Consider the following 47,430-nt stretch of genomic DNA (forward strand, 5'->3'; position numbering starts at 1 on the left):
ACTTAGGGCCCATTCGGAGCTTCCGGATGGGCCCTAAGTGACCCCGCGTTGTTTTAAGGTGGGGGTATGGACGTCGTCGTGATCGAGACACCCCAGCTTGGGGATCGCAGCTACCTGGTCCACGACGGCTCCGTGGCATTGGTGATTGACCCCCAGCGCGACATCGACCGGGTTGAAACAGCGGCCGTGGCCGCGGGCGTCCGGATCACGCACATCGCCGAAACCCACCTCCACAACGACTACGTCACCGGTGGCCTGGTCCTCGCGGAAAAGCACGGTGCTGTCTATGTGGTCAACGCTGCGGACCACGTCTCTTTTGCACGGACACCGGTGGCGGACGGGGATGTGTTTTCAGTGGGACGCCTCTCGGTGCGGGTGGTCGCAACTCCTGGCCATACCCACACCCACCTGGCGTACGTGGTGCGGGATACAGCGGACGACGGCGGCACGGAGGCCGTCTTTTCCGGCGGCAGCTTGCTGTACGGCTCGGTTGGACGGACGGACCTGGTGGCTCCTGGGGACACGGAGGCCTTGGCCCACGCGCAGTATTCTTCGGTTCGTCGACTGGCGGACTCGGCGCACCCGGAGGCCGCCCTCTATCCAACCCACGGCTTCGGATCGTTCTGTTCCATTGGGCCTGCGAGCCACCAGGATTCATCTACGTTGGCCGAGCAGTCAGCACACAACCACGCCCTGACCGACCCGAGTGAAGAGCACTTCGTAGCGGAGTTGCTGGCGAACATCACGGCCTACCCCGCGTACTACGCCCACATGAGCCCTTTGAATTCCGCTGGTCCTGCGCCCGTGAATCTGGATGTCCCGGAGTCGGTGGAGCCCGCTGAACTGGCCCGTCGGCTGCGCTCCGGCGAGTGGGTGGTGGACCTCCGGCACCGGATTGCTTTCGCGGAGGACCATCTGCAGGGCAGCGTGGCCTTTGAGTACGGCAATGGTTCCAACTTCACCAGCTATCTCGGCTGGGTGATCCCTTGGAATCAGCCACTCACGCTCCTCGGAACACACGATGACGTGGAAAAGGCGATCCGTGACCTGGCGAGGATCGGCATCGAAAGTCCGGATGCCGCCGTCGGTCCCTTACCCGAAACGTTGGCGCCGGGAGCCTCACGGTCCTCCTACCCGCACGGCGACTGGAGCCTCCTATTGAGGGAGCGCGCTCAGGATGACGTTGTGCTGGATGTCCGAAGGCCTGATGAGTTCGAGGCTTCACATGTGCAGGATGCCGTCAACGTGCCCGTCTACGAACTCCTTGGCCGGATGACCGAACTGCCCGAAAGCAGGACCTGGGTGCACTGCGCCACAGGCTACCGGGCCAGTGTTGCTGCGAGTCTCTTGGACCGTGCGGGGCACGACGTGGTGCTCATCGATGCCCGGTTCAAGGATGCTGCCAAAGCTGGTATCCGGCTGGTCCCCTAAGGCGTCAGAACTGCAGGGGCGTCTTGTCCGCGCAGAAATCCAGGTTCCGGTAGACGCTGGAGACCGCAGCTTGGGGATCGTGGGCTTCAAGGGCATCGACCAGTTCGTCGTGGCCTTCGCGCGGGATGCCGTTGAAGCCGTCCGTGCGCTGCTGGCGGAGGAGATCGTTGTGGAAGACGCCCCCAAAGGAAACGTAGAGCTGGTGCAGCAGGGGGTTGCCCGAGGCCAAGGCAACCCGTTCGTGGAATTCCCAGTCCGCGGTGGCCCAGGTGGGGTAGTCCTGGGCGAGCCAGGCATCGTGGCGCAGTGTCAGGAGTCGGCGCATCTCCGCGATGTCCTCAGCCGTGGCGTGTTTGGTTGCCAGCCGGGCAGCCTGCGTATCGAGCCCCAGTCGTACCTCGACGATGTGTTCCTGCGTGTGCTCCTTGTACATCCGCTGGGCTGCCCCGGAGATCTCGCTGTTGGCCCGGACATACGTGCCGTCGCCGCGGCGTACTTCCAACATCCCCGAGTGGGCCAGGGCCTTGACGGCTTCCCGCAGCGTTCCGCGCGAGACACCCAGGGTGGCCATGAGTTCAGGCTCTGCAGGGATACGTTCCTGCAGCGGCCACTCGCCGGTTTTGATCATGTCCCGCAGCTTGGCGGTGATCTCCTCGGCGAGGACCGGGCGATGCGAAGGGGTCAGGGTCATGCCGTCCTCGGTTGGGTCTTCGATGCTGTGCGCTTGCTGGTGAGCAGGTGGCAGGTGACCATGAGCGCCACGGCCACGATGGACAGCAGGCTCAACGGCAACACCCAACCACCGGTGGCGCTGTGGAGCAGTCCCATGCCAAAGGGACCAATTGCCGCAATCAAGTATCCCAGCGATTGGGCGATGGTGGAGAGCGCGGTGGTTTCCGCCGTCGATCCTCCGCTGCGGCTGATGATCACCAGGACCAACGGGAAGATGCCCAGGCCGAAGCCGAACAGAATGGCAGGAACCACGGCCAACGACGTCGGCAACCACAGCATGGTGCCGATGGCCACCAGCGTGGAGCTGCTGGCCAGGTACAAAGCGGGGCGCAGCATGCCGGGGCGGGAGCCGATTGTCAGCAGTATCATGCCTGCCGCGACCGAGACCAACTGCATCACGCCGAACTGCAGGCCGCTCTCGGAAGCGCTGAGCCCCTGGGAGGTGAGGATGTAGGCGAACCAGCTCATGACGGCATAGGCCAGGAAGGCCTGGAAAGTGAAGATCGCGGTGATCAGGAGGCCCAGGCGGGTCTTCAGGAGCGGCCACATGGAAACACGGGGACGATCAGTCTTGGCCGAGTTGCGGTGGCTGTGCAGGACAACCGGGAGGAAGCCGAGCAGGGCGGCGACGCCCAAAAGGCCCCATGCGGCCAAGCCCATTGACGGGGAACCAAGCTGCTGGGCGAGAGGCACGCTGACGGCCGCGGCAAACGTGGCGCCGCCGGACATCGTGAAGGTGTAGACACCGGTCATCATGGAGGTGCGGTCCGAGTAGTGCTCGCGGATGAGCGAGGGCATGGCGACGTTGCACACCGCCAACCCGGACATGGCCAGGACGGTGCCGCCCAGGAGTGCGCCGGTCGCGGGAACTCCGCGGACCAAGAGCCCGGCTGCCAGGAGTGCCAGCGCGATGAAGATGGCCTTTTCAACGCCCACCCGGCGCGTCAGCCAGGAGGTCCCAAGACCGGCAACCGCGAAGCATAGCAAGGGGATGGACGGCAGGATCGAGGCCACCAGGGCGCCATAACCGAGGAACTGCTGCAGTTCATGGAACAGGGCGGCCGCGCTGGTGATCCCGGCGCGCAGGTTCAGGCCAATGAGGACGACGGCGATGACGCCAACCACGACGACGACACGGGACTTGGGTGCCTTGGCGCCGGTGTTCGCTGCGCTCGGGGCGGCACCGGCGGGGGAGATCGTAGGGATGTTTCCTGTCGTCGTGAGTGGAGTCGTCGTAGCCATATCTAAAGGTTAGACGTTTGACGTCTAATGTCTACACTTCTGTGGCGAATCTCTCCGGTAAGCCCATGACTGACGCTTCTGGCGGTGAGACGCCGAGGCGCGTTCCGCCGTCGGGCGCTTTACCGCGGGTTGCGCGACCCCAGGCGCTGGACAGCCAACGCCAGCCACAACTGGACGCGGTCCTGGGTTTGGGAGGGGTCGTAGCCGGTGAGCTCGGTGATCTGGGCCAGCCGGTAGCGGACCGTGTTCCTGTGCAGGGTCAGTGCCTCCGCGACAGCCGCGACTGAGCCGTTGTGGTTCAGGTAGCTCTCGAGGGTGGCCACCAGTTCGGCTCCGTGGGCGGCATCGAATTTGCGCAGGGGAGTGAGGGACTCGCTGGCCATATCCGCCAAGGGCACGTCCTCGCTCGCGAGCAGCAAAGAGGTCAGGCTCAGGCGCTCAGGCTCGTTGACCGGCAAGCCGTGCGCCACGGCGTCGCGCGCTTCGAAATAGCTCCAGCGCAGGCCGTTCGGCTTGGTGTAGGCGCCCCCAATGCCAATCACGGCATGGATGCCGGCCTCTTGCAGGTGGTCGCTGAGGCTCTTGGCAAGGGCAGTGGCCGAGCTGCCGTCATCGTTGATGACGGTGACCAGATCCTTTCCGACGACGGCGCTCACGCCACCTTCCAGCGCCTGGGGCAACGAGATGCTGACCAGTTGCTTGTGGTGTGCCGTGGACTCCGCAACGAGCACCACGTTTTTTCGGGTGCTGTTGATGCCGACCCCGGCCAAACGGCGCGCAGCCTCGATGGTTTCAAGTGTTCCGTGGATGACGTCGTCCAACACCTGGCCGGCCATGGCGCGCTGGGCCTGCCGCTGCTTGACCATGTTGTTGAGCTCGACGCTGATGAGGTTCTGCGCGTAGCTGACGATTCCCGAGTCAATGAACGGCTGCCGCAGCCAGAGCGTGCAGGCGTCCCTGCGGCCGGTGGGGATCGGATAGGAGGCCCAGCCGTCAGCATTTGGTGCCGGTTTCCCGGGAACGCTGTTGTAGAGCTGGGCACTGAATTGGGTGAGCACCACGTCCGTGCGCAGCATGCTGCCGAGCTGTTTGAGGAGCTCGGCCAGGCCACCGCCTGTGAGGAGTGCGCGGGCCAGGATCTGGTGGCCGGCCAGGAGGCGTTCCAGGTTGGAATAATGGTCGGCGGAGTGGGACTCTGCCACGAGCTTTCCGATGGCGATGAAGGGGATCTCGTACGGGACTTCCACCAGGGGGAGCCCCCACCGGTTCGCCTCCGCGATGAGTGCTTCGGGGACGGACTCGTGCGTGAGGCCTATGCCGAAGCCAATTCCCACGGCGCCGGCCCGCTGGACCTGGCGGACGAAGCGCCGCTGGTCGGCCGCGCTCTTGAGCCGCAAGCCCGTGGTCAACACCAGTTCGCCGCCGCTGAGGAAGCGCTGTGGATCCTCCAGTTCGGTCACCGCGACCCAGCTGATGTCCTGGTTCCAGGTGGTCTCGGCAAGGCCGGCCTGCCGGAGTTTCAGGGACGGGACAGCGACGAGCGAAGCAAGGGACAGGGCCATGGTTAAAGCGTAACCCGGTGCTGGTCAAGCGCACTAAGCGCGGTGGCGTTGTGTGTGCAGCTGACTATTCCTTGGACCCCCTCCCTGGCATAGGCTCTGATCAGCTAAAACCCATGCCCAGACACCGAAAGAGGGTTGCACACCGTGGTTCAAACCTTGCAGAACTTCATCAATGGCGAATTCGTCACGCCGGCAGGTACGGGTCTGCTGGACATCGTGAACCCCGCCACCGGGGAAATCGTTGCCAAGTCTCCCATTTCGGTGCAGGCCGATGTGGACGCAGCCATGTCCGCAGCCAGCGAGGCCTTCAAGTCGTGGAAGAAAGCCACCCCGGGCCAGCGCCAGCTCATGCTCCTCAAGCTCGCCGACGCCGTCGAGGCCCACAGCGACGAACTCGTTGAGGCACAGCACCGCAACACCGGACAGGTCCGCTCCCTCATCGCCTCCGAGGAAATCGCTGCCGGTGCAGACCAGCTCCGCTTCTTCGCCGGCGCAGCACGCCTCATGGAAGGCAAGTCCGCAGGCGAGTACTTCGAAGGCCACACCTCCTACGTGCGCCGCGAACCCATCGGCGTCGTAGCCCAGGTTGCCCCGTGGAACTACCCGTTCCTCATGGCCATCTGGAAGATCGGTCCCGCCCTGGCCGCAGGCAACACTGTTGTCCTCAAGCCCTCGGACACCACCCCCGAATCCACCCTGGTGCTGGCCCGCCTGGCCGGTGAAATCTTCCCCGCCGGTGTGCTCAACGTTGTCCTGGGTACCGGCGAAACCGGCGCCATGATGGTTGACCACAAGGTCCCCGGACTGGTGTCCATCACCGGCTCCGTCCGCGCAGGCATCGCCGTCGCAAGCGGCGCAGCCAAGGGCCTCAAGCGTGCCCACCTGGAACTTGGCGGCAAGGCTCCCGCGATCGTGTTCAAGGATGCCGACATCAAGAAGAGCGCAGCGGCCATCGCCGAGTTCGCCTTCTTCAACGCCGGACAGGACTGCACCGCCATCACCCGCGTCCTCATTGAAGATTCGGTTCACGACGACGTCGTGGCAGCCATGGTGGAGCACACCAAGACCCTCCAGACGGGTTCGCAGAATGACGAAGACAACTACTTCGGCCCGCTGAACAACATCAACCACTTCAACGCAGTGACCTCCGTCGTGCAGAACCTGCCGGAGAACTGCAAGATCGTCACCGGCGGACACCGAGCGGGCGAGAAGGGCTTCTTCTTCGAGCCCACCATCATCACCGGTGCCAAGCAGACCGATGACATCGTGCAGAAGGAAACCTTCGGCCCGGTCATCACCGTCCAGAAGTTCAGCACTGAAGAAGAGGCGCTCGAGCTGGCCAACGACGTCGAATACGCCCTGGCGTCCAGCGTCTGGACCACCGACCACGGCACGGCCATGCGCATGAGCCGCGACCTGGACTTCGGTGCGGTCTGGATCAACACCCACATCCTCCTCACGGCAGAGATGCCGCACGGTGGCTTCAAGCAGTCCGGCTACGGCAAGGACCTCTCCATGTACGGCGTCGAGGATTACACGCGCATCAAGCACGTGATGAGTGCATTGGATGCATAGCTCAGTCGCGTAAGAATTTCCCCGTTTTTTAGAAAGGCAAACCCCTCATGACCACCACCGCGAACGAACTCTCGTACCGCATCGAGCAGAAGCGCAACATCAACGGCGCTTTCCCCGGCCCCAAGTCGCAGGCACTGGCTGAGCGCCGCTCCGCCGTCGTTGCTGCCGGCGTCGCCTCTGGCGTTCCCGTCTACGTTGAAGACGCCGACGGCGGCATCATCCGCGACGTCGACGGCAACTCCTTCATCGACCTCGGCTCCGGCATCGCCGTGACCAGCGTCGGCGCCTCCGACCCCGCCGTCGTCGCAGCTGTCCAGGAAGCTGCCGCGCACTTCACGCACACCTGCTTCATGGTGACCCCGTACGAGGGTTACGTAGCAGTTGCCGAGCAGCTCAACCGCCTCACCCCGGGCGATCACGCCAAGCGCACCGTGCTGTTCAACTCCGGCGCCGAAGCCGTGGAGAACGCCATCAAGGTTGCCCGCCTGGCCACCGGCCGCGACGCCGTCGTAGCTTTCGACCACGCCTACCACGGCCGCACCAACCTGACCATGGCGCTCACCGCCAAGGCCATGCCGTACAAGACCAACTTCGGCCCGTTCGCGCCCGAGGTCTACCGCATGCCCATGAGCTACCCGTTCCGTGAAGAGAACCCGGAGATCACAGGTGCCGAGGCAGCCAAGCGCGCCATCACCGCCATCGAGAAGCAGATCGGTGGCGACCAGGTTGCCGCGATCATCATCGAACCCATCCAGGGTGAAGGTGGCTTCATTGTTCCGGCCGAAGGCTTCCTCCCGGCACTGTCCGCCTGGGCAAAGGAAAAGGGCATCGTCTTCATCGCCGACGAGGTCCAGTCCGGCTTCTGCCGCACTGGTGAGTGGTTCGCCGTCGATCACGAAGGTGTTGTCCCGGACATCATCACCATGGCCAAGGGCATCGCCGGTGGCATGCCGCTGTCCGCTATTACCGGCCGCGCCGACCTGCTCGACGCCGTTCACCCGGGCGGCCTCGGCGGCACCTACGGTGGCAACCCGGTTGCCTGTGCAGCAGCACTGGCAGCGATCGACACCATGGAACAGCACGACCTCAACGGCCGCGCACGCCACATTGAAGAACTCGCCCTGGGCAAGCTCCGCGAACTGGCAGCTGAAGTTTCGGTTGTTGGCGACGTCCGTGGCCGTGGCGCCATGCTCGCCATCGAACTGGTCCAGGCCGGCTCGAAGGAACCGAACGCCGAGCTCACCAAGGCCGTTGCTGCCGCCTGCCTCCAGGAAGGCGTCATCATCCTCACCTGTGGCACCTACGGCAACGTCATCCGCCTGCTCCCGCCGCTGGTCATCAGCGACGAACTGCTGATCGACGGCCTCGAGGTCCTGGCGAAGGCCATCAAGGCGAACGCGTAAGTTTCAGCGCTTCACGCACAGAGGCGGGCCGGGGGTTCAATTCCCCCGGCCCGCCTCTTTTTGCCTTGCCACGCCGCCGCGAGTTCGTGGGAACCCGCCCAGTTCGTGGGAGCTTTGCGTGCGATCTCGCACCGTTCCCGCGAACTCGGCGTCGAGTTGGGGGCGTAGGTTCCAGTGAGTGCTCGACGGCGGTGCCCGCCTAGGTGCCGAGCATCAGGTTCTTCTGGTGGCCGTGTCCGTCGAGTTGGACTTCGATGGTGTTGCCGCCGATCAGAGTTGCGCCATCGTCGGCACTGATCATCGTGGTCCACGTGCCGGGAACCGTGATCCGGAGGCTGCTTTGAGTGCGCGAGGGATCGGCCACGGACACCGTGAGCTTCCCGTTGCTCTGGTGGGTGGCAAGGGTGCACGGACCGGAGACCGTGAAGCCCGCCGCACTGCCCGCTGCGAAGAAGGTGGCCAACACCAAGGCCTCCTTTTCCACGCCCAGTACTTGGGCAACCGCCGAGTTGGCCAGCACCTTCACTGAAGGGTTGGCCGATTCCGAGAATGTGGCATCATGCGTTGCAGCGGGCAGCACCATGTACGCATAACCTGAGCCGGCCGGATCATGGCCGTGGTGATGGGTCACTGTGACAAAGTCCCGGGTCACGGGATCTGCGCTCCCTCCGGTGTCCGCCCCGGAGTTGATGTCGTACCAGCTGCCGATCCGGCGCACCATGGCAACGTCGGGGGTGCCCGAAACACCTGGGGCGTCCAGGAAGACGTAGCCACCGTGCCCCTCGATATGCAGGGAACGCTTGAGTGCGACGGGAGCATCGCCCGGAGCCATGCTGCGGTTGCGGGAATCTGTTCTCAACGCAGGTACTGATCCCACGGCGAAGGACCTGTTCTCGATCGTGGTCAGCACGGCGGCGCCGCCCGTCCCGGTGATGGCTGATCCAAGGCACACCACGGCATCGTCAAGGAAGAACCACGATTTCCGCCCGGATAAGGTCTTGTTGTGGTTGAGATGGTCCATGCCGACCACGCCCCAGCGGCCATCGACAGTCAGCCCTCCGGCGAAGGCCTGGTAAGCGCGGGGGATTCCGGTGCCGGCTCCGCCCGCTCCGCTGGCACGGGCCTCGTCATTGACGGTGGTTCCGGGAAGGGCATAGGGGTCCACTGTGGGCCAGAAGTCCGCACTGAACTGTGAGGGGTCCTGGCGGGTGTACACGAAGGTCATGCCGTCGCCCTGGTACCAGCCGAGGTTGTTTTCGCTGTTACCCCATTCGTAGCGGCCAATGCGTTTGGAGGAGAGGTTCACTGTGCAGCCCCACTGTGGACGGTGATGTACCAGGCGGTCCTGGTCAGCGAACATTCGGCTGTACACCGGGGCCGGAGCAGCTGTCACGGAGGCATTGGAGAGAACGGCCAAGGACAGCAGGGATTTGGCCAGGCTCTGCGTCGGGTGGCCCACGAGCCTCTGGTCGGCACAGCGTTCCAGCCACCCCTTCGCCAACGCCAGGAAGCGGGAACGGTAGGGCTCCTCGCATCCGGGAGCCAACAGGAGCACAGCCGAGATCAAGCCGAAGCCGCTGACGTAGTCGGGTTCACGTTGCCGCGAGACAGCCCGCCCGCGGACGGTATCCATGATCCTGCCGTCCCAGACGAAGGGGGCGTACGTGTTCTCCACGGCGTCCAGGAGCACTGACTGCCTGGGATCGTTGATGGCCCACGTGCTTCCACCGAGCATGGCGATGATTTCGGCGATCCCCGCCAGCGCCACCACACCATAAGTCCCGGCATAGGGCAGGTAGCTGTGTTGGACAAAGGAGCCATCGGTGTAGAAACCGTCGCCACTCGTGACGTAGGTAAAAACGCTGTTGGTGCCGCCACGGACGGTGTCGCTCAGGGCGTCACGACCCAAGGCGATCTCGTCTGTGTTGTTGTCCAGGATGCCGCGCATGCAGCAGGCCAGGGATTTGTCTACGCGGTTGGCGCCCGTCTCCGCCAGGGATGTGGCACGACCACGCCAATTCGGGTTTGGGGCGAACCAGCGGACCGCCGCGAGCAGGGATGAACGGAGGGCTTCCGGTACTTCGGCATGCAGCAGGGTCAGGATGTCCACTGTCTTGCGGGGCACGCCGATTTCCCAGAACCACCAGTTGCCCGCTGCGCGCATCCCGGGTTTGTAGGCAGTGTCGTTGAGGAGCTTCAAGCCAGCAACAATGTCGGCGGCCAGCTGGGGATTCCCCGCGTACGGGGTGCCGGCTACGGCGTAGCCCAAGGCCATGTCATAGAGGCGGTTGAAGTGCAGGCCCAGGTTGCTGGTCGCAGTGGCGGACTGTCCGATGCCCGTCAGCGGGAGGTCGCTCCAGAGGGAGGTCCGCACTGGCGCTTTGTCCATGGATGACCACCACTTCTCCGTGGTGGCGCCCATGCCATCGAGTTGTCCGGCAAGTTCCGGAATGTCAGCAGCACTGCGGCCACCTGTGAGCACTTGCCGTCGTCGGGCAATGAGCTCGGGCAGGCCATCCGCAGCAAAAGACGGCCCCGCCTGTGCGAGAAGCGCCCCTGCAAGGGCTGCGGCACCTGCTGTGCGGAAAAGGGTCCTGCGGCTCATGGGTGATCCAATGACGTTCAAAACTGCTCCGTTCAGACTGTTGTGGCGTGGGGATACGGCGGCGGAAGTTTCCGCAACCCTATTTCCGGTTCCCTGGGCCTTCAACGGAAATGAACAGAAGTGCTCAGAACTTGTTGAGAGGCGAGACCGAGTCCCGGATGACGATGTGCGTACCAACGGTGAGGGTGTTGTCAGAGGAGGCGCCGGCGTCGTGCGGTGACTGGGCCAGAGCCAAACGGACGGCCTCGCGCCCCAGTTCTTCGAGCGGTACGCGAACTGTGGTAAGCCGCGGACGCAGCTCGCTGGCGACGGGAACGTCGTCGTAGCCAACCACGGAAATGTCTTGTGGCACCGTGATTCCGCGTTCCTCGAGTGCTTCCAGGATGCCGGCGGCCACAAGGTCGTTCGCCCCGAAAACGGCAGTGAAGTCCAGATTCTGGTCCAGCAACTCCCGCATCCTGCTGTAGCCGAAACCACGGCCGAACGCGCCCTCGTGGACCAGTGCCGGATCCCGCTCGATGCCGCGGGCGTCCAAGGCCCGGTAGAACCCCGCCAGCCGGGACGCGGTGGTGGAAAAATCGCGGGGGCCGCCCACGTAGAGGATCCTGCGGTGGCCCTGGGAGATGAGGTAGTCGGTGATCGCGAAGGCGCCTCCTTCGTTGTCGTAGGTGACCATCTTGGTGGGCACTCCCGCCCCGAGGGACGGCCTGCCACACAGGACCAGTGAAGATCCCGCCGCTGCAAGTGCACGCGCACGGTCGGCCATCTGCTTCCGGTACCGCGGGTCGTCGGATGCCCCACCCACGACTATGACGGCGTCGGTGCGTTGCTCGCGCATGAGGTCCACCAGCGCAAGCTCACGCTCTTTGTCACCATGGGTGGCGGTGATCAGGCACAACCGTCCCTCGGCGCTCGCCTGCCGTTCCACGCCGCGGGCGATGTAGGCGAAGAAGGGATCAGCGACGTCGTTGATGATGATTCCCACCGTCCGGGTGGTGGCGCCGGCCAGAGCACGTGCATGGGCGTTGGCCACGTAACCCAGGTCCGTGACGGAGCGAAGAATCCGTTCCCGCGTGGCTCTTGCCACGGGATAGTTGCCGCTCAGGGCCCTGGACACTGTAGCTACTGACACCCCCGCCGCCTGCGCGACGTCGGCAATCGTGGCGCCGCTGCCGCTGCGGGCATTGGCGGAATTTGTGGGGGAGTTTTTCTCGGTCACTAGGCGATTCTTGCAAGATCCGCGGCCAAAACCGGATAAGCCAGGGGCAAGCCCTCGGTCAATCGGCGAACTTCCATGACCGCTTGGCTGCCCAGACGGTGGATTTCGTTTCCCAAGGCTCCTGCGATGTGCGGAGTCAAAACCACATTGGGCAGGGCGTGCAGCACTGAGCCGGCGGGGAGGGGCTCGGGGTCGGTGACGTCGAGATAGGCATCGAGCCGCCCCGAAACGAGCTCCCGGGTCAGTGCGGCTGCGTCGATCAAGACGCCCCGGGCGGTGTTGATGACCAAGGTGCCGTCCTTCATCAGGCCGAGCTCCTTCGCCCCGATGATGCCACGCGTTTCGGCAATGTCCGGGGCATGGACGCTGACGACGTCGGACAGCATGCAGAGCTGGGCCAGGCCGACGGATTCGACACCCAGGGCAGCGGCCTCGACGGCGTCGAGGTAGGGGTCGTAGACCAGGACCCGTGCGTCGAGGTTCTTCAGGAGACCGATCACCAGGCGTCCCACGCGTGACGCACCAACCAGGCCTATGGTTACGCCGTTGGTTCCGATGGTGGGGAATCCGGCGGAGTTGCGGGATCCGCCGGTGGTGCGCAGCTGCTCGCTGAATCGCCGGGCTCTTTTGAGGCCCATGATGATTGCCGCAAAGGTGAACTCGGCCACCGGCACCGCATTGGCCGCGGCCGAGGACGACACTTGTATTCCGCGCTCGTGGACCTCAGGGGACAGGAACGTCTTGACCGTTCCGGCCGCGTGGACGATGGTGCGCAGCCGCGGCAGCCGGTCCAGGACCCAGCCGTCGATGACGGGAGCGCCCCAACCAGTAATGAGGAGCTCAGCATCTCCAAGCAACCCGAAGGCGCCTGGTTCAGAGAAATTGGCGACGGGATCGGAATCGAGCAGCGTGACCATCCCGCGCAGCCGGGCAAGGTCCTCTGTGCTGAACAGGGCGGACAGATTGTTCCTGCCCATCACGAAAGCAGCCTTCATGGGGCCGGCGTGCTGGAGATTGGTGGTCACTGCGGGTTTCCGTCCATTGGTGGTAGGGAAAATCTATAGAAAGCGCTTGCTATTTTGAGTCAGCCTAGAGGCGGTACTGAAAGACTGTCAATCCCACTTTCCCCGCAAGTCCGAAGAAAAGCAGTGTTGTTGACATCACATTATTTCTATAGGTAGCTTGTCTCCCATAGTAAACGCTTACTATTTCAGCCGATGGTTGCTCAACAGCGCCGGGCCACTCCACATCCGCCGTCCACTGGCGCAGACAGAGGAAATACATGAGCAGCAACAGCCAAACACTCTCGCCCCAGGCGACGCACGACGTCGGCGGGCCGGCGACGGCGGCGGAAGGCCGCCGTCGTAACCGCCCTCCTGCGGGACCCGACGCGGGGCCGAGCCGCAAGAGAACCCTCATGGCACGCATCCGACGCGACAAAGTGATGTTGCTGCTGATCGCACCGGGCTTCCTGTACTTCGTGGTGTTCCACTACATCCCTCTCGCCGGCAACATCATCGCGTTCCTCGACTACAAGCCCTACCTGGGTTTCGTGGACAGCGTGTGGGTGGGGCTGGACAACTTCGCGGCCATGTTCCAGGACGGTGCCTTTTGGGAAGCCCTCCGGAACACCCTGGTGATCACCGGGCTCCAGCTGGCCCTGTTCTTCCCGGTCCCCATCTGCCTGGCGCTGCTGCTGAACAGCATCGTGTCCAACAGGATCCGAAAGTTCGTGCAGAGTGTGGTGTACCTGCCCCACTTCATCGGCTGGGTCATTATTGTGGCCGTCTTCTCGGAGGTCCTCGGTGCCACGGGCGCCGTCCCGCATCTCCTGGAAAACCTGGGACTCCCGCGCTTCGACGCCATGACCACGCCCGAGTTCTTCCCCTTCCTGGTGACCATCCAATCCATCTGGAAGGACGCAGGCTGGGGGACCATCATCTTCCTTGCCGCGCTGATGAATGTGGACCAGGAGCTTTACGAGGCCGCGGCCGTGGACGGAGCGAACGCCCGGCACCGGCTATGGCACATCACCATCCCGGGCATCATGCCGGTGATCATCCTGCTGCTCATCCTCAACCTCGGCAGCATCCTCTCAGTGGGCTTCGAACAGATCGTCCTGCAACGCGACAACGTGGGCCCCGGCGCCGGCGAGGTGCTGGACACCTACGTCTACTTCCACGGCATCCAGGACGGGCAATGGGGTCCGGCGGCCGCGGTGGGGCTCGTAAAGGGAATCGTTGGGCTGATCCTGGTGCTCGGCGCGAACAAACTGGCCCATCTCTTCGGACAGGAAGGTGTCTATTCCAATGGCAAATCCAAGTAGCACGCTGGTGGCAGGCATGGGCCGTCGTGGGAGCCGTTCGGTGAAAAAGGACACCCGTCCTGTCTGGATGGAAAAGCCCAAGCCGGTGGTCCAGGTATCCAAAGCCATCGCACTGGTGGTGATCTGCTTCCTGGCGCTGTACCCGCTGCTGGCTGTACTGGCGACGAGCCTTTCCAGTCAAAGCGAGATCGCCAACAACAACGGCCTGGTCTTGTTTCCCAAGGAACCCACGTTCGCCGCCTACCAAACGATCTTCGCCGGTGGCGTAGTGACCGATGCCCTGGCCCGCTCCTTGCTGATCACCACGATTGGAACTGCCCTGTCCTTGGTTGTCACGGTGGCCATGGCGTATGGCCTTACCCGTCGTGACCTTGTGGGCGGCCGCTTCTTTCTCATGACCGCTCTGTTCACCATGCTTTTCAGCCCCGGGATCATTCCCAGCTTCCTCATGGTCAAGGAACTGGGGCTGCTGGACAATTACGCAGCCTTGGTCCTGCCCACGCTGATGAGCGCCTTCAACCTGGTGGTGGTCCGGTCCTTCTTCATGAACCTGCCCAACGAACTGTTCGAAGCCGCCAAGATCGACGGCGCCGGCGACTTCCGGATCCTGGTCCAGATGGTGTTGCCGTTGTCACGAGGCGTGCTGGCCGTCGTCGGGCTCTTTTACGCGGTGGGCTACTGGAACGCCTTCTTCAACGCCATGCTCTACCTGAACGATGACAAGTGGCCGCTGTCCATGATCCTGCGCCAGTACGTGTTGCTCGGCCAACCCATGGGCGACTCCGCAGTAGCCGAGATCGCGGTGCCGTCGCAGGCGATCCAGATGGCCGTCGTCGTGATTTCGCTGATCCCGATCGTGATCGTCTTCCCGTTCCTCCAGCGGTACTTCACCAAGGGCGTCCTCACCGGCGCCATCAAAGGCTAAGCAAACTCTCTACTCTCGAAAGGGAATCCCATGAACGCAGTCCCGACTCCCGGCCCCAGCCGCCGGAGCTTCCTTTCCGTGGCGGGTATCGGCGCCCTTGCACTGTTCAGCGGCGGGGCCTTGGCCGGTTGCGGGCAGCGCACCACCAACGTCGCCTCCAACGCCAGCGAGGCGTTGCTCCCCACGCATATGCCCCTCAAAGCGGCCGCTGCAGACATCGCCGGCACCGCTGAAGGCGTCCCGGCTGCCTTTTACAAGTACCCGACGCCGTTTCGGAGCGTGGAGAAAGCACCCCTGAGCGGTGGCAAGATCACGGCCATTACCAACCTGTTCGGCACTGCACCCAACGCCCGTGCAGACAATCCCGCCTGGCAGGCCATTGAAGCCCGCCTGGGTGGACAGGTGGAAATCACCTCTGTCTCCTCGGACGACTACGCCACCAAGTTCAACACGATCATTGCCGGGGGCGAGCTGCCGGACCTCATGTTGAACGACGGCGCCGCGGTGCCCAACATCGTGGAATTCCTGCAGGCCAAATGCGCGGACCTGACGCCGCTGCTTGGTGGCGACAAGGTCAAGGACTATCCCAACCTCGCCGCCATCCCGGAGGTTTTCTGGAAGCAGACAGTACAGGCCGGCAAACTCTACTCCCTGCCCATCCCGCGCAACCTCACTGGCGGCTCCGGATTCGTCAACCAGACGCTGCTGGAGAATGTCGGGGTCAAAGCCACCGAGGACATCAAGGACAAAGACGATTTTTACCGGGTGGCCAAGGAACTGACCAATCCTGCCAAAAACCAATGGGCGCTGGGCAGCACCAAGTTCGGTCTCACGATGCTCCACCATATGTTCCGCACGCCGAACGTCTGGAAGAACGAAGGCGGCAAACTCACCCGGGCGTTCGAGACCGACGAATACATGGCGGCGATCGAATTCGCAGCCAAGCTCTACAAGGACGGGATGTATGTCCCGGGCTCTGAAGGGTGGACCAAGTCCCAGATGGTGAACTCGTTCATCTCCGGAAAAGTGGCCTTGATCTACGACGGCCTGCCCGCCTACATCGGGCCCACGGGCTATGGCCGTAGCGTCCCCGCGGCGAACAAGGCCAACAAGGCTGTCCCGTTCATCCCGGTGGGCCACGACGGCGGCAAGGCCCAGACCTGGCTGGACAACATTACCTTCGGCACCGTGATGCTGAAAAAGGCGGACGAAGCCAAACTCAAGGAAGTTCTGGCCGTAGCCAATTTCCTCGCGGCACCATTTGGCAGCGAAGAATACTTGCTGCTCAACTACGGGGCAGAAGGGGCGGACTACACCCTCGATGCCAACGGCAACCCCGTGGTGACCGAGCGGGCCTTGCTGGATAACGCCGTGCCGTGGAAGTACCTCGCGGCACCCCAGCAAGTGGTGTACGACCCCAGCAACAAGGACATCGTGGATGTCATGCACAACGCCTATTCCAAGCTCATACCGCTCGGGGTCGAGGACCCCTGCGGCACCCTGTTCAGCCCGACCAACGCCAGCAAGGGGGCGAAGCTGGGCCAGCCCGTTTCGGACGCTGCCACGGCTGTCATCGCTGGACGCGGGACCATGGACGCGCTCAAGAGTGCCGTGGCGGACTGGAAGAAGAACGGCGGCGACACCATCCGCGGCGAATACGAATCAGCCCTGGCCAAGTAAGCAGCGGAACAACCCCAAGGATCCAACACCGTGACTCAGCCCCTCCCGGTAAACCAGCCCTGGCTCCCCGAACCACAGACCACTCTTTCCCCGTTCACCGGCTGGACCCGCAGCCACTGGGAAGCCACGGCCGACCATTGGTTGGAACATATCCGGACTTACTCCAGCCCGCTCAAAGCAAGTCCAAGACTCCCGGGTCGGGTAACACGCGACGGCGAGCGCCGGGAAGGCATGGAAACCATAGGCCGGAGCCTGCTGATGGCGGCGCCCCGCATTGCCGGGGCCCGTGGGCAGGATCGGTTGGGGTTGGCTGAGTGGTACCGGGAGGCGCTGCTGGCCGGCACCGATCCGGAAGGTACCGAACGTTGGCCCATGGGTGTCACCTGCAAGACCCCATTGCTGGGGGTGACCAACTCGATCGTGGAGGCCGCGAACATCGCGTTCTCACTGCACGTTGCCAGGGAGTGGCTGTGGGAGCCCCTGGCTGACGGGGAGAAGAAGCAGGTGGCCGACTGGTTGCGGCACCACGCCCGGCTTGAGGTGTGGGGGAACAATTGGCAGCTTTTCCCGGCAATGGCCGAGGGTTTCCTGAGATCGGTGGGCGAGGACGTCTCCGGCTGCACGGGGGCGCGGAATGTGGCCCGGGTGGAGTCCTGGTACCTGGGTGATGGCTGGTATACGGACGGGCCGGAGCACGCAATCGATTACTACAACGCATGGGCGATCCACCCCTATTTGTGGGCTTGGTACACGATGACCGGCAGGGAGGGCACTCCTGAGGGGCAGCGTCATTTGGAACGGCTGCGGGAGTTCGTGGGCACTCAGAGCCTCATGTTTGCCAGTGATGGAGCCGTGCTGCACGTCGGGCGATCCCTGGCGTACCGTACTGCAGTCCTGGCTGCCTTGTGGTGTGCGGAAATTTCGGGAGTGAATCCGTTGACGCCGAGGGCTACCCGGCGCTTGGCGTCCGGTGTGCTGGCCAACTTCACAGCGAAGGGCGTCGGAGTAGACGGCCCGCCGAACCTGGGCTGGTATGACGAACACCTGGGATCCTGCCAGCCGTACAGCGGTTTTGGGTCCCCGTATCTGGCCGGTATTGGCTTCCTGGGCTTGGCTCTCCCACCGGAGCACAGGGTGTGGCAGGACGTGGAGGAGCCGCAACCCACGGATGGGCCCGTCGTCGTACGTTCTTTGCCTGATGTCGGATGGACAGTGAGCAGCGATGGCGGGTTGGTCCGGCTCACCAACCACGGCAGCGATCATTGCGGCTTGCCTGTTGACGGCGGCACGGACCCCGATGATCCGCATTACGCCAAGTTCTCCTACTCCACCCACACCGCGCCCGGAACGGGTCCGGCGTGGGAGGAAAACATCGACGGGCACCTGGCGTTGTTGGGCTCTGACGGCGTAGCGAGCCGGCGTTGTGCCCTGCGCGCCGCCCGCACGCAGGGAACGGTCAGCGGCTCGGTCCACGTCCCGCAGCTGTACGGTAAGGCGCTGCCCGGAACCGCGGTCACTACGGTGTCCGTGGTGGACGGTATCCATGAGGTTCGCTGTCATCTCGTCACCGGGCCGGCGGAGTTTTCCGTGCGTGAAGGCGGGCATGCGGTCGCGGGAGCGGCCCGAGTGCACGCGGGAACCACGCTGGACACTGCGTGGGTCAGCAATGGCGATGTCTTTGCCGCTGTGACAGCCCTGCACGGCTGGCAGGGGCGCGATACCACCCACTACACGGGTGCCAATGCCATGGGTGAGCACTCCGCAGTGCCAAGCCTGTCGGCTCAACGCGCGGTTGTCGAAACGGTCCACGTTGCCCTGCACACCCTCACCCGAGGCCCGGCTCCGGCGCCTGAAGCGCTCAAGGCGGCTGCCGTCGTCGTGGTTTCCGGTACGGAAGTCTCCGTCACATGGGCTTCAGGTACTTCGCAGTCGTTCGACCTGCGTACTTTCGTTCCATGGGACGGGCAGGTGGGAAAGTGATTGACCTTAAGTACGGCGCGTCCGGGCAAGGACGGCGGGACGACGCTGCCATGTGCCGGTTCCGGAGCCACCGGGTGGGGCAGTTCATCCACTGGGGTCTCTACTCGCTGCCGGCCGGGAGGTGGGAAGGGAAGGACGTCGAATTCGCGGCCGAGTTCCTGCCGCGCGTAGCGAAGATCCCTCAACAACGATGGGAGGCGCTCGCCAACGACTTCACACTGGCGGATTTCGACGCCGACCGGTGGGCTGACACGGCCGTGGCTCTCGGTGCCCGCTACATGACCATCACCACCAAGCATCACGACGGCTTTTGCCTGTGGCCGAGCGCCCACACGGACTTCCACATGGGAAATACGCCGTCGGGCCGGGACGTTCTGGGTGAATTGGTGGCCGCCTATGAAGCACGCGGGATCGACGTCAACTTCTACTATTCAGTGCTCGACTGGCGGCACCCGGACTGGCGCTACACGGTGGAGAACGACGGCGATCGGGCGGCTTTTGCCCGCTACCTCGACTTTGCAATGAATCAGCTGGAAGAACTGGCGGACCGTTACCCCGGCGTGAAGGGATTCTGGTTCGACGGCACCTGGGACGAATCCGTGAAGGCCAACGGGTGGTGGACCTGGGAAGTCGAACGGATGCTGAAGGAGCGCCTTCCCGGCGTGGTGGTCAACAGCCGCCTGAGGGCCGATGATTTCGGCTCCCGGCACGTCGATTCCAATGGCCTGTTGATGGGCGACTACGAGAGCGGCTATGAGCGCAGGTTGCCCGCCCCCTGGGATGTTGCTGTGGCTTCCCGCGACTGGGAAGCCTGCATGACCATTCCGCAGGCCAGTTGGGGATACCACCAAGGCCCCTGGGCGCAGTCGACGCTCAAACACCCCTGGGACGTGGTGGACATGATGGCCCACTGCACGTCCTTGGGTGGCAACTTCCTGCTGAATTTCGGGCCCCGCGGTGACGGCTCCATGGCTCCGGCAGAGGTGGAGATTGCCTCGCGGGTGGGGGAGTGGCTCGCCGTGAACGGGGAAGCCATTTATGGGTGCGGCTATGCAGAGGGCTGGAAGTACCCGGGTTGGGGCTACTACACCCGGAATGGGGACACCGGACAGGTGTACGCAGTCGTGACGCGGATTCCGGCGTCGGGAAGGGTCCGCGTAGAGGTGCCCGGCGGACGGGAAGTGGCCGGGCTGCGATTGCTGGGCTCTCGCTCCATTTCCGGTCAGGACGTGGAGGAGGGCCCGGGCGGTGTGCTGGGGTCCGCGGCTCCGGCGGGCTACGGCGGATATCCGTTCAAGAGGCTGGCCGAGTCCGTGGTGGAGGTGGAGCTGGCGGCGGGCCCGGGTGCGGACGCTGCTTCAGGAACAGGGATGCCAGGCGCTGGGGCCGTTGCAGGCATTGGACCGCTGGTTTTCGCCTTGGAAACCCGTGCCCTCGACGTCTCCGGCCGCGAAAGGGAACCCAATCCGGACGTGCTCGACTAGGGCCCGGCGTCGAAATCGCGGGAAAGCTGCGAATCCGCCGGAAAGTTCCGGGGGTTTTGGCAGCGTTCCCGCGATTTCGCGCGAGGGTTCAGGCGTCGGGAGTCAGGCCTCGACGGCGGCCAGCCGCGCCTGCTTCTTCAGCGCCGAGTTCTTCCTGGTGGTCCGCAGCATGTCAATGGTCAGCAGGACCAGGGCCAGCCAGACCACGCAGAAGCCGATCCAGCGGGCAGCGGTCATGGTTTCGTGGAATACAAGCAGTGCCACAACAAACTGGAGGATGGGGGCAAAGTACTGGAGCAGGCCGATCGTGGTCATCGGCAGGCGGCGTGCGGAGGCGCCGAAGAAGAGGAGGGGCACGGCAGTGATGACGCCTGAGGCCACCAGCAGCCAGAAGTGTCCGGCGCCCATGGTTGTAAGGGTTTCAGCACCAGCAACACCCAGGACCACCATGGTGATGGCTGCGAAGGGAGCCAGCACCATGGTCTCGACACTGAGGCTGGTGAGGGCATCGACCTTGGGGCCAACCCGCTTCTTCACAAAGCCGTAAAGGCCAAAGCTGAAGGCCAGGATCAGGGCGATCCACGGGAGTTGCCCGTAGGAGAACGTCAGGACACCCACGGCAACGAAGCCAATGCCCACCGCTGTCCACTGCAGGGGGCGAAGCTTCTCTTTGAGGACGAAGACCCCTAAGAGGACCGAGACCAGCGGGTTGATGAAGTAGCCCAGCGAGGTTTCGACGGCGTGGCCGGTGGTGACGCCGAAGGTGTACGTGAGCCAGTTGATGGCGATCAGGGCTGCAGCCAGCGCCAGGGGGCCGAAGACGCTGGGGTCCCTCAGTGCGGTACCGAAAATCCGCCAGGACCGGGTGATGGTGATCAGCAGTGCACAGAAGATCAGGGACCAGACAACGCGGTTGGCCACGATTTCGATCGCGCCGGCGGGCATGAGGATGAAGAAGTAGAGGGGGAGCAGGCCCCACAACCCGTACGCGCCGATGCCAAACAGGATTCCCGCCGTCGACTCGCTCCGCACGGGCTTGCCGGCGCCCCCGGCGCCTCGCTTGGTTACGCCGCTGGTTCCGTCGCCTCCGCTCCCGGCTACCGCCGTCGTTGGCTGGTTCGAAGGGGAGCCTGAAATGATCTGATCCGGAGTCGACACATTCTGGCCAACACCGGCGTTCCCCGCAATATTCCGCAATCTTTGTGTATTTTTGTGACTCCTGCCATATAAGCGGCCCGGTGTGGGGCCGACACCTAGAATTGAAATCTGCGCGCCACCAACAGCGGCGTGGCTCACTGCTTCGGAAGGGCTCACGGTGTCAGACTCAGCCGCAACCAATCGTCCGCTTCGCGTCGCCATTGTGGGTGCCGGTCCCGCCGGTGTTTACGCCGCGGATATCCTCACCAAGTCCAACGAGGTTAAAGACGGGCACGTGGAAGTGAGCATCGACCTCTTCGAGGCGTATCCCGCGCCGTACGGGCTGATTCGATACGGTGTAGCGCCGGACCATCCCCGCATCAAGGGCATCGTGAACGCCTTGCACAAGGTGCTGGACCGCGGCGACATCCGCTTTCTGGGCAACGTGACCTACGGCAGGGACCTGACCCTCCACGACTTCCGCGCCTTCTATGACGCCGTGATCTTCTCCACCGGAGCCATCAAGGACGCGGACCTGAACATTCCCGGCATTGGGCTGGAAGGCTCCTTTGGCGGCGCGGACTTTGTCTCCTGGTACGACGGACACCCGGACGTGGCCCGCGATTGGCCGCTCGAAGCCAAGGAAATCGCGGTGATCGGCAATGGCAACGTCGCCTTGGACGTTGCGCGCATGCTGGTCAAGCACCCCGAAGAACTGCTTGTCACCGAGATTCCGGACAACGTGTACCAGGGGTTGAAGAGCTCGCCCGTGACCGACGTCCACGTTTTCGGCCGGCGCGGGCCTGCCCAGGTCAAGTTCACGCCCTTGGAACTGCGCGAACTCTCGCACTGCAAGGACGTGGACATCGTCCTGTACCCGGAGGATTTCGAGTTCGACGAGGCCTCGGACGAAGCAATCCGGACAAACAACCAGATCAAGACCATGGTCAACACCATGACCAACTGGCTGGTGGAGGAGCACGCTGAAGCCGAGCAGCCCTCGTCCCGCCGCCTGCACCTGCACTTCCTGCACAGCCCCGTGGAGATCCTCGACTCACCCGAGGCGCCGGGCAAGGTTGCGGCGATGAAGTTTGAGCGGATGGAGCTGGATGGCACCGGCAACGTCAAGGGAACCGGGGAGTTCCTCGAATACCCGGTCCAGTCGGTCTACCGCGCCATCGGCTACCACGGCTCGCCGCTGGAGGAGCTGCCGTACGACGCCCGCCGCGGCGTCATTCCGAACGACGGCGGCCGCGTCCTGGGTGCCGACGGGGAACCCGTGCCGGGAATCTACGCCACCGGCTGGATCAAGCGCGGACCGGTGGGGTTGATCGGGCACACCAAGGGCGATGCACTGGAAACCATCGGCTGCCTCCTCGAGGACCGTTTGAACCTGCCCCCGGCCGAGAACCCGGACCCGCAGGCCATCATCGACCTCCTGGAAGAACGCGGCATCGAATACACCACGTGGGAAGGCTGGAACCGGCTGGACGCGCACGAAGCTGCCCTCGGCGCTGAATGGTCCGCGGCCTCCGCAGCCTCCGAAGACGGGAACGGCGTGGTCCGCGAGCGCATCAAGGTTGTCCCGCGCGAGGAAATGATCCGGATCTCCCGCCCCTGACCTCCGGAGTTTTTGTACAGCTAATGCGCTTATTCGGGCGCCTTAGGGTCATTAGCTGTACAAAAACTCCATCCGGCGAACTAGACTCTTCGGTACTGTGCCGCCCACCACACGCGTTGCCCACCACGCGAGGCCATAACGCACAGAACCCAGGGGAGTTCGAGTGAGGAATCCAATCCACCCGGTGGTTCCCGGCACTGACGCCGCGGAGCTGCTGCAGAAGCGTGCCCTGGCCGGCCACGAACATTTGGAGGCCTGGCGCGCCGGAACCGCCGATGACATCGCCGGAATCAGGCGTCTCGTCCATGAGTCGTGGCAACGTTCGGCCAACTTGAAGGCCAACCCCGACGTACCGGAAGCGCCCCTGGCCATGGACCGGGATGAGCTGGAGGATTACAGGCGGCAGCACCCTTTGGCCACCATCATGCCCGTGATCAAGAAGCTGCTGGTCCAGCCGAGCCATGACAGCGGACTGCTGGTGGCCGTCGGCGACGACGTCGGGCGGCTTCTGTGGGTGGATGGCGACCCCGTGATGCAACGCCGCGCCGAAGGCATGATGTTCGTCGCCGGCGCCGACTGGTCCGAAGCCTCCGTGGGCACCAGCGCTCCGGGCACGGCCTTGGCCCTTGACCGCAGCATCCAGATCTCCGGGGCCGAGCATTTCAAACGGTCGGTCCATCCCTGGAGCTGCACCGCGGTTCCTTTCCACGATCCCGACTCCGGCGCAGTATTGGGCGTCGTGGACATCACCGGCACCGAAACAGCCGTCGCACCGCACACGCTCTCGCTCGTGGAAGCAACGGTCGCTGCCGCCCAGGCACAGTTGCGCATCGAACGCTTGCAGCTCGCCGCGGCAGTCCGCGACAAACCACGACGCCGGAGCGCAGCAGCCACGGGCGGCCAGGCTTTGTACCGCAACAGCCTCCAGCTGCTGGGGCGCGACCAGGCACTGCTCAGCATCGATGGCCGGACAGTCTCCTTGTCAGCGCGCCACAGCGAGATCCTGGCCATCCTCGGCAACCATCCGGATGGATTGAGCGCTGACGATCTGTGCGCCCAGCTTTACCCTGGCGAGGGATCGTCCGTGACTCTCCGCGCCGAGATGGTCCGCCTCCGTAAGGTGATCCAGGAACTCAGCCCTGACGCTGTCCCCGAGTCGCGGCCGTACCGGCTGCCCGTCGAGTTGCTTCCCGATTCCGGCCAGGTCCTGAGCTGCCTGCAGCGCGGCGCCCACCGCATAGCCTTGGAAATCTACAAAGGTGCGCTTTTGCCGCGATCGGAGGCGCCCGGCGTCGTGCAGTTGCGCGAGCGGGTCTCGCATCTGTTGCGGGAGGCGCTGCTCAGCGACGGCGGCGTCGATTCGCTGCTCAAGTACGCGGAACTGCCGGAGGCGAAGTACGACGTCGACCTCCGCCTTGCGGTCCTGAAGCTGCTGCCGCCCCGCTCACCCAAGCGCGCCGCGGTGGTGGCCGACCTTGAACGGATCGATGCTGAGTTGAAATCGTGAGCTGACTCACACCGTTGCAACGTAGCTGCAACCTCCCGGCTCCTAGGCTCGGATCAATGGCGAGAGCCACAGTGATTCGCAGCAAAGGAGCTAGCAATGACCGTTTATGCACAGCCAGGTGCCGAGGGTTCGAAGGTCACCTTCAAGGACCGCTACGAGAACTGGATCGGCGGCGAATGGGTTGCCCCGGTCAAGGGTGCCTACTTTGAGAACATCACCCCAGTAACAGGCAAGGCCTTCTGCGAAGTTGCCCGCGGAACCTCGGAGGACATCGAGCTCGCACTGGACGCAGCCCACAAAGTCGCGCCATCCTGGGGAAAGACCTCCGCCACCGAACGCGCCGCGATCCTGAACAAGATCGCCGACCGCATCGACGAGAACGTTGAACTCCTGGCCGTCGCCGAGACCTGGGACAACGGAAAGCCGGTCCGCGAGACCCTCAACGCCGACATCCCGCTGGCCGCAGACCACTTCCGCTACTTCGCCTCGGCCGTGCGTGCCCAGGAAGGTGGACTCTCCCAACTGGATGAGGACACCACCGCATACCACTTCAAGGAGCCCCTGGGTGTTGTCGGCCAGATCATCCCCTGGAACTTCCCCATCCTCATGGCCGTCTGGAAGCTGGCACCGGCACTCGCGGCCGGAAACGCGGTTGTCCTCAAGCCTGCCGAGCAGACGCCCACGTCCATCCTGGTCCTCATGGAACTGATCAGTGATCTCCTGCCGGCCGGCGTGGTCAACGTGGTCAACGGATTCGGCGTCGAGGCCGGCAAGCCGCTGGCTTCCAGCCCGCGCATCCGCAAGATCGCCTTCACGGGCGAGACCACCACGGGACGGTTGATCAGCCAGTACGCCTCCAACAACCTCATCCCCGTCACCTTGGAGCTTGGCGGCAAGAGCCCGAATATCTTTTTCGACGACGTCGCCGCACAGAACGACGCCTTTTACGACAAAGCACAGGAAGGCTTCACGCTCTTCGCGTTCAACCAGGGCGAAGTCTGCACCTGCCCGTCCCGTGCTCTGGTCCAGGAAGGCATCTACGACTCCTTCATGGCCGATGTCGTAGCCCGGACCAACAAGATCATCCAGGGCAACCCGCTGGATACGGAAACACAGATCGGTGCACAGGCCTCCAACGACCAACTGGAGAAAATCCTGTCCTACATCGACATCGGAAAGCAGGAGGGCGCCAAGGTCCTTACCGGTGGTGCCCGGGCCGAGCTCTCCGGTGACCTGGCTGGCGGCTACTACGTCCAGCCCACCATATTCGCGGGACACAACAGGATGCGGATCTTCCAGGAGGAGATCTTTGGCCCGGTAGTGTCCGTCACCAAGTTCAGCGACTACAACGACGCCATCGGCATCGCGAACGACACCCTCTATGGACTGGGTGCCGGCGTCTGGTCGCGCAACGGAAATGTCGCCTACCGCGCAGGCCGGGAAATCCAGGCCGGCCGCGTGTGGGTCAACAACTACCACGCCTACCCGGCAGGTGCCGCCTTCGGTGGCTACAAGTCCTCAGGCATTGGCCGTGAAAACCACGCCATGATGCTGGACCACTACCAGCAGACCAAGAACCTCCTGGTCAGCTACAACGAGAACAAGCTCGGCTTCTTCTAGGAGTTTTTGTACAGCAAATGCCCTTATGGAGCCTTCTTAAGGGCATTAGCTGTACAAAAACTCCAATTATTCGCAGGGATCAAAGGAGATCGTCAATGTCGAACACGATGCAGGCAGCAGTAGTCACGGAGTTTGGAACCGACCTTACGGTCAAGGAAGTTGAACGCCCGACGCCGGGTCCCGGCCAAGCGCTGGTCCGCCTCCTGACGTCGGGGGTATGTCATACGGATTTGCACGCCGCCGAAGGCGACTGGCCGGTCAAACCCACGCCACCGTTCATTCCGGGACACGAAGGAGTGGGCGAAGTAGTGGCTTTGGGCGAAGGGGTTACTGACGTTGCCGTCGGTGATCTCCTGGGCAACGCCTGGCTGTGGTCTGCCTGCGGAGACTGCCAGTACTGCCGGACCGGATGGGAAACACTGTGCGAGTCACAGCAGAATGGCGGCTACAGCGTCGATGGCTCTTTCGGTGAGTACATGCTGGTGGACACACGCTTTGCAGCCCGCATCCCGGAAGGCTCGGACCCCGTGGAGGTCGCCCCTGTCCTCTGTGCCGGTGTGACGGTGTACAAGGGACTCAAGATGACCGAGGCCAAGCCGGGGCAGTGGGTCACCATTTCCGGCATCGGCGGCCTGGGCCATATCGCGGTTCAGTATGCCGTGGCGATGGGCCTGCGCGTTGCTGCTGTGGACATCGCCGATGACAAGCTGGCGCTGGCCAAGGAACACGGCGCCGAGCTCACGGTCAACGCCTTGCATGAGGATCCGGCCGAGGTGATCCAACGTGAAACGGGCGGATGCCACGGGGTGCTGGTGACGGCCGTACATCCCTCCGCCTTCGGTCAAGCGATCGGCATGGCCCGGCGGGGCGGGACGATCGTGTTCAACGGGCTTCCGCCAGGGGATTTTCCGGCACCGATCTTCGAGATTGTCCTCAAGGGCCTCACGGTACGGGGTTCGATTGTGGGGACCAGGCAGGACCTGGAAGAAGCGTTGGAGTTCTACGCCCAGGGGAAGATCAAGCCGACGGTCTCCACCCGGGAGCTCTCAGAGGTCAACGCGGTGTTTGATGAAATGAAACACGCAAAGATCGACGGCCGAGTGGTTCTGAAGTTCTGATGACCAGCTCTGCACTGGAAGCTACGGTGACGCTGCCCGGGGAGGACTTCTCCAGGGTGGCGCTCACTGCGGCCTCCGCGGACCTGCTCCGGACGCTGTGGGCGCAGCATGGTCCGCTGATGTTCCACCAATCGGGCGGCTGCTGCGATGGTTCCGCGCCCATGTGTTATCCGGCAGGGGAGTTCCTGACCGGCGATTCGGATGTCCTTCTGGGCCGGTTCGAGCTGGGCACAGCCTCAGAGCCACAGCCTTTGGAGTTCTGGATGTCGAGGGAGCAATTCAACTACTGGTCCCACACCCATCTGACCGTGGACGTTGTCTCAGGGCGCGGGAGCGGTTTTTCAGTGGAGGCGCCTGAGGGCAAGCGCTTCCTGATCCGGTCAACACTGATGGATTGGGAGGTACCGGGGCTCTAGGCCTTGGCCATGAAGACACTGAAATCCGGGCCACTGGCTGGTGTGATGCGGGCAACGCGCTCGCACCACACCAGCCACAGCTGTCACAGGATTTGGGGGCTCGTCTCACTATCTGGGATAAATATGGCCGTCCATTGGCCGGACACTATCCTTGATGAGTCCTATACCACCCCCCTCCAGAATGTGGCATTTTTATGAACATTTTCAGGACCAAGTCGATTGAGCAGTCGATCGCCGATTCCGACGAACCCGGTCGCAAGCTCAAGCGCAGCCTAAGCACCTGGGATCTCATGATCATGGGCGTCGCCGTTGCTGTCGGCGCCGGGATCTTCTCGGTGGGCGCCAAGGCTGCGGCCAACTTTGCCGGCCCCGCCGTCACCATTTCCTTTGCCATCGCCGCTGTCACCTGCGCTTTGGCCATCATGTGCTATGCCGAGTTCGCGACCGCCATCCCCGTGGCGGGTTCCGCCTACGTCTTCACGTACGCCACGATGGGTGAGGTCCTGGCCTGGATCATCGGTTGGAATCTCATTCTTGAACTCTTCACTGCTGCTGCCGTGATCGCGAAGTACTGGGGCATCTACCTCAGTACCGTGTTCGGTTTGATGGGAGTGGAGATGCCGCCCTCCGTCAGCGTGTTCGGCATCGACCTCTACTGGGGCGCCTTCCTGATCGTCGCAATCTTTACGGTGCTGCTGGTGCTGGGGACAAAGCTGTCCGCCCGCGTGGGCAACGTCTTCACCATGATCAAGATCGCGGTGGTGCTGTTCGTGATCGTGGTGGGCTTCAGCTACGTGAAGTTCTCCAACTACACGCCGTTTGTCCCCGCTTCCGAACCGACGGCCGGAACCGGCGCGGCCGATGTCATGAAGCAGTCCTTCTTCGGTTTCCTGACCGGCGCTGCTCCGGCGCAGTACGGAACCCTCGGAATCTTCGCCGGTGCTGCATTGGTGTTCTTCGCCTTCATCGGCTTTGACGTGGTGGCGACATCCGCCGAAGAGGTCAAGAACCCGCAAAAGACGCTGCCCCGCGGCATCTTCGGCGGCCTGGCCCTGGTCACCTTGCTCTACATCCTGGTCTCCCTCGCGTTGACCGGCATGGTCTCCTACACGCAACTGGCAGAGGTCAAGAACCCGACGCTGACAACAGCCTTCGAAGCCGTGGGCAACACCGACGCAGCCAAGGTCATCGCTTTCGGCTCCCTGGTAGGCCTGACCACCGTGATCATGGTCCTCCTCATGGGCCTGTCCCGCGTGGTCCTCGCCATGAGCCGCGACGGACTGCTTCCCCGCTCCTTGTCAAAGACGAGCGACAAGAGGGCCACTCCTGCCCGCCTGCAGATCATCTGTGGTGCTGCTGTTGCCATCGTCGCAGGCGTAACCAAGGTTGATCTCCTTGAAGAAATGATCAACATCGGAACGCTCTCCGCCTTCGTGATGGTCAGCTTGGGCATCCTGGTGCTCCGCAGGAAGCGTCCCGACCTCAAACCCGCCTTCCGCGTACCCTTCGGCAAGGTCCTGCCATGGGTCTCCGCAGTGTTGTGCCTCTACCTCATGACCAACCTGGCCGTGGAAACCTGGATCTTCTTCGCGATCTGGCTGGTGATTGGCATGGGGATCTACTTCTCCTACGGCCAGCGCCACTCCAGGCTCAACGAAAAGTTCGCGTCCGCCAAGGCCTCCGTCAATGGAGCGAGTGAGAGCCGCCAGGCCGAAGGCGACGAGGACGAAGACAACTTCTCCAAGGTCTGACCCCTCAGTCCACGCGCTGACCCAGAAGTGGGTTGCCTGTCAGACAGCTGCCTGCTCTTGCATCACGGGACGCCCGGGAACCAATGGTTTCCGGGCGTTCCTGCGTCCCGGACGGTTCGAACCCCGCCGGTACACCTCACGGTGCCGCGTGCTCGCCGACCCATTGCACCAAAGGCCTCAGCACCTCCCAGCGGGCAGCGATTTCGTCCTTGGCCGCAGCAGTGGACAACCATTCCGGCTGCCCCACCTCCACCCCGGCCGACAGCGACTTGTGCTTGAGCAACTCCGCCCGCGCATGGTCCTTGTCGAAACCGCGGGGAATGGTCTTCAACTTCTCGCCTTCAATCGCGAATCCTGCTGCCGCTACGGTGTCGATGATCTTTTGCAGCTCCAGACCACTCTCGGGAGCATCCACTGCTGCCCGGAAGCGGGCCAGCTGCGCAGGCGTGTGGGAGTGGTAACCGCCGCCAATGAGGAGCCCGTCGGCGCTGATCTGCACGTAGTAGCCAACGCCCTCCTGGGTGGCGGCAAAGGCGCCCTGAGCCGTTTTATAGGGCGACTTGTCCTGGGAGAACCTGATGTCCCGGTTGGGGCGGAAGATCTTTGCCGGCCCGAACCTGGGCTCCAACTCCGCAAGGAGAGCTGTCAGCGGCTCCCTGACCTCGGCGTCGTACGTGCTTTTATGCTCCAGCCACCACTCGCGGTTGTTGTTCTCTTCAAGGTCCTCGTAGAAGCGGAAAGCGGCCGTTTGAATGCCTGTGAATGTGTCCATGAAGGGATCCTATGAATCCCCAGGACTGATCAGCCATAGGTAGAGCCAGCTATGTGGAAACAAACGCCTATGTGGAAACAAAAAGAACACCCCGCGGCGGAATGATCCGCAGCGGGGTGTTCTTGGAAAGCTGGACGCTTAGAGCTTGTTGGCTGCTTCGGCGTCGGACGTGGTCTGGCCAGCGCCGAGGTTGGCGCGGAGCTTGGCGCCGAGTTCGGCGTCAACGTTGGTCCAGTACTGGATGGCGCGTTCCTTGATGTCGGCGTTCTTCACGCCACCCACGGCACCGGTGATGGTGTCGAGGAAGCGTGCCTTTGCGGCCTCATCGTAGACCTCGCGGTACAGGGTACCGGCCTGGCCGAAGTCGTCATCCTCAGCGTGCAGGGTGTGCGCGGAGAGGGTGAGTTCGCCGTCGTTCTCCCAGCCACCGGCGGGGGAGGTGGGCTCGACAGCTGCCGGGCCACCGACCGAGTTCGGTGCGTAGACCGGAGTTGACGGGGAGTTGAACAGGTAACGTCCCTGGCCATCCTGGCTGTAGTTGTTGACCTGGTTCTTGGGCTGGTTCACCGGGATCTGGGCGTGGTTGGTACCCACGCGGTAACGGTGCGCATCGGCGTAGGAGAAGATGCGGGCCTGCAGCATCTTGTCCGGGGAAGCAGCGATGCCCGGCACGAAGTTCGACGGCGCGAAGGTGGCCTGCTCGATCTGCGCGAAGTAGTTCTCCGGGTTCTTGTTCAGCTCCATGGTGCCCACGTGGATCAGCGGGTAGTCCGAGTGCGGCCAGACCTTGGTGAGGTCGAACGGGTTGAAGCGGTACGTCTTGGCGTCCTCGTAAGGCATGACCTGGACGTGCAGTTCCCACGAGGGGAAGTTGCCGGCCTCGATGTTCTCGGAGAGGTCGCGGATGTAGAAGTCTGCATCCGAACCGGCCAGCTCTTCAGCCTGGTCGCCGGTGATGGAGTTGACGCCCTGGTTGGACTTGAAGTGGTACTTGACCCAGAAGCGCTCACCAGCGGCGTTGATCCACTGGTAGGTGTGCGAGCCGTAGCCCTGCATTTCACGCCAGGAAGCCGGCAGGCCACGGTCGCCCATGAGCCAGGTGACCTGGTGTGCGGACTCGGGAGAGAGGGTCCAGAAGTCCCACTGCATGTCGGCGTCGCGCAGGTGGGTACCCGGGAGGCGCTTCTGCGAGTGGATGAAGTCCGGGAACTTGATGCCGTCGCGGATGAAGAACACGGGGGTGTTGTTGCCCACGAGGTCGTAGTTGCCCTCGGAAGTGTAGAACTTCACGGCGAAACCGCGGGGATCGCGCCACGTGTCGGGGGAACCGTTCTCGCCCGCAACGGAGGAGAAACGGATCAGCATGTCCGTCTCGGCGCCCGGCTGAAGGAAAGCTGCCTTGGTGTAGGCGGAAACGTCGGAGGTGGTCTTGAACGTACCGAAAGCGCCGCCACCCTTTGCGTGCACAACACGCTCCGGGACGCGCTCGCGGTTGAACTGTGCGAGCTTTTCCACCAGGTAGTGGTCGGTCAGGATGATGGCACCGTCAGCGCCGACGGACTTGGAGTGCGCGTCGGAAGTGACAGGGGCACCCGACTGTGTGGTCGAGATGTTCGCGGTCATCATTCTCCTTTTTCTTATTTCTGGGTTACGGAAGGTAGTACGGGAAGCTGTTGTTTGGCTTGGCAGTCCTGGCAGATGCCCTGATAGAGGACGTCTGCGATCTGGATGGTCATGGGCTTGGAATTCTCGTTCCAGTGCGGAGTGAGGCACGGTGCATGTCCCACTGCGCAGTCCACGTCCTCCACCTTGCCGCAGCTGATGCAGACGGCGTGGTGGTGGTTGTCGCCAACCCGGGTTTCATAGAGCGCCGGGGAGTGTGGAGGCTCGAAGCGGCGCAGCATCTGCAGATCCGTCAGGTCGCTGAGAACCACATAAACAGACTGCGCCGTCAGTTCGGGAAGTTCTTCGCGGGCAGCGGCAAGGATGCCTTCTGCCGGGGAATGCGGATGGTGCTGGACGGCGGCGAGCACTGCAAGCCGCTGTTTGGTCACACGCCGGCCATGGGCATGCAGGGCTGCTGCCCATGCTTGCTGCTCAGCTGTGTGATCTGTCATGCATCCATTCAAACACTTATTTTGACAAGTTCACAATAAGGCGAGGCTAACTTCCGGTGAACGTAATAATTCCAAGAGCGGGTTCACATCTTCAGCCGCGGACCGACCCAGCGCGTGGAGACGCAGCGGCGTCTCCGGTGCTGGTGATTCGAGTGCCAAGCAACTGAAGCCGCTGACGCCGGCGGATAGTGGCAAGGCACGCAGCGACGCGGCGATGGCAAGGAGATCAGCCGGCCTGAACTCACGGATCGACGCCGCACCTCCCACGGGCTCGATCACCGTGTGGCGGGGTGCCGCCGTAATGGTCCGGGTCAGAAGGGCGGGTTCAAGGACAGGTACGACGGCGGCCTCCGCCGCGTGTTCGACGACCCGGTCCGCTGTGGGCCGCTCACTGCGGAGCACCTCGCGTATCGACCTGTCGGTCACCTCGAGCCCGGACTCCGGCAGCACCGCCCGACGGTGGGCCGGCAGCGAAAGCTGCTGTCCCGGCGTCGTGGTTTCTCCAGACCAACGACCGAAGAGGTGGAACGTCGGCGTGGACGACTCCGCCACCGGTTCACCCAGCCCGGCTCCCAAGGGGTGCCACTGGTAGGCGAACATGACCGCGAACCGGCCGGCTCCGAGCACCTTCGCCAGGGCTGTGCGCGCAAGATGGTGGCAGAGAAGCCAATCCGCTGCTGACGGGAGCGCGAAGTCGATGGAGGGATCGGACAAGCGGATCACCACATGTCCGGCTGTGAGGGGGTGGCGTGGCCGGGCGATCTCCCAAAAGTCCGAACGGTACAGCAAACGTCGCGACATGACCATGTCAACTCCTTCCCCGGGGTGAGCCTACCAAGCCCCGGGGCTGGTTAGGGTTGGACGGTGGCAAAACTACTGGCAGACATTACTCCGCTCAGGGAGAGTCCTGCTTTTCGCCGGCTCTGGCTGGGGGCATCCGTTGCAGCCATCGGCACCCAACTGACCCTTGTGGCCGTCAGCCTGGAGGTTTACCGGCTGACCCAGGAAAGCCTGTATGTAGGACTTCTCGGCATCTTCGCGCTGGTTCCGTTGGTGATTGCAGGTCTCTACGGCGGCTCCATTTCCGATGCCTACGATCGCCGGAAAGTCGCCTTGATCGCTTCGTTGGTGCTCTGGCTGACCACGGCCGGGCTGGCTTTGCAGGCGTGGCTGGAGATCGGCAACATCTGGGTGCTCTACGCGTTGGTGGCCATCCAAAGCGGGGCGCAGGGCATCAACGGTCCGGCCAGAAGCGCAATTATTCCCCTCCTGGTCCGCAAAGACCTGCTGCCGGCTGCCAATGCCTTGAACATGCTGACATTCGGCCTCTCGATGACCGCGGGACCCCTGTTGGCGGGGGTCCTCGTGGCCACCATCGGGTTTGGCTGGACCTACACGATTGACGTCATCAGCTTTACCTTTGCCCTGTGGGGGCTCTTCAAGCTGCCGCCCTTGCCGCCCTCCAAGGACGCTGTGCGGCCCGGATTCCGTTCAGTGGTGGAAGGCTTCCGCTTCCTGGGCGGGCGGCCGAATGTCCGCATGACCTTCGTGATTGACCTGATCGCCATGATCTGTGCACAACCCAGGGCGCTGATGCCCGCCATTGGAGCCGTGATGATTGGGGGAGGGGAGACCACTGTCGGCATGCTGCTTGCGTCCACGGCCGTGGGGGCGTTCCTTGCCGGCCTGTTCTCAGGGCCGTTGGGCAGGGTGCGCCGGCAGGGCAGTGCCGTGGTGTGGTCGGTGATGGGCTGGGGTGCCTCGATTGCCGGCTTTGGCCTGGTGGTGCTCCTGGCCGGCGACTCCGGACGTAACGGAACCACGCCCTGGCTGATACCGGCGGCGCTCTGCTGTGCGCTCGCCGGCATTTCCGACTCCGTGAGTGCTGTCTTCCGAACCACCATCCTCCAAGCCGCCACCCCGGACCACTTGCGCGGGCGGCTGCAAGGGGTGTTCATTGTGGTGGTCGCGGGCGGGCCGCGGGTGGGGGACATGCTCGCCGGTGGAGTGACGAAGTTCCTCAGTGAGGGCGGCGTGCTGCTGCTTGGCGGCGTTCTATGCATCGTGCTGGCGTGGCTTGCCTCGCGTATCCAACCCGGGTTCGTCGCCTACGATTCGAAGCACCCGGTGCCGTAGCCGCCGGTGCCGTAGCCGCCGGTGCCGTAGGCGCCGGAACAGGGCGACCGGCGTCGACGTTTAACGTGAAAGAACCCCGGCAAGAGGCGAAGAAAGAGAACGAGGGCAACGTGCACAAACACAACAATGGACTCAAAACCGCGGCACTGTTCGGCGTGCTGTGGGCGGTGTTGTTGGGTTTGGGTGCCATCATCGCCTCAGGAACCCGCAGCACCGCCCCCATCTGGATTATGGCCTTGATCGGCGTCGGTACAACTGCCTATGGCTACTGGAACAGTGACAAAATCGCCATCCGCTCCATGGCCGCGTACCCCGTGACCGAGGCCCAGGCGCCACAGCTGTACCAGATCGTCCGGGAGCTGTCCGTCCGGGCCAACAAGCCCATGCCGCGGATCTACCTGTCACCCACCATGACGCCCAACGCCTTCGCTACCGGTCGCAATCCAAAGAACGCCGCCGTGTGCTGCACAGAGGGAATCCTGCATCTTTTGGACGCGCGGGAACTTCGGGGCGTGCTGGGGCATGAGCTGATGCACGTCTACAACCGCGACATCCTGACGTCCTCGGTGGCTGCGGCTGTGGCTGGCGTGATCACCTCGGTTGGCCAGATGCTGCTGATCTTTGGCGGTGGCGACCGGCGCAACGCAAACCCCCTCGCGACCATCGCCATGGCGCTACTGGCACCCTTTGCGGCCTCACTCATCCAAATGGCGATTTCGCGCACCCGGGAGTTTGACGCCGACGAGGACGGCGCCGAGCTCACTGGCGATCCCCTGGCGCTGGCCTCGGCCCTGCGCAAGATCGAGTCCGGGGTGAGTCAGTTGCCTCTTCCGCAGGACCAACGGCTCGTCAATGCCTCGCACCTGATGATCGCCAACCCCTTCAGGGGCGGCGGCATGCGGCGCATGTTCTCCACCCACCCGCCCATGAAGGAACGCATCAGCCGGCTGGAGAGAATGGCGGGGCGGCCGCTGTCATAGGGACTCATCACGTTCTAAAACCGCTTTTCCGTTGTTGCCCAACGACGCAGAAGCGGGTCTGCAACGGAATTGCTGCCAGCCAAGGACTACGCGAACAGCCCTTCGCCGATGTACCCACCGGCCTGCACGCCCGGAGGCACCGCAAACAAGCCCGAACCGGTGTGCTTGAGGTACTCCACGGACAAGGTGTCGCCCTTGGCCAAGGCCAGCTGCATGGGGACGTAGTGGGTTCGCGGATCCTTGACGAACGCGATGAAGAACAGGCCGGCATCCAAGTGCCCGAGTCCGTCCGAGCCGTCGGTGAAGTTGTAGCCGCGGCGCAGCATGCGGACGCCGTTGTTCTGGTCCGGATGGGCCAGGCGCATGTGTGAATCCATGGGGATCAACGGCTCGCCATTGCGTCCGGCCATGGCAAAGTCCGGCGTGCTGAACTCGTCTCCTCCGGACAGGGGAGCCCCCGCGCCCTTGGTGCGACCGATCAGCCCTTCCTGCTCCCGCAGCGAGGTACGGTCCCAGATTTCGATGTGCATCTGGATTCGCCGCGCCACCAGGTAACTGCCACCGGCCATCCACTGCTCGGCCACGGGGCCACCGCCCGCCACCCAAACGTGCTCGTCGAGGAGGGCGTTGTCCTCTACTTTGAGGTTGTTGGTGCCGTCCTTGAAGCCGAACAGGTTTCGGGGTGTCACCTGTGCCCTTGAGGTCGAGGAAGTGCGTCCGAACCCGAGCTGGGACCACCGCACGCGGACCTTTCCGAATCCGATCCTCGCCAGGTTGCGGATCGCGTGGACGGCCACCTGCGGATCATCCGCGCAGGCCTGGACCACGAGGTCGCCCCCTGTTCGCCCGGGCTGCAGATCATCGCCTGGGAAGTGGGGAAGTTCGATCAAGGCCTCCGGACGCCGGCCCTCCAGACCGAACCGGACTTTGCCATCCTTCTCGAACAAGCCTGCGCCAAAGCCAAACGTCAGGGTCAGCTTGGAAGCTGCCAAATCCAAGGCCTCGCCAGTGTCTTCCGGCGGGGCGTCGTACGGGCCATCGACGGCACCGGTCTTGCCGGTTGGATTGCCGGCAGTCATTGCTTGCGCCGCGGCAGTCCATTCCTTGAGGAGCTTGATCAGCTCCTTGCGGTCTTCGGTGGTCACGTCGAACGCAGCCATATGCAGACGGTCCTGGGCAGGCGTCGTGATGCCCGCCTGGTGATCGCCAAAGAAAGGAACCACGGCATCCCCGGCGGAAGGCACTGAGGGTGCTGCCGCCGTCGCCACCGCGTCATGACCCAGGAAGCCTGCGGCGAGCCCGGCCACAGCTCCGGCACCGCCCACGCCCGCGAGGGAGAGCAGGCCCCGGCGCGACATCCGTGCGGCGCCGGTATCAGCGGCAGCCGCCGTACCGCCGTCGGACGCCTCTTGGGACCTTACGACGTCGGACGGCTCACCGGAACGCCCGACGTCGGCCGGCTCACCGGTGTGGCCGAAAGGGCAGCCGCTCACAGCACCACGGCTGAGGTGAGCTTGGAGAGGGGCTCACCCAGCGAGTCGACCAGCGATGCCAGAGCCTGTACCTGCTCCGGGCTGAGCTCGTTGTAGTAGGCGAAGCCATCGCCCTTTGCATGCTTCTTCAGCTCGGCCTGCAGTGCGGTGAACTTTTCATCCAAGGATTTGGAGAGCTCTGCATCTTTCTGTTCCAGGGCCGGCTTCAGGCTTTCGAACGCGATGCGGGCGCCGTCAACGTTTGCCTGGAAGTCCCAGAGGTCGGTGTGGGACCAGATCTCTTCTTCGCCCGTGACCTTGCCGGTGGCAACCTCGTCCAGGAGTTCCTTGGCGCCGTTGCCCAGCTTGTCCGCCGTGAGTTCCACGGTGCGGGTGCGAGTGGCCAGGTCTTCGGTGTCGGCAACGAGTTGAGTGGAGATGGCGGTGCGCTCTGCGGCGGTCATCGCTGTGTAGCCTGCCGGCGGGAAGAGGTCCTTTTCTGCGCGGTGCCAGCCGGTCCATTCCTGGCCAGGCTCAAGGTCTGCTTCGCGGGCATCCAGCTTGGGGTCGAGGTCGCCGAAGGACTCAGCGACGGGTTCGATCCGTTCCCAGTGCATGCGGGTTGCTGCGTAGAGCTCGCGGGCCTTGGCGGCATCGCCGGCGGCGAATGCCTCGGCGAAGGCCTTGGTGCCGGTGACGAGCTGTTCGGTCTGGTCCTTGACGTAGGCGGCGTACTGCTGCGTTCCGGTGTCCACCAGCTTCTGCAGATCGGCGTCCACGCTGGGCTTGTTGCCGGATTCCTTGACCTCGAAGGAGGCACGGATGCCGTCGCCCTGCATGCCGGGCTTGCACGCGGTGGTGTACTTGCCTGCGGGAGCGGTGACTACCAGGTTGCGCGAGATACCCGGGCCGATGTTTTCCACTTCGCCAATGATCCGCAGTCCGTCTTCGGCCAGCAGGTAGAACTCGGTGACTTCGGTGCCCTCGTTCTTCACCGCGAAGGTGAGGTTGCCGCTTGAAGCGCTGGTCGTGGACACCTTGCACTCGTTGGCGGTGCTGCTGACCTGGATGGGACCGTCCGTTGCAGCCGTGGTCTTCGCGTTGTCGGTACAACCGGAAAGGACCAGCGGCACTGCTGCTGCGGCGCCAATCACGGCAAGTGTTCTGCGGAGCTTGGGTGAAGCGGGCATGGGGAATCCTTTGTCTACGGAGTGTGCGGGGTGGCCCTGCGGCCAAGTCGGGGAGGGCTCTAAGGCTGTGCTGCGACTGCGGGAGCTGAAATGGTGCTGGTGGCCTTCGGCCGGGACGAACGGTTGGCCCGGATGTAGAAGAACAGCACCGGGGCTACATACAGCAGCCAGGCTGCTGCTTCCAGCCACGTGGTGGCGGGGGAGAAGTTCAGGGTGCCTTTGAGCAGCGTGCCGTACCAGGACGACGGCGGGATGGCGGCTGAGACATCGAAGGCCAGGTTGTGGAGGCCCGGGAGGATGCCGGCTTCCTGAAGGTCGTGGACACCGTAGGCCAACACTCCGCCCGCGATGACGATCAGGCCTACGCCGGTCCAGGTGAAGAAGCGACCCAGGTTCACCTTGAGGACTCCCCGGTGCAGCAGGTATCCCAATCCGGCAGCCGCTACCAGTCCGAGCAGAGCCCCGAGGAGCGGCAGCGTGGTTTCTCCCGTGGCTTGGGCTGCGGCCCAGATGAAGAGCGCGGTTTCGAGTCCTTCGCGGCCCACGGCCAGTGCCGCCACGAGCGCAAGGCCCCAGGCGGCGCCGTCGGCCGCCTTATCCACCTGGGAGCGGAGTTCGCCGCCGAGGCTGCGCGCGGTGCGGGCCATCCAGAAGACCATCCACGTCACCAAGGCCACGGCAACGATGGACAGCCCGCCGCCAATGGCTTCCTGTGCCTCGAACGTCAGGCCCCGCGGGCCGAAAGTCAGCAGGGCGCCGAAGCCGAAGGAGATGGCAATGGCTGCGCCCACCCCTGCCCAGAGGCGCGGAATGAGGTGCCGCCGCCCGGTCTTGATGAGATAAGCCATCAGCAGGACCACGATCAGTGAGGCCTCGAGGCCTTCGCGCAGGCCGATCAGGAAGTTGGCGGTCATGTGGAGAGTTCTTTCGCTAAGGGGAGCCGTACTTAGGCTCGCCTAAGGAAGAAGAATACTGTGCGTTGGCTATTACGCAAACTAATCGTGCCGTAATTTACGACAGTCGCTGTAGTTACGGGCAGCAAAAAGCCGGGATGCGATGCCCTGGAAGGGGCGTGCATCCCGGCTTTTGCGCCGCCGAGGCGCGGGAGCGCCGGGCGCGGGCGCCCAGCAATCACGCGGCCGGAGCACCGTTAGCTGCGGAAGTTCACGAACTGGAGGTCGGCCTCTTCGAACTTCTTGAGGATGGCCATGGTCTCCTGTAGATCGTCGCGCGACTTGGAGGTCACGCGGAGTTCGTCGCCCTGGATCTGGGACTTGACGGACTTGGGGGCTTCATCGCGGATGATCTTGTTGATCTTCTTGGCGATGTCCTGGGCGATGCCCTCCTTGATGCTGCACTCCAGGCGGAACTCCTTGCCCGAGGGGTAGGGCTCGCCCTGGTCCAGGGACTTCAGGGAGATGCCGCGCTTGATCAGCTTGGACTGGAAGACGTCCAGGACTGCAAGGACACGGTCTTCCGAGTTGGCCTTCATGAGGATCTTTTCGCCGCTGAAGTCGATCTCTGCGCCGACGCCCTTGAAGTCGTACCGCTGCGCGATTTCCTTCTGTGACTGGTTCAGTGCGTTGGCGACCTCTTGCTTGTCTACCTTGCTGACGACGTCGAATGTGGATTCGCCTGCCATGACTCTCCTTAGGTTGGGGGCCCTGTGAGGGCGGTTGGGTCTGGCATCCAGCCTAGTACGGAAGGCGACGGTTGGGACGGTGTCGGGCTTTCACAGTTCGCTCACAGCACACGCAGGGTGGGAACCGAGGTACGCGGCCCAGAGTTGTACCAGTTGGAAGACACTTCGTCCGGAGGATCAGCATGAGCACCAAGGCCGTCCAGTCCATCAGCAAGTCCGCCTCAGCAGCAGCAGGTTCCATTGGAACGGCCGCGGTAGCTGCTGCCAGTGCAGTAGCGGCGGCGGCGGTGGCGGCCTCGATCGTGCTGAGCCCGGTTCCTGACGCGACTTCCCGCATGGATGGCGTCCATGCAGATCTCCAGCGGGCCGTGCAGCTGAACCAGATCACCGCCGAACAGGCCGAGAAGTTCGAGGCGAAACTGGCAGGCAGGATCCTCGGAGAAGCCTGAAATCCCATGAAATCCCGGCCTCTGACGTCCGATTAGATTCTTCGTGGAAAGTTCTGTAAGGTTGTCTCTGCCTTCGGTTACCGGATCGAAAGAAATGGTCTTCCGGAAGTGATCTTCTTTTGAAGTTCGGCAGATTACCCGAGCGGCCAAAGGGGGCTGACTGTAAATCAGCTGGCAACGCCTACGGGGGTTCGAATCCCTCATCTGCCACCCAAGGAAAATCCCCGGAACCATTGGTTCCGGGGATTTTTTTGCATACTGGGGGATTTCAATCGGGCCGAGGGGTGCGGCTGCCACCCACTTTCATCCTGCGAGCCGGGCGGCGCGCCGCAGACCACTGCGTGCCACGGGGCTTGAATGCTCAAAGGTGGTGGTGACGGACCGTCCCTGCGCGGGCGTCGGAACCGGCCGCTCACCGGCTCTCGGAGATTTTCCGGAGCTCCGCGATTTCGAGCCGCAAGGCCGCGATCTCCTTGACCAAGTCAGCCACTTCTGCCCGAACGGGCTCTTCGGCCGCCGCCACCTTCTCGCCGGTAGCGGCCGCCACGCCTTCGGCGTTCTCCTCGATCCGCTGCACCAGCCAGGATGCGATGGAAGCAGTGACGATACCCAGGACAGCGATGCCGCTCATCATGAGGGCTGCGGCCACCACCCTGCCGATCGGTGTCACCGGATACAGGTCACCGTAGCCCACGGTGGTGATGGTGGTGACCGCCCACCAGGCCGCGTCCCCGAAGGTCAGGATCTTGGCGTCGGGGGCGCCCTGTTCGACGTCGAGGACGGCAAGGGCTCCAACGAGGATGAGCATGGCTGCCGCTCCGGCGACGTAGGTTGCCACGCGTCCCCGGAGGGTTTCGCCCACGGTCCGCTGTAGCACCGAAAGCAGGGTGACAAGGCGCAACAACCGCAGTGGCCGGAAGAAGGGAAGCACCACGATCAGGAGTTCATGGAGATTCCACAGGAACCATCGCATGCGGTCTTCGGCGAGCCAGAGGTTGATGAAGTAGTCAACGGCGAAGATTCCCCAGGTGATCCAGAGGATCACCTCCAACGGGGTTGACGATTCACCGTCGACGCGACCGATGACTTGCCAGGCGTAGGCGGTAAGGAAAATCAATGCCGTGGCCATGAGTGGCCATTCCACGAGGTCCCGGTATCGCGCTTGAGTCATATCGGAATCCTAGCCACAGGCGGGGCCTGCGGAAGGAGAATCAGACGGTTGTTTCCAGCCAATAGCCGTCCAGGTGGTGGATCAGCTGGCGTCCCAGGCCACCCTTGAGTTGGATCCACAGGGTGCTGCGGTCATCGGTCATGCCGTCCAGGGTTCCCTCAATCCGGTTCCCGCGGGCGTCCTGGAGCACCACCGCCTGGTGGCGTTGGAGTTCGGGCCAGACGTCGCCGTGGGGCCGGGTGGTTTGCAGCGTACTCAAAGGGATCCCCCTGATGTGTTCTTCCAATACGAGTTCCAGATATTGTGCACGTCTTTCGTGAACCTGCGGTAAACGTTAGTGCAATCGTTGGACATAAAACTGGCCGAATGGGTGCAAGGGCGCGGCCGCCAAAAGGGCGTCCCACATCGCGGTCGGTACCTTCCGTTGCATGTTACCCACGGGTAACATAGCTGCCATGCACCTGCTTATCCGTACCCTCATGCTGCTGTTCACGTCCCCCAAGCGCTCGCCGTTGGGTGTTTGGGAAGAATCTTCGCTGCCTTTGCGTGTGCTGCCCACGGACATTGACATCGCCCTGCACGTCAACAACGGCATGTACTTTTCCCTGATGGACCTGGGTCGCTTCGACCTCATGGTGCGCAGCGGGGTCTGGGGCAAAATGCGTAAGCGGGGCTGGAGCCCTGTTGCAGCAGGGGAGACCATCGCCTTCCGGAAGTCCTTGCAGCTGTGGCAGCGCTACACCATTGAAACCCGCATCATCGGCCTGGACACGAAAGCCATCTACTTCGAGCAGCGCATGGTGGTGGATGGAGAGATCTACGCACGCGGCTACATCGCCACGCGCCTGGTCGCCAAAGGCAAGCCGGTGACCCAGGAAGAAATCATCGCTGAGTTTGGCGCACCGCCGGCCGATCTTGAACTGCCGGAGTGGATCCATGAATGGCGCGGGAACAACGGACTGCCTGGGGCCCGCCGTCCCGCGCCTCACGTGTGGAGTTAGACCCCGACATCCCGGCGTTGCAGGGCAAAGGCTCCCAGCGCAATGAGGGCAACCGAAATGGCGTACAGCCCGGTCACCGCGCCCCAGTCGGCCCCATTGGCCACCGGTGAATTGCCATAAGCCCAGTGATACGGGGAAAGGTTCAGCAGCCAGTCCACGTTGGGGCTTTGCCGGCCGACGGCGTTGAAAACGTAGCCGAGGACCGCAACTGCGGCGCCGGCAGCGACTCCATACACCTTCCTTCCGCTGAGCGCGCCGACAAACAACGCGGCGGTACCGCTCAGCAGGGCCAAGGCAGCAAACAGCAGCACCGCGCCGGCAAGATGCCCGACGTCGATACTTAGCTGGGCGGGCCCGTTCAGTACCAGCACCAGCACGAAGACAAGGGCAGTGAGGATCGCGATGCGAACGATCAGCGCCAAGGCCCGCTCCAGCACGATCTGTACGCGCGTGACGCTATGGGCCAAGGTCAGCTCCAGGAGCCCGGACTCCTCGTCGCCGCCCACTGCTGCCGCGCCCCAACCCACGGAGGCCATGGACATCAGCAGGAACCCGATGAGCCCGAACAACGTGGCCTGGGTGTAGCCCGGACCGGTAGCGATTTGATCGTAGTTCAAGGCCTTGGTCATGCCTTGGGGGAGGGCATCGATCATTTGTTGCATCTGGGAGCTGCCGCCGATGGAGGGATACAGGGGCAGGTACAGCATGATGGCGCCAGTCAAACCCACAGCCCAAGCCAGGGTCGAACGCCACGAATCCGTCAGTGCCTTCGTGAACAGCGGCAGCGGCCTAGGCATGGTGGGCTCCTTCCGGTTGCTTAAGGGCTCTATGCCGTGATTCTTCATGGGTGGAAGGACTTTCGTCGCCCGTGTAGAGCGTCAGGACAGCTTCCTCCAGATCCGGCTCCTCCAACACCAGGTCCGTCAGGTTCAGCTTGGCCAGCTCCTGGACCAGGGGCTGGACGGGGCCGGACAGCGTGGCCGTGGCTTCGACCGTCCCCGCGGCATGCCCGTCGGGCGTCAGCTCCCGGACCGCCACATTGGCGACCCCCGGCACCCTGGCCAGCAGCGCACCGACGTCGTGCGCTTCTGTTCCGGTGCTGTTGAAGCGAAGCTGCCTTACCGCTGCTGTCCGGAGGGCCTCCACAGTGGAAACCGTGACGATTCCGCCGTCGCGAAGAATGGCGACGGCGTCCGCGGCCTGCTGGACTTCGCTCAGCACGTGCGAACTGAGGAAGACTGTGGCCCCGTCGTCCACGGCTTCGCGGACCATGGCGTGGAAGACCTGCTGGACCAGGGGATCCAGGCCGCTGGTGGGTTCGTCCAGAATGAGAAGTTCGGGTTTGTGCATGAATGCCTGCAGCAGCCCGAGTTTCTGCTTGTTGCCCTTGGACAGCTTGCGGGTCTGGCGGTCCAGGTCCAGCTGCAGCCGGTCGGCGAGAGAGTTGACGTGCCGCTGGTCCACAGGCCCGCTGATGGCGGCAAAATGTTCCAGCATCCGGCGGCCTGTGGTGCGGTTCTCCAAATGCAGCTCGCCAGGGAGGTACCCGATCCGCCGTCGCAAGGCGGTTCCCGACCGCCTGGGATCCTGACCCAGGATGGAGATGGAACCGGCGCTGGGCCGGATGATGTCCAACAGGCAGCGCATTGTGGTGGTTTTACCCGCCCCATTCGGCCCGATCACGCCGAAGACTGTCCCTGACTCCACAGCGAAATCCAATCCGTGCAGGACCTCGCGCTGTCCGAACTTTTTTCGCAACCCCTCGACGACGATTGCTTGGGTCACGGGGCATGCTCCCTTCCGTTGTTGGTGTTTCCTTCAATGGCTTCGCGGGCTGCGTTCAGGAAACGCGCGTCAGCATAGAAACCGTGGGTATAGATCTCGAGAAGAGGCAGGGTGAGCTGGCGCAGAAGGTCTGGGCCAATGCCGTTGGGTTCGGGTGCCGGGACTCCGAGGGTTCGTGAGAGATGACGACCCAGCATGAGGATCGCCAGGCTGTTGGAGGCGATCACCAACGCAATGGACCGGACGTCGTCGAATTCCCGTATGGTGCCCGCGGCGATGCCGGTGAGGATGATGTCCTCGCTCTGTTTTACGACCGCGTCAAAAAACGCGTCACCAGCTTCGGATTCATCGGCCAGACTGCGGCGGATGTAGGCGATCTCTTCCGTGTATTGATCCGGGTTGTTCAAGTAGTCCTGGATGAGTTTGCCAGTCGAACCGGGGTCTGACTTTTCGCGCCCCTGGTCGGCTGTCTGGGCCAGGACATGCTGGTCGCAGGCCTTGCGCAGCCCGGCCTTGGTGCCGAAATGGTGGATGACGAGCCCGGGGCTGACCCCGGCGGCAGTCGCTACACCGCGGACCGTTGCGCGGGCAAAACCCTCACGACCAAAGAGGCCGATGGCGGCATCGCGGATTCGTGCCCTGGTGGTTAAATCGTCTGCGGTTGAACGCATGTTTAATACGCTAAACACTTGTTCAGCACTGATCAATAGGTCCCCGGATCCTGCGCCGGACTTTTTATTCCCGGTGACGCGGGAAGCGAACAGGGTGCCCCTCCGCGCGACTTACCGCTCAGGGACGCGTACGGTGGAAGCATGGCTACAGTTGACATTACTGGTGAACAGTTCGCATCGACCATCGAGGAGAACGATATTGTCCTCGTGGATTTCTGGGCTGCATGGTGCGGCCCCTGCCGGCAGTTCGCGCCCACCTACGGAGCGGCGTCGGAAAAGCACTCCGACGTGTTCTTCGCCAAGGTGGACACCGAAGCCGAGCAGCAGCTAGCAGCGGAAGCCGGGATCACGTCCATCCCCACGCTGATGGCCTTCCGCGAAAAGGTGCTCGTCTTCTCGCAGCCCGGCGCCCTGAACGCCCAGCAGCTTGAACAGGTCATTGAGGCCGTAAAGGGCTTGGACATGGAAGAAGTCCACGCCCACGTTGCCAAGTCCCGTGCCGAGGCACAGGAAAACTAGACACCATCCAGCGAGTTCGCTGGAAACACATCGAGGTCGCCGGAAATTTCCGGCGACCTCGATGGTTTAAGGCGAACTGGCGAACCAGCGGCGAACTAGAGACGTTCCAGCTGCACAGGCTCGGCCAGCAAAGCGCTGAGGGACTCGTTCAGGTCCTGGACGGCGATGCCCTTGGAGTGCTTCTCCAGCAGTTCCTCGGATTCCCAGCGTTCGGTGAGAACGAGCTTTTCTTCGGTGGCTTCGGTCAGTTCGTACCGGATGCAGCCGGGCTCGTTGACTACCTCGTCAATGGCGATTTCCAACGCGAGTTTCACGCGGTAGAACTCGCCTTCGTTAGGGATGAACGTGGCCTTCAGGTCAATGGGTGCACTCATGGGTTCAACCCTACCGGCAGGACACGGCAGCCCTGGAGGTGGTTACGGTTCTGTTGCGCGGCAGGGCTTGGTAGCGTTCCGTCATGTTGTCCTACACCGCCGGAGACACCGACGTCCCGTTGCTCGAAGAGACCATTGGCGCAAATTTTGAGCGCATCGCCGCCCAGTTTCCCTTGCGGGACGCGCTCATCGAGGCCGCCTCTTCGCCGGGCGGTGACGCCCGCCGCTGGAGCTACCAGAAGTTGAACGACGACGTCGATCGCCTCGCCCGCGCGCTGCTCGCCATGGGGGTGGCAAAGGGGGAGAGGATCGGCATCTGGAGTCCCAACTGTGCCGAGTGGACCATCCTCCAGTACGCCACAGCGAAGGTCGGGGCGGTGCTGGTCAACGTGAACCCCGCGTACCGGAGCCATGAACTGGAATTCGTGGTGAAACAGAACGGCATGCGGATGTTGGTTACTGCGCCCAGGGACAAGAACAGCGACTACGTCGGTATGGCCAGGGACGCGGCCGACACCTGCCCCGAACTTAAGGAGATCGTCTTCCTTCCCGGCGATCCGGCAGCTGGACTGACCGCGGGGGTTCCTGAAGCCGGGCACGAGCTGACGTATGCCGAGCTGCTGACCCGGGCGGACGGCGTCGGACTTTCAGCGCTGCGCGAGCGCATGGCGGAACTGGACCCGCACGATCCCATCAATCTGCAATACACCTCGGGGACCACCGGATTTCCGAAGGGTGCGACGCTGACACACCACAACATCCTCAACAACGGGCACTCCATCGGGCGGCTGCTGGGTTACACCGAGCACGACCGCGTGGTGATACCGGTGCCGTTCTACCACTGCTTCGGCATGGTGATCGGAAACCTGAATGCGCTCAGCTTCGGGGCCGCCACGATCATTCCGGGCCGGGGTTTCAACCCATCGGCGGCGCTGGAAGCGGTGCAGGATTTCGGTGGGACCTCGCTGTACGGGGTGCCGACGATGTTCATCGCAGAGCTGGCGCTGGAAGATTTCGGCTCCTATGACCTCTCTACACTGCGCACCGGTGTGATGGCGGGTTCACTGTGTCCCATCGAGGTGATGCGACGGGTGATCGACGAGATGCACATGGTGGACGTGGCCATCTGCTACGGGATGACCGAGACCTCACCCGTGTCCACCATGACGCGGGCCGGGGACACCCTGGAGCAGCGAACGTCCACGGTGGGCCGGACCATGCCGCATTTGGAGAGCAGGATTGTGGATCCGGGGTCCGGGGAGGTGGTGGAGCGCGGTGTGATCGGTGAGCTCTGCACCCGTGGGTACGCCGTGATGCAGGGGTACTGGGGCCAGCCCGACAAGACCGCCGAGGCCATCGACGCTGACGGGTGGATGCACACCGGGGACCTGGCCCGCATGGATGAAGACGGCTACCTCGTGATCGAAGGCCGCATCAAGGACATGGTGATCCGCGGCGGGGAGAACATCTATCCGCGCGAGATCGAGGAATTCCTCTACCTGCACCCTTCCATCCAGGACGTTCAGGTGATCGGCGTTCCGGATGCCAAGTACGGCGAGGAACTGATGGCGTGCATCATCCTCAAGCCCGGCGCCGAGCCCTTGACGGCCGATGGCCTGGCTGAGTACTGCCGGGGCAAGCTGGCGCATTACAAGATTCCCCGCTACATCGACGTCCGCGAGAGCTTCCCCATGACCGTGTCCGGGAAAGTCCGCAAAGTGGATATGCGCCAGGAAGCAGTGTCTCGCCTCCACTTGTAAGAGCAACGCGGGGTCACTTATGGCCCATAATCGCGGTGAACATGGGCCATAAGTGAC

General features: G+C 63.4%; 41 protein-coding genes and 1 tRNA gene. 21 read left to right on the forward strand and 21 right to left on the reverse strand.

All coding sequences use genetic code 11. From position 1 onward, the window contains the following. Window positions 1-66: 66 nt before the first annotated feature. Window positions 67-1,431, forward strand: coding sequence for a rhodanese-like domain-containing protein (locus ACFVSI_RS19970; protein ID WP_387827580.1), 1,365 nt, complete (start codon window positions 67-69; stop codon window positions 1,429-1,431). A gap of 4 nt (window positions 1,432-1,435) precedes the next feature. Here the strand turns inward: ACFVSI_RS19970 and ACFVSI_RS19975 are convergent, their stop codons facing one another. The 3 genes from ACFVSI_RS19975 to ACFVSI_RS19985 all read right to left on the reverse strand — a co-directional run bounded on the left by ACFVSI_RS19975 (window position 1,436) and on the right by ACFVSI_RS19985 (window position 4,967). Then, window positions 1,436-2,122 carry a FadR/GntR family transcriptional regulator gene (locus tag ACFVSI_RS19975; RefSeq protein WP_387827583.1) on the reverse strand — a complete coding sequence of 229 codons (687 nt, stop codon included), beginning with the start codon at window positions 2,120-2,122 and terminating at the stop codon, window positions 1,436-1,438. Further along, window positions 2,119-3,405: an MFS transporter gene (locus ACFVSI_RS19980; protein WP_274261884.1), complete on the reverse strand. Its 1,287-nt coding sequence runs from the start codon at window positions 3,403-3,405 to the stop codon at window positions 2,119-2,121. The genes ACFVSI_RS19975 and ACFVSI_RS19980 overlap by 4 nt, the downstream gene beginning before the upstream one ends. Before the next feature lie 119 nt (window positions 3,406-3,524). Then, window positions 3,525-4,967, reverse strand: coding sequence for a PucR family transcriptional regulator (locus ACFVSI_RS19985; protein WP_144659303.1), 1,443 nt, complete (start codon window positions 4,965-4,967; stop codon window positions 3,525-3,527). A gap of 144 nt (window positions 4,968-5,111) precedes the next feature. On the opposite strand from ACFVSI_RS19985, the gene ACFVSI_RS19990 reads away from it, so the two are divergent. Together ACFVSI_RS19990 and gabT are read left to right on the forward strand one after the other, a co-directional pair. Next, window positions 5,112-6,542: a gamma-aminobutyraldehyde dehydrogenase gene (locus ACFVSI_RS19990; protein WP_387827586.1), complete on the forward strand. Its 1,431-nt coding sequence runs from the start codon at window positions 5,112-5,114 to the stop codon at window positions 6,540-6,542. Between the two features lie 47 nt (window positions 6,543-6,589). Further along, window positions 6,590-7,945, forward strand: a complete 1,356-nt coding sequence (gene gabT / locus ACFVSI_RS19995; RefSeq protein WP_387827589.1) for a 4-aminobutyrate--2-oxoglutarate transaminase — start codon at window positions 6,590-6,592, stop codon at window positions 7,943-7,945. Window positions 7,946-8,144: 199 nt separating this feature from the next. Here gabT and ACFVSI_RS20000 read toward each other — a convergent pair whose 3' ends face one another. From ACFVSI_RS20000 to ACFVSI_RS20010, 3 genes are all read right to left on the reverse strand, one after another. Then, window positions 8,145-10,550: a polysaccharide lyase 8 family protein gene (locus ACFVSI_RS20000; RefSeq protein ID WP_387827591.1), complete on the reverse strand. Its 2,406-nt coding sequence runs from the start codon at window positions 10,548-10,550 to the stop codon at window positions 8,145-8,147. 124 nt (window positions 10,551-10,674) lie between these two features. Continuing rightward, window positions 10,675-11,769 carry a LacI family DNA-binding transcriptional regulator gene (locus ACFVSI_RS20005; RefSeq protein ID WP_387827594.1) on the reverse strand — a complete coding sequence of 365 codons (1,095 nt, stop codon included), beginning with the start codon at window positions 11,767-11,769 and terminating at the stop codon, window positions 10,675-10,677. Beyond that, window positions 11,769-12,794: a hydroxyacid dehydrogenase gene (locus tag ACFVSI_RS20010; RefSeq protein WP_387827596.1), complete on the reverse strand. Its 1,026-nt coding sequence runs from the start codon at window positions 12,792-12,794 to the stop codon at window positions 11,769-11,771. Before ACFVSI_RS20010 ends, ACFVSI_RS20005 begins: the two co-directional genes overlap by 1 nt. Before the next feature lie 257 nt (window positions 12,795-13,051). Between ACFVSI_RS20010 and ACFVSI_RS20015 the strand changes: the two genes are divergently transcribed. Genes ACFVSI_RS20015 through ACFVSI_RS20035 form a run of 5 tightly spaced genes read left to right on the forward strand, consistent with a single transcriptional unit; the run spans window position 13,052 to window position 20,164 of the window. Then, entirely contained in the window at window positions 13,052-14,095 is a 1,044-nt protein-coding gene (locus ACFVSI_RS20015) for an ABC transporter permease (RefSeq protein ID WP_387827598.1), read from the forward strand. After that, on the forward strand, window positions 14,079-15,020 hold the full coding sequence (locus tag ACFVSI_RS20020) for a carbohydrate ABC transporter permease (RefSeq protein ID WP_387827601.1): 942 nt from the start codon (window positions 14,079-14,081) through the stop codon (window positions 15,018-15,020). Before ACFVSI_RS20015 ends, ACFVSI_RS20020 begins: the two co-directional genes overlap by 17 nt. Window positions 15,021-15,050: 30 nt before the next feature. Beyond that, on the forward strand, window positions 15,051-16,700 hold the full coding sequence (locus ACFVSI_RS20025; protein WP_387827604.1) for an extracellular solute-binding protein: 1,650 nt from the start codon (window positions 15,051-15,053) through the stop codon (window positions 16,698-16,700). Between the two features lie 30 nt (window positions 16,701-16,730). Further along, the gene (locus ACFVSI_RS20030) at window positions 16,731-18,680 is read left to right on the forward strand and encodes a DUF2264 domain-containing protein (protein ID WP_387827606.1); all 1,950 of its coding nucleotides are present in this window, start codon (window positions 16,731-16,733) and stop codon (window positions 18,678-18,680) included. Beyond that, window positions 18,677-20,164: an alpha-L-fucosidase gene (locus ACFVSI_RS20035; protein WP_387827608.1), complete on the forward strand. Its 1,488-nt coding sequence runs from the start codon at window positions 18,677-18,679 to the stop codon at window positions 20,162-20,164. Before ACFVSI_RS20030 ends, ACFVSI_RS20035 begins: the two co-directional genes overlap by 4 nt. Window positions 20,165-20,266: 102 nt before the next feature. On the opposite strand, the gene rarD is transcribed toward ACFVSI_RS20035, so the two are convergent. After that, window positions 20,267-21,361, reverse strand: coding sequence for an EamA family transporter RarD (gene rarD, locus ACFVSI_RS20040; RefSeq protein ID WP_387827611.1), 1,095 nt, complete (start codon window positions 21,359-21,361; stop codon window positions 20,267-20,269). A 118-nt stretch (window positions 21,362-21,479) separates the two neighbouring features. On the opposite strand from rarD, the gene ACFVSI_RS20045 reads away from it, so the two are divergent. The 6 genes from ACFVSI_RS20045 (at window position 21,480) to ACFVSI_RS20070 (ending at window position 29,334) form a co-directional block, all read left to right on the forward strand. Next, window positions 21,480-22,922 carry an FAD-dependent oxidoreductase gene (locus tag ACFVSI_RS20045; RefSeq protein WP_387827613.1) on the forward strand — a complete coding sequence of 481 codons (1,443 nt, stop codon included), beginning with the start codon at window positions 21,480-21,482 and terminating at the stop codon, window positions 22,920-22,922. A 163-nt stretch (window positions 22,923-23,085) separates the two neighbouring features. Further along, window positions 23,086-24,429, forward strand: coding sequence for a GAF domain-containing protein (locus ACFVSI_RS20050; RefSeq protein ID WP_387827615.1), 1,344 nt, complete (start codon window positions 23,086-23,088; stop codon window positions 24,427-24,429). Window positions 24,430-24,525: 96 nt separating this feature from the next. Further along, window positions 24,526-26,049 carry an aldehyde dehydrogenase family protein gene (locus tag ACFVSI_RS20055; protein WP_387827618.1) on the forward strand — a complete coding sequence of 508 codons (1,524 nt, stop codon included), beginning with the start codon at window positions 24,526-24,528 and terminating at the stop codon, window positions 26,047-26,049. A gap of 95 nt (window positions 26,050-26,144) precedes the next feature. Then, entirely contained in the window at window positions 26,145-27,167 is a 1,023-nt protein-coding gene (gene adhP, locus ACFVSI_RS20060) for an alcohol dehydrogenase AdhP (protein ID WP_186313500.1), read from the forward strand. Then, a complete protein-coding gene (locus ACFVSI_RS20065) occupies window positions 27,167-27,583 on the forward strand; it encodes a DUF779 domain-containing protein (RefSeq protein WP_387827621.1) in 417 nt (138 codons plus the stop codon). The genes adhP and ACFVSI_RS20065 overlap by 1 nt, the downstream gene beginning before the upstream one ends. Window positions 27,584-27,777: 194 nt before the next feature. Further along, window positions 27,778-29,334: an amino acid permease gene (locus ACFVSI_RS20070; protein WP_387827624.1), complete on the forward strand. Its 1,557-nt coding sequence runs from the start codon at window positions 27,778-27,780 to the stop codon at window positions 29,332-29,334. Window positions 29,335-29,470: 136 nt separating this feature from the next. Here ACFVSI_RS20070 and ACFVSI_RS20075 read toward each other — a convergent pair whose 3' ends face one another. The 4 genes from ACFVSI_RS20075 to ACFVSI_RS20090 form a co-directional block, all read right to left on the reverse strand. Further along, window positions 29,471-30,106, reverse strand: a complete 636-nt coding sequence (locus ACFVSI_RS20075) for a DUF2461 domain-containing protein (protein ID WP_387827627.1) — start codon at window positions 30,104-30,106, stop codon at window positions 29,471-29,473. Window positions 30,107-30,244: 138 nt separating this feature from the next. Then, window positions 30,245-31,729 carry a catalase gene (locus tag ACFVSI_RS20080; protein WP_387827630.1) on the reverse strand — a complete coding sequence of 495 codons (1,485 nt, stop codon included), beginning with the start codon at window positions 31,727-31,729 and terminating at the stop codon, window positions 30,245-30,247. A 14-nt stretch (window positions 31,730-31,743) separates the two neighbouring features. Continuing rightward, the gene (locus ACFVSI_RS20085) at window positions 31,744-32,223 is read right to left on the reverse strand and encodes a Fur family transcriptional regulator (protein WP_144659320.1); all 480 of its coding nucleotides are present in this window, start codon (window positions 32,221-32,223) and stop codon (window positions 31,744-31,746) included. Window positions 32,224-32,253: 30 nt separating this feature from the next. After that, window positions 32,254-33,024: a hypothetical protein gene (locus ACFVSI_RS20090; RefSeq protein WP_387827633.1), complete on the reverse strand. Its 771-nt coding sequence runs from the start codon at window positions 33,022-33,024 to the stop codon at window positions 32,254-32,256. Between the two features lie 63 nt (window positions 33,025-33,087). On the opposite strand from ACFVSI_RS20090, the gene ACFVSI_RS20095 reads away from it, so the two are divergent. Next, entirely contained in the window at window positions 33,088-34,359 is a 1,272-nt protein-coding gene (locus ACFVSI_RS20095; RefSeq protein WP_387827636.1) for an MFS transporter, read from the forward strand. Between the two features lie 110 nt (window positions 34,360-34,469). Next, window positions 34,470-35,339, forward strand: coding sequence for a zinc metalloprotease HtpX (htpX, locus tag ACFVSI_RS20100; protein WP_144659323.1), 870 nt, complete (start codon window positions 34,470-34,472; stop codon window positions 35,337-35,339). 86 nt (window positions 35,340-35,425) lie between these two features. Here htpX and efeB read toward each other — a convergent pair whose 3' ends face one another. From efeB to ACFVSI_RS20120, 4 genes are all read right to left on the reverse strand, one after another. Next, the gene (efeB, locus tag ACFVSI_RS20105) at window positions 35,426-36,832 is read right to left on the reverse strand and encodes an iron uptake transporter deferrochelatase/peroxidase subunit (protein WP_387827639.1); all 1,407 of its coding nucleotides are present in this window, start codon (window positions 36,830-36,832) and stop codon (window positions 35,426-35,428) included. After that, entirely contained in the window at window positions 36,829-38,001 is a 1,173-nt protein-coding gene (gene efeO, locus ACFVSI_RS20110) for an iron uptake system protein EfeO (RefSeq protein ID WP_387827642.1), read from the reverse strand. Before efeO ends, efeB begins: the two co-directional genes overlap by 4 nt. A 59-nt stretch (window positions 38,002-38,060) precedes the next feature. Next, entirely contained in the window at window positions 38,061-38,915 is an 855-nt protein-coding gene (gene efeU / locus ACFVSI_RS20115) for an iron uptake transporter permease EfeU (protein WP_387827645.1), read from the reverse strand. A 236-nt stretch (window positions 38,916-39,151) separates the two neighbouring features. Next, window positions 39,152-39,643 (reverse strand): YajQ family cyclic di-GMP-binding protein, encoded by a 492-nt coding sequence (locus ACFVSI_RS20120; protein ID WP_144659328.1) that lies wholly within the window; start codon window positions 39,641-39,643, stop codon window positions 39,152-39,154. Window positions 39,644-39,825: 182 nt separating this feature from the next. Between ACFVSI_RS20120 and ACFVSI_RS20125 the strand changes: the two genes are divergently transcribed. Both ACFVSI_RS20125 and ACFVSI_RS20130 read left to right on the forward strand, forming a co-directional pair. Then, window positions 39,826-40,092, forward strand: a complete 267-nt coding sequence (locus ACFVSI_RS20125) for a hypothetical protein (protein WP_262275697.1) — start codon at window positions 39,826-39,828, stop codon at window positions 40,090-40,092. A 128-nt stretch (window positions 40,093-40,220) separates the two neighbouring features. Further along, window positions 40,221-40,302, forward strand: a tRNA-Tyr gene (locus ACFVSI_RS20130). Window positions 40,303-40,504: 202 nt separating this feature from the next. Here ACFVSI_RS20130 and ACFVSI_RS20135 read toward each other — a convergent pair. Next, window positions 40,505-41,263: a potassium channel family protein gene (locus ACFVSI_RS20135; protein ID WP_387827649.1), complete on the reverse strand. Its 759-nt coding sequence runs from the start codon at window positions 41,261-41,263 to the stop codon at window positions 40,505-40,507. 40 nt (window positions 41,264-41,303) lie between these two features. Next, window positions 41,304-41,522 (reverse strand): hypothetical protein, encoded by a 219-nt coding sequence (locus tag ACFVSI_RS20140; protein WP_387827652.1) that lies wholly within the window; start codon window positions 41,520-41,522, stop codon window positions 41,304-41,306. Window positions 41,523-41,718: 196 nt separating this feature from the next. On the opposite strand from ACFVSI_RS20140, the gene ACFVSI_RS20145 reads away from it, so the two are divergent. Further along, window positions 41,719-42,264, forward strand: coding sequence for an acyl-CoA thioesterase (locus ACFVSI_RS20145; RefSeq protein WP_387827654.1), 546 nt, complete (start codon window positions 41,719-41,721; stop codon window positions 42,262-42,264). Here the strand turns inward: ACFVSI_RS20145 and ACFVSI_RS20150 are convergent. Genes ACFVSI_RS20150 through ACFVSI_RS20160 form a run of 3 tightly spaced genes read right to left on the reverse strand, consistent with a single transcriptional unit; the run spans window position 42,261 to window position 44,720 of the window. Then, entirely contained in the window at window positions 42,261-43,061 is an 801-nt protein-coding gene (locus ACFVSI_RS20150; RefSeq protein ID WP_387827657.1) for an ABC transporter permease subunit, read from the reverse strand. The genes ACFVSI_RS20145 and ACFVSI_RS20150 overlap by 4 nt on opposite strands. Continuing rightward, the gene (locus ACFVSI_RS20155; RefSeq protein ID WP_387827660.1) at window positions 43,054-44,049 is read right to left on the reverse strand and encodes an ABC transporter ATP-binding protein; all 996 of its coding nucleotides are present in this window, start codon (window positions 44,047-44,049) and stop codon (window positions 43,054-43,056) included. The genes ACFVSI_RS20150 and ACFVSI_RS20155 overlap by 8 nt, the downstream gene beginning before the upstream one ends. Further along, entirely contained in the window at window positions 44,046-44,720 is a 675-nt protein-coding gene (locus tag ACFVSI_RS20160) for a TetR/AcrR family transcriptional regulator (RefSeq protein WP_387827663.1), read from the reverse strand. The genes ACFVSI_RS20155 and ACFVSI_RS20160 overlap by 4 nt, the downstream gene beginning before the upstream one ends. A 141-nt stretch (window positions 44,721-44,861) precedes the next feature. Here ACFVSI_RS20160 and trxA point away from each other — a divergent pair, with 141 nt between their 5' ends. Further along, the gene (trxA, locus tag ACFVSI_RS20165; protein ID WP_387827666.1) at window positions 44,862-45,239 is read left to right on the forward strand and encodes a thioredoxin; all 378 of its coding nucleotides are present in this window, start codon (window positions 44,862-44,864) and stop codon (window positions 45,237-45,239) included. Window positions 45,240-45,334: 95 nt separating this feature from the next. Here the strand turns inward: trxA and ACFVSI_RS20170 are convergent, their stop codons facing one another. Further along, the gene (locus ACFVSI_RS20170; protein WP_387827669.1) at window positions 45,335-45,613 is read right to left on the reverse strand and encodes a putative quinol monooxygenase; all 279 of its coding nucleotides are present in this window, start codon (window positions 45,611-45,613) and stop codon (window positions 45,335-45,337) included. 83 nt (window positions 45,614-45,696) lie between these two features. Here ACFVSI_RS20170 and ACFVSI_RS20175 point away from each other — a divergent pair, with 83 nt between their 5' ends. Continuing rightward, a complete protein-coding gene (locus ACFVSI_RS20175; RefSeq protein ID WP_387827671.1) occupies window positions 45,697-47,373 on the forward strand; it encodes an AMP-binding protein in 1,677 nt (558 codons plus the stop codon). Window positions 47,374-47,430: the final 57 nt, after the last annotated feature.

It is taken from the genome of Paenarthrobacter sp. NPDC057981, from assembly GCF_042886835.1.
Taxonomy (GTDB): Bacteria; Actinomycetota; Actinomycetes; order Actinomycetales; family Micrococcaceae; genus Arthrobacter.

Excerpts from the sequence above, each read along its gene's own strand:
- ACFVSI_RS20125 (WP_262275697.1), top strand. The coding sequence starts at position 39,826 with ATGAGCACCAAGGCCGTCCAGTCCATCAGCAAGTCCGCCTCAGCAGCA.
- ACFVSI_RS20090 (WP_387827633.1), bottom strand. The coding sequence starts at position 33,024 with ATGTCGCGACGTTTGCTGTACCGTTCGGACTTTTGGGAGATCGCCCGG.
- ACFVSI_RS19975 (WP_387827583.1), bottom strand. The coding sequence starts at position 2,122 with ATGACCCTGACCCCTTCGCATCGCCCGGTCCTCGCCGAGGAGATCACC.
- gabT (WP_387827589.1), top strand. The coding sequence starts at position 6,590 with ATGACCACCACCGCGAACGAACTCTCGTACCGCATCGAGCAGAAGCGC.
- ACFVSI_RS20025 (WP_387827604.1), top strand. The coding sequence starts at position 15,051 with ATGAACGCAGTCCCGACTCCCGGCCCCAGCCGCCGGAGCTTCCTTTCC.
- ACFVSI_RS20120 (WP_144659328.1), bottom strand. The coding sequence starts at position 39,643 with ATGGCAGGCGAATCCACATTCGACGTCGTCAGCAAGGTAGACAAGCAA.
- ACFVSI_RS20085 (WP_144659320.1), bottom strand. The coding sequence starts at position 32,223 with ATGACAGATCACACAGCTGAGCAGCAAGCATGGGCAGCAGCCCTGCAT.
- ACFVSI_RS20000 (WP_387827591.1), bottom strand. The coding sequence starts at position 10,550 with ATGAGCCGCAGGACCCTTTTCCGCACAGCAGGTGCCGCAGCCCTTGCA.
- ACFVSI_RS20075 (WP_387827627.1), bottom strand. The coding sequence starts at position 30,106 with ATGGACACATTCACAGGCATTCAAACGGCCGCTTTCCGCTTCTACGAG.
- ACFVSI_RS20020 (WP_387827601.1), top strand. The coding sequence starts at position 14,079 with ATGGCAAATCCAAGTAGCACGCTGGTGGCAGGCATGGGCCGTCGTGGG.
- ACFVSI_RS20055 (WP_387827618.1), top strand. The coding sequence starts at position 24,526 with ATGACCGTTTATGCACAGCCAGGTGCCGAGGGTTCGAAGGTCACCTTC.
- ACFVSI_RS20150 (WP_387827657.1), bottom strand. The coding sequence starts at position 43,061 with ATGCCTAGGCCGCTGCCGCTGTTCACGAAGGCACTGACGGATTCGTGG.
- ACFVSI_RS20135 (WP_387827649.1), bottom strand. The coding sequence starts at position 41,263 with ATGACTCAAGCGCGATACCGGGACCTCGTGGAATGGCCACTCATGGCC.
- ACFVSI_RS20080 (WP_387827630.1), bottom strand. The coding sequence starts at position 31,729 with ATGACCGCGAACATCTCGACCACACAGTCGGGTGCCCCTGTCACTTCC.
- efeO (WP_387827642.1), bottom strand. The coding sequence starts at position 38,001 with ATGCCCGCTTCACCCAAGCTCCGCAGAACACTTGCCGTGATTGGCGCC.
- ACFVSI_RS19980 (WP_274261884.1), bottom strand. The coding sequence starts at position 3,405 with ATGGCTACGACGACTCCACTCACGACGACAGGAAACATCCCTACGATC.
- ACFVSI_RS20160 (WP_387827663.1), bottom strand. The coding sequence starts at position 44,720 with ATGCGTTCAACCGCAGACGATTTAACCACCAGGGCACGAATCCGCGAT.
- adhP (WP_186313500.1), top strand. The coding sequence starts at position 26,145 with ATGTCGAACACGATGCAGGCAGCAGTAGTCACGGAGTTTGGAACCGAC.
- ACFVSI_RS20070 (WP_387827624.1), top strand. The coding sequence starts at position 27,778 with ATGAACATTTTCAGGACCAAGTCGATTGAGCAGTCGATCGCCGATTCC.
- ACFVSI_RS20145 (WP_387827654.1), top strand. The coding sequence starts at position 41,719 with ATGCACCTGCTTATCCGTACCCTCATGCTGCTGTTCACGTCCCCCAAG.
- ACFVSI_RS20175 (WP_387827671.1), top strand. The coding sequence starts at position 45,697 with ATGTTGTCCTACACCGCCGGAGACACCGACGTCCCGTTGCTCGAAGAG.
- efeU (WP_387827645.1), bottom strand. The coding sequence starts at position 38,915 with ATGACCGCCAACTTCCTGATCGGCCTGCGCGAAGGCCTCGAGGCCTCA.
- ACFVSI_RS20065 (WP_387827621.1), top strand. The coding sequence starts at position 27,167 with ATGACCAGCTCTGCACTGGAAGCTACGGTGACGCTGCCCGGGGAGGAC.
- ACFVSI_RS19985 (WP_144659303.1), bottom strand. The coding sequence starts at position 4,967 with ATGGCCCTGTCCCTTGCTTCGCTCGTCGCTGTCCCGTCCCTGAAACTC.
- ACFVSI_RS20170 (WP_387827669.1), bottom strand. The coding sequence starts at position 45,613 with ATGAGTGCACCCATTGACCTGAAGGCCACGTTCATCCCTAACGAAGGC.
- ACFVSI_RS20015 (WP_387827598.1), top strand. The coding sequence starts at position 13,052 with ATGAGCAGCAACAGCCAAACACTCTCGCCCCAGGCGACGCACGACGTC.
- ACFVSI_RS19970 (WP_387827580.1), top strand. The coding sequence starts at position 67 with ATGGACGTCGTCGTGATCGAGACACCCCAGCTTGGGGATCGCAGCTAC.
- trxA (WP_387827666.1), top strand. The coding sequence starts at position 44,862 with ATGGCTACAGTTGACATTACTGGTGAACAGTTCGCATCGACCATCGAG.